General features: G+C 66.5%; 57 protein-coding genes, 1 tRNA gene and 1 riboswitch. Of the genes, 31 read left to right on the forward strand and 27 right to left on the reverse strand.

All coding sequences use genetic code 11. The annotated features are described in order from the left end of the window. A partial coding sequence (locus ACIQ42_RS00005) for an NAD-glutamate dehydrogenase domain-containing protein (RefSeq protein WP_397420174.1) occupies window positions 1–1,932 on the forward strand: 1,932 nt, incomplete at its 5' end. Window positions 1,933–1,962: 30 nt separating this feature from the next. On the opposite strand, the gene purH is transcribed toward ACIQ42_RS00005, so the two are convergent. From purH to ACIQ42_RS00025, 4 genes are all read right to left on the reverse strand, one after another. Continuing rightward, window positions 1,963–3,555 (reverse strand): bifunctional phosphoribosylaminoimidazolecarboxamide formyltransferase/IMP cyclohydrolase, encoded by a 1,593-nt coding sequence (gene purH / locus ACIQ42_RS00010; protein ID WP_397420175.1) that lies wholly within the window; start codon window positions 3,553–3,555, stop codon window positions 1,963–1,965. 23 nt (window positions 3,556–3,578) lie between these two features. Further along, a riboswitch (ZMP/ZTP riboswitch) is annotated at window positions 3,579–3,661 on the reverse strand. Between the two features lie 6 nt (window positions 3,662–3,667). After that, window positions 3,668–5,422: a heparinase II/III family protein gene (locus tag ACIQ42_RS00015; protein WP_397420176.1), complete on the reverse strand. Its 1,755-nt coding sequence runs from the start codon at window positions 5,420–5,422 to the stop codon at window positions 3,668–3,670. Between the two features lie 10 nt (window positions 5,423–5,432). Next, window positions 5,433–6,095 carry a ribulose-phosphate 3-epimerase gene (rpe, locus tag ACIQ42_RS00020; RefSeq protein ID WP_397420177.1) on the reverse strand — a complete coding sequence of 221 codons (663 nt, stop codon included), beginning with the start codon at window positions 6,093–6,095 and terminating at the stop codon, window positions 5,433–5,435. A gap of 61 nt (window positions 6,096–6,156) precedes the next feature. Continuing rightward, complete coding sequence (locus tag ACIQ42_RS00025; protein WP_397398875.1) at window positions 6,157–7,143, reverse strand: 2-hydroxyacid dehydrogenase; 987 nt, start codon at window positions 7,141–7,143, stop codon at window positions 6,157–6,159. Between the two features lie 114 nt (window positions 7,144–7,257). Here ACIQ42_RS00025 and ACIQ42_RS00030 point away from each other — a divergent pair, with 114 nt between their 5' ends. The 7 genes from ACIQ42_RS00030 (at window position 7,258) to ACIQ42_RS00060 (ending at window position 12,983) form a co-directional block, all read left to right on the forward strand. After that, window positions 7,258–7,752: an SH3 domain-containing protein gene (locus ACIQ42_RS00030; RefSeq protein WP_397420178.1), complete on the forward strand. Its 495-nt coding sequence runs from the start codon at window positions 7,258–7,260 to the stop codon at window positions 7,750–7,752. Between the two features lie 55 nt (window positions 7,753–7,807). After that, window positions 7,808–8,329 (forward strand): 3-hydroxyacyl-[acyl-carrier-protein] dehydratase FabA, encoded by a 522-nt coding sequence (gene fabA, locus ACIQ42_RS00035; protein ID WP_397420179.1) that lies wholly within the window; start codon window positions 7,808–7,810, stop codon window positions 8,327–8,329. 29 nt (window positions 8,330–8,358) lie between these two features. Beyond that, a complete protein-coding gene (gene fabB / locus ACIQ42_RS00040) occupies window positions 8,359–9,570 on the forward strand; it encodes a beta-ketoacyl-ACP synthase I (protein WP_397420180.1) in 1,212 nt (403 codons plus the stop codon). 12 nt (window positions 9,571–9,582) lie between these two features. After that, window positions 9,583–9,768 (forward strand): oxidoreductase-like domain-containing protein, encoded by a 186-nt coding sequence (locus ACIQ42_RS00045; protein ID WP_397420181.1) that lies wholly within the window; start codon window positions 9,583–9,585, stop codon window positions 9,766–9,768. Window positions 9,769–9,914: 146 nt separating this feature from the next. Beyond that, the gene (locus ACIQ42_RS00050; RefSeq protein WP_397420182.1) at window positions 9,915–10,691 is read left to right on the forward strand and encodes a PEPxxWA-CTERM sorting domain-containing protein; all 777 of its coding nucleotides are present in this window, start codon (window positions 9,915–9,917) and stop codon (window positions 10,689–10,691) included. 210 nt (window positions 10,692–10,901) lie between these two features. Beyond that, window positions 10,902–11,717, forward strand: coding sequence for an enoyl-ACP reductase (locus tag ACIQ42_RS00055; protein ID WP_397420183.1), 816 nt, complete (start codon window positions 10,902–10,904; stop codon window positions 11,715–11,717). A gap of 12 nt (window positions 11,718–11,729) precedes the next feature. Next, window positions 11,730–12,983 (forward strand): UbiH/UbiF/VisC/COQ6 family ubiquinone biosynthesis hydroxylase, encoded by a 1,254-nt coding sequence (locus ACIQ42_RS00060; RefSeq protein ID WP_397420184.1) that lies wholly within the window; start codon window positions 11,730–11,732, stop codon window positions 12,981–12,983. 124 nt (window positions 12,984–13,107) lie between these two features. Here ACIQ42_RS00060 and ACIQ42_RS00065 read toward each other — a convergent pair whose 3' ends face one another. The 4 genes from ACIQ42_RS00065 to ACIQ42_RS00080 all read right to left on the reverse strand — a co-directional run bounded on the left by ACIQ42_RS00065 (window position 13,108) and on the right by ACIQ42_RS00080 (window position 15,477). Continuing rightward, window positions 13,108–13,308: a Trm112 family protein gene (locus ACIQ42_RS00065; RefSeq protein ID WP_397420185.1), complete on the reverse strand. Its 201-nt coding sequence runs from the start codon at window positions 13,306–13,308 to the stop codon at window positions 13,108–13,110. A gap of 9 nt (window positions 13,309–13,317) precedes the next feature. Further along, window positions 13,318–13,977 (reverse strand): LON peptidase substrate-binding domain-containing protein, encoded by a 660-nt coding sequence (locus ACIQ42_RS00070; RefSeq protein ID WP_397420186.1) that lies wholly within the window; start codon window positions 13,975–13,977, stop codon window positions 13,318–13,320. 8 nt (window positions 13,978–13,985) lie between these two features. Continuing rightward, window positions 13,986–14,888, reverse strand: a complete 903-nt coding sequence (locus ACIQ42_RS00075; protein ID WP_397420187.1) for a tetratricopeptide repeat protein — start codon at window positions 14,886–14,888, stop codon at window positions 13,986–13,988. Between the two features lie 70 nt (window positions 14,889–14,958). Continuing rightward, window positions 14,959–15,477: a prolyl-tRNA synthetase associated domain-containing protein gene (locus ACIQ42_RS00080; RefSeq protein ID WP_397420188.1), complete on the reverse strand. Its 519-nt coding sequence runs from the start codon at window positions 15,475–15,477 to the stop codon at window positions 14,959–14,961. Between the two features lie 315 nt (window positions 15,478–15,792). On the opposite strand from ACIQ42_RS00080, the gene ACIQ42_RS00085 reads away from it, so the two are divergent. Beyond that, window positions 15,793–16,536 (forward strand): DUF6065 family protein, encoded by a 744-nt coding sequence (locus tag ACIQ42_RS00085; protein ID WP_397420227.1) that lies wholly within the window; start codon window positions 15,793–15,795, stop codon window positions 16,534–16,536. 91 nt (window positions 16,537–16,627) lie between these two features. Beyond that, window positions 16,628–16,702 (forward strand) — tRNA-Gly (locus ACIQ42_RS00090). 306 nt (window positions 16,703–17,008) lie between these two features. Here ACIQ42_RS00090 and ACIQ42_RS00095 read toward each other — a convergent pair. The 7 genes from ACIQ42_RS00095 to ACIQ42_RS00125 form a co-directional block, all read right to left on the reverse strand. After that, window positions 17,009–19,180 carry a TonB-dependent receptor plug domain-containing protein gene (locus ACIQ42_RS00095; RefSeq protein ID WP_397420189.1) on the reverse strand — a complete coding sequence of 724 codons (2,172 nt, stop codon included), beginning with the start codon at window positions 19,178–19,180 and terminating at the stop codon, window positions 17,009–17,011. Between the two features lie 83 nt (window positions 19,181–19,263). Beyond that, on the reverse strand, window positions 19,264–20,727 hold the full coding sequence (locus ACIQ42_RS00100; RefSeq protein WP_397420190.1) for a hypothetical protein: 1,464 nt from the start codon (window positions 20,725–20,727) through the stop codon (window positions 19,264–19,266). Beyond that, window positions 20,699–22,738, reverse strand: a complete 2,040-nt coding sequence (locus ACIQ42_RS00105) for a caspase family protein (RefSeq protein ID WP_397420191.1) — start codon at window positions 22,736–22,738, stop codon at window positions 20,699–20,701. Before ACIQ42_RS00105 ends, ACIQ42_RS00100 begins: the two co-directional genes overlap by 29 nt. A 123-nt stretch (window positions 22,739–22,861) precedes the next feature. After that, complete coding sequence (locus tag ACIQ42_RS00110) at window positions 22,862–23,437, reverse strand: CC0125/CC1285 family lipoprotein (RefSeq protein WP_397420192.1); 576 nt, start codon at window positions 23,435–23,437, stop codon at window positions 22,862–22,864. A gap of 80 nt (window positions 23,438–23,517) precedes the next feature. Then, window positions 23,518–23,964, reverse strand: coding sequence for an MAPEG family protein (locus tag ACIQ42_RS00115; RefSeq protein WP_397420193.1), 447 nt, complete (start codon window positions 23,962–23,964; stop codon window positions 23,518–23,520). Window positions 23,965–24,002: 38 nt separating this feature from the next. Then, window positions 24,003–25,235, reverse strand: a complete 1,233-nt coding sequence (locus tag ACIQ42_RS00120) for an argininosuccinate synthase (RefSeq protein ID WP_397420194.1) — start codon at window positions 25,233–25,235, stop codon at window positions 24,003–24,005. 99 nt (window positions 25,236–25,334) lie between these two features. Then, window positions 25,335–27,257, reverse strand: a complete 1,923-nt coding sequence (locus tag ACIQ42_RS00125) for a potassium transporter Kup (protein WP_397420195.1) — start codon at window positions 27,255–27,257, stop codon at window positions 25,335–25,337. A 186-nt stretch (window positions 27,258–27,443) separates the two neighbouring features. Between ACIQ42_RS00125 and ACIQ42_RS00130 the strand changes: the two genes are divergently transcribed. After that, window positions 27,444–28,238 carry an SDR family NAD(P)-dependent oxidoreductase gene (locus tag ACIQ42_RS00130; RefSeq protein ID WP_397420196.1) on the forward strand — a complete coding sequence of 265 codons (795 nt, stop codon included), beginning with the start codon at window positions 27,444–27,446 and terminating at the stop codon, window positions 28,236–28,238. Window positions 28,239–28,240: 2 nt separating this feature from the next. Here the strand turns inward: ACIQ42_RS00130 and ACIQ42_RS00135 are convergent, their stop codons facing one another. Continuing rightward, window positions 28,241–28,924, reverse strand: a complete 684-nt coding sequence (locus ACIQ42_RS00135; protein WP_397420197.1) for a MarC family protein — start codon at window positions 28,922–28,924, stop codon at window positions 28,241–28,243. A 63-nt stretch (window positions 28,925–28,987) separates the two neighbouring features. Between ACIQ42_RS00135 and pyrF the strand changes: the two genes are divergently transcribed. The 3 genes from pyrF (at window position 28,988) to ACIQ42_RS00150 (ending at window position 31,312) form a co-directional block, all read left to right on the forward strand. Beyond that, window positions 28,988–29,716: an orotidine-5'-phosphate decarboxylase gene (gene pyrF, locus ACIQ42_RS00140; RefSeq protein WP_397420198.1), complete on the forward strand. Its 729-nt coding sequence runs from the start codon at window positions 28,988–28,990 to the stop codon at window positions 29,714–29,716. A 49-nt stretch (window positions 29,717–29,765) separates the two neighbouring features. Continuing rightward, the gene (locus ACIQ42_RS00145; RefSeq protein WP_397420199.1) at window positions 29,766–30,830 is read left to right on the forward strand and encodes a DUF3500 domain-containing protein; all 1,065 of its coding nucleotides are present in this window, start codon (window positions 29,766–29,768) and stop codon (window positions 30,828–30,830) included. Window positions 30,831–30,892: 62 nt separating this feature from the next. Next, window positions 30,893–31,312, forward strand: a complete 420-nt coding sequence (locus ACIQ42_RS00150; protein WP_397420200.1) for a hypothetical protein — start codon at window positions 30,893–30,895, stop codon at window positions 31,310–31,312. Here the strand turns inward: ACIQ42_RS00150 and ACIQ42_RS00155 are convergent. Beyond that, window positions 31,309–31,503: a DUF1674 domain-containing protein gene (locus tag ACIQ42_RS00155; RefSeq protein WP_397420201.1), complete on the reverse strand. Its 195-nt coding sequence runs from the start codon at window positions 31,501–31,503 to the stop codon at window positions 31,309–31,311. The two genes, ACIQ42_RS00150 and ACIQ42_RS00155, sit on opposite strands and share 4 nt — an antisense overlap. 54 nt (window positions 31,504–31,557) lie before the next feature. Between ACIQ42_RS00155 and ACIQ42_RS00160 the strand changes: the two genes are divergently transcribed. Continuing rightward, entirely contained in the window at window positions 31,558–32,865 is a 1,308-nt protein-coding gene (locus ACIQ42_RS00160; protein ID WP_397420202.1) for an RsmB/NOP family class I SAM-dependent RNA methyltransferase, read from the forward strand. Here the strand turns inward: ACIQ42_RS00160 and ACIQ42_RS00165 are convergent. After that, window positions 32,856–33,602: a HesA/MoeB/ThiF family protein gene (locus tag ACIQ42_RS00165; RefSeq protein WP_397420203.1), complete on the reverse strand. Its 747-nt coding sequence runs from the start codon at window positions 33,600–33,602 to the stop codon at window positions 32,856–32,858. The genes ACIQ42_RS00160 and ACIQ42_RS00165 overlap by 10 nt on opposite strands. A 51-nt stretch (window positions 33,603–33,653) precedes the next feature. Between ACIQ42_RS00165 and hslV the strand changes: the two genes are divergently transcribed. The 3 genes from hslV to ACIQ42_RS00180 are packed head-to-tail and all read left to right on the forward strand — an operon-like array spanning window position 33,654 to window position 36,346. After that, on the forward strand, window positions 33,654–34,205 hold the full coding sequence (gene hslV, locus ACIQ42_RS00170) for an ATP-dependent protease subunit HslV (protein ID WP_397420204.1): 552 nt from the start codon (window positions 33,654–33,656) through the stop codon (window positions 34,203–34,205). Between the two features lie 48 nt (window positions 34,206–34,253). After that, the gene (gene hslU, locus ACIQ42_RS00175; RefSeq protein ID WP_397420205.1) at window positions 34,254–35,558 is read left to right on the forward strand and encodes an ATP-dependent protease ATPase subunit HslU; all 1,305 of its coding nucleotides are present in this window, start codon (window positions 34,254–34,256) and stop codon (window positions 35,556–35,558) included. Window positions 35,559–35,611: 53 nt separating this feature from the next. Continuing rightward, window positions 35,612–36,346, forward strand: a complete 735-nt coding sequence (locus tag ACIQ42_RS00180) for a M48 family metallopeptidase (protein WP_397420206.1) — start codon at window positions 35,612–35,614, stop codon at window positions 36,344–36,346. On the opposite strand, the gene ACIQ42_RS00185 is transcribed toward ACIQ42_RS00180, so the two are convergent. Genes ACIQ42_RS00185 through ACIQ42_RS00195 form a run of 3 tightly spaced genes read right to left on the reverse strand, consistent with a single transcriptional unit; the run spans window position 36,343 to window position 38,470 of the window. Further along, a complete protein-coding gene (locus ACIQ42_RS00185; RefSeq protein WP_397420207.1) occupies window positions 36,343–36,795 on the reverse strand; it encodes a MarR family winged helix-turn-helix transcriptional regulator in 453 nt (150 codons plus the stop codon). The genes ACIQ42_RS00180 and ACIQ42_RS00185 overlap by 4 nt on opposite strands. Continuing rightward, a complete protein-coding gene (locus ACIQ42_RS00190) occupies window positions 36,792–37,931 on the reverse strand; it encodes an Acg family FMN-binding oxidoreductase (protein ID WP_397420208.1) in 1,140 nt (379 codons plus the stop codon). Before ACIQ42_RS00190 ends, ACIQ42_RS00185 begins: the two co-directional genes overlap by 4 nt. 32 nt (window positions 37,932–37,963) lie before the next feature. Next, window positions 37,964–38,470: a DUF2244 domain-containing protein gene (locus tag ACIQ42_RS00195; protein ID WP_397420209.1), complete on the reverse strand. Its 507-nt coding sequence runs from the start codon at window positions 38,468–38,470 to the stop codon at window positions 37,964–37,966. A 101-nt stretch (window positions 38,471–38,571) separates the two neighbouring features. On the opposite strand from ACIQ42_RS00195, the gene ACIQ42_RS00200 reads away from it, so the two are divergent. Both ACIQ42_RS00200 and nth read left to right on the forward strand, forming a co-directional pair. Then, on the forward strand, window positions 38,572–39,342 hold the full coding sequence (locus tag ACIQ42_RS00200; protein WP_397420210.1) for an SDR family NAD(P)-dependent oxidoreductase: 771 nt from the start codon (window positions 38,572–38,574) through the stop codon (window positions 39,340–39,342). Window position 39,343: 1 nt separating this feature from the next. After that, window positions 39,344–40,009 carry an endonuclease III gene (gene nth, locus ACIQ42_RS00205; RefSeq protein ID WP_397420211.1) on the forward strand — a complete coding sequence of 222 codons (666 nt, stop codon included), beginning with the start codon at window positions 39,344–39,346 and terminating at the stop codon, window positions 40,007–40,009. Here the strand turns inward: nth and ACIQ42_RS00210 are convergent. From ACIQ42_RS00210 to ACIQ42_RS00220, 3 genes are read right to left on the reverse strand one after another with little or no spacing between them, the layout of a single operon-like run. After that, the gene (locus ACIQ42_RS00210) at window positions 40,006–41,169 is read right to left on the reverse strand and encodes a glutathionylspermidine synthase family protein (RefSeq protein ID WP_397420212.1); all 1,164 of its coding nucleotides are present in this window, start codon (window positions 41,167–41,169) and stop codon (window positions 40,006–40,008) included. The genes nth and ACIQ42_RS00210 overlap by 4 nt on opposite strands. A gap of 49 nt (window positions 41,170–41,218) precedes the next feature. Next, entirely contained in the window at window positions 41,219–41,986 is a 768-nt protein-coding gene (locus ACIQ42_RS00215) for a PspA/IM30 family protein (RefSeq protein ID WP_397420213.1), read from the reverse strand. A gap of 11 nt (window positions 41,987–41,997) precedes the next feature. Further along, window positions 41,998–42,444 (reverse strand): YjfI family protein, encoded by a 447-nt coding sequence (locus tag ACIQ42_RS00220; protein ID WP_397420214.1) that lies wholly within the window; start codon window positions 42,442–42,444, stop codon window positions 41,998–42,000. A gap of 285 nt (window positions 42,445–42,729) precedes the next feature. Here ACIQ42_RS00220 and ACIQ42_RS00225 point away from each other — a divergent pair, with 285 nt between their 5' ends. The 11 genes from ACIQ42_RS00225 to ACIQ42_RS00275 all read left to right on the forward strand — a co-directional run bounded on the left by ACIQ42_RS00225 (window position 42,730) and on the right by ACIQ42_RS00275 (window position 50,049). Further along, window positions 42,730–43,386, forward strand: coding sequence for a DUF2491 family protein (locus ACIQ42_RS00225; RefSeq protein WP_397420215.1), 657 nt, complete (start codon window positions 42,730–42,732; stop codon window positions 43,384–43,386). Beyond that, entirely contained in the window at window positions 43,386–43,799 is a 414-nt protein-coding gene (locus ACIQ42_RS00230; protein ID WP_397399148.1) for a DUF350 domain-containing protein, read from the forward strand. Before ACIQ42_RS00225 ends, ACIQ42_RS00230 begins: the two co-directional genes overlap by 1 nt. 5 nt (window positions 43,800–43,804) lie before the next feature. Beyond that, complete coding sequence (locus tag ACIQ42_RS00235) at window positions 43,805–44,401, forward strand: DUF1190 domain-containing protein (RefSeq protein WP_397420216.1); 597 nt, start codon at window positions 43,805–43,807, stop codon at window positions 44,399–44,401. 77 nt (window positions 44,402–44,478) lie between these two features. Next, window positions 44,479–45,036 carry a DUF1190 domain-containing protein gene (locus ACIQ42_RS00240; RefSeq protein WP_397420228.1) on the forward strand — a complete coding sequence of 186 codons (558 nt, stop codon included), beginning with the start codon at window positions 44,479–44,481 and terminating at the stop codon, window positions 45,034–45,036. A 269-nt stretch (window positions 45,037–45,305) separates the two neighbouring features. After that, window positions 45,306–45,956 (forward strand): hypothetical protein, encoded by a 651-nt coding sequence (locus tag ACIQ42_RS00245; RefSeq protein ID WP_397420217.1) that lies wholly within the window; start codon window positions 45,306–45,308, stop codon window positions 45,954–45,956. A 57-nt stretch (window positions 45,957–46,013) separates the two neighbouring features. Continuing rightward, window positions 46,014–47,003, forward strand: a complete 990-nt coding sequence (locus ACIQ42_RS00250) for an adenosine kinase (RefSeq protein WP_397420218.1) — start codon at window positions 46,014–46,016, stop codon at window positions 47,001–47,003. 4 nt (window positions 47,004–47,007) lie between these two features. Further along, complete coding sequence (gene hisB, locus ACIQ42_RS00255) at window positions 47,008–47,598, forward strand: imidazoleglycerol-phosphate dehydratase HisB (RefSeq protein ID WP_397420219.1); 591 nt, start codon at window positions 47,008–47,010, stop codon at window positions 47,596–47,598. A gap of 9 nt (window positions 47,599–47,607) precedes the next feature. After that, entirely contained in the window at window positions 47,608–48,243 is a 636-nt protein-coding gene (hisH, locus tag ACIQ42_RS00260; protein ID WP_397420220.1) for an imidazole glycerol phosphate synthase subunit HisH, read from the forward strand. Then, window positions 48,240–48,962, forward strand: a complete 723-nt coding sequence (gene hisA / locus ACIQ42_RS00265; RefSeq protein WP_397420221.1) for a 1-(5-phosphoribosyl)-5-[(5-phosphoribosylamino)methylideneamino]imidazole-4-carboxamide isomerase — start codon at window positions 48,240–48,242, stop codon at window positions 48,960–48,962. The genes hisH and hisA overlap by 4 nt, the downstream gene beginning before the upstream one ends. Then, window positions 48,959–49,729 carry an imidazole glycerol phosphate synthase subunit HisF gene (hisF, locus tag ACIQ42_RS00270; protein WP_397420222.1) on the forward strand — a complete coding sequence of 257 codons (771 nt, stop codon included), beginning with the start codon at window positions 48,959–48,961 and terminating at the stop codon, window positions 49,727–49,729. The genes hisA and hisF overlap by 4 nt, the downstream gene beginning before the upstream one ends. Then, window positions 49,726–50,049, forward strand: a complete 324-nt coding sequence (locus ACIQ42_RS00275; RefSeq protein WP_397420223.1) for a phosphoribosyl-ATP diphosphatase — start codon at window positions 49,726–49,728, stop codon at window positions 50,047–50,049. Before hisF ends, ACIQ42_RS00275 begins: the two co-directional genes overlap by 4 nt. 11 nt (window positions 50,050–50,060) lie before the next feature. Here ACIQ42_RS00275 and ACIQ42_RS00280 read toward each other — a convergent pair whose 3' ends face one another. Genes ACIQ42_RS00280 through timA form a run of 3 tightly spaced genes read right to left on the reverse strand, consistent with a single transcriptional unit; the run spans window position 50,061 to window position 52,311 of the window. Continuing rightward, on the reverse strand, window positions 50,061–50,564 hold the full coding sequence (locus ACIQ42_RS00280; RefSeq protein ID WP_397420224.1) for a Smr/MutS family protein: 504 nt from the start codon (window positions 50,562–50,564) through the stop codon (window positions 50,061–50,063). After that, on the reverse strand, window positions 50,561–51,688 hold the full coding sequence (locus ACIQ42_RS00285; protein ID WP_397420225.1) for an MltA domain-containing protein: 1,128 nt from the start codon (window positions 51,686–51,688) through the stop codon (window positions 50,561–50,563). The genes ACIQ42_RS00280 and ACIQ42_RS00285 overlap by 4 nt, the downstream gene beginning before the upstream one ends. A gap of 5 nt (window positions 51,689–51,693) precedes the next feature. Then, window positions 51,694–52,311: a TIM44-related membrane protein TimA gene (gene timA, locus ACIQ42_RS00290; RefSeq protein ID WP_397420226.1), complete on the reverse strand. Its 618-nt coding sequence runs from the start codon at window positions 52,309–52,311 to the stop codon at window positions 51,694–51,696. Between the last annotated feature and the right edge of the window lie 210 nt (window positions 52,312–52,521).

Below are 52,521 nucleotides of genomic sequence, written 5' to 3' on the forward strand. Positions count from 1 at the left end.
GGCTTCGGCGACATGTCGGGCGACGTGTTCGGCAACGGCATGCTGCTGTCGCGACAGATCCGGCTGCTGGCCGCCTTTGACCACCGCCATATCTTCCTTGATCCAGACCCTGACCCCGCAAAAAGCTACCTGGAACGCGAACGGATGTTCGCCCTGCCCCGCTCGTCCTGGGACGACTACAGCCGCAAGGCGATGTCGAAAGGCGGTGGGGTCTTCGCCCGGTCACTGAAGACCATTCCGCTGACGCCGGAGGTCCGGACCATTCTGGGAACCCAGACCGAAAGCCTGTCGCCCGCCGAGGTGATCAACCTGATCCTGAAAGCGCCCGCCGATCTGCTCTACCTCGGCGGTATCGGAACCTATGTGAAGGCCCGCCACGAGGGTCACGTCGACGCCGGCGACAAGGCCAATGACGCCGTCCGGGTCAACGGCGCTGATCTGCGCGTGAAGGTGATCGGCGAAGGCGCGAACCTGGGTCTGACCCAGGCCGGTCGGATCGAGTTCGCCGAAGCCGGCGGCCGGGTCGAGACCGACGCCATCGACAACTCCGCCGGGGTGGATTCGTCGGATCACGAGGTGAACATCAAGATCACCACCGGCATCCTGGAACGCCAGGGCAAGTTGACGCGGGCGCAGCGTAACAGGTTGCTGCCGACCATGACCGGGGACGTCGCCAGCCTCGTGCTGGCCCACAACTACGACCAGACCCTGGCGCTCTCGCTGCTGGAGATGGACACCGTTCGCGAGCTGGAACCCCATGCCCGGTTCATGGTCGAGCTGGAGCAGGGCGGGCGGCTGGATCGCGCTGTGGAGGGGCTTCCCGATGCGGCGGTCATCGCCGAGCGGCGGAAGGCCGGCCGCGGCCTCTCGCGGCCGGAACTGGCCGTGCTGCTGGCCTATGGCAAGCTGGAGCTGAAACGCGAGATCGCCAGCACCCGGGCCACCGAAGACCCGTTCTTCGAGGGGCGACTGGAGGCCTATTTTCCAAAGCCGCTGCGAAAGTACCGGGAGGCCATCCACAGCCACCGGCTACGTCCGGATATCATCGCCACGGTGATCGCCAACGACATCGTCAACCGCTGCGGGCCCAGCTTCCCGACACGGACCATGACCTCGGCCAACTGCGATGTGACCGCCCTGATCAATGGCTATGAGGTCGCAAAGCAGGCACTGGACTTTGAACGCCTGTGGGCGGCGGTGGCGGCGCTGGATCTCAAGGTTCCCGCCGCCGGACAGATGGCGCTGTTCCGCCGTCTGAGCGCGGCGCTTCGGGGCGCCACCTTCTGGCTGGCGCGTCGGGCCGGGCGTGAAAACCTGGGGATCGCGGAACTGACCGCCCGCTATGCGCCAGGGTTCCGCAGCCTGAACGGCCTGATGCCGGATATCCTGTCCCCCGCCGAGCGCGGCTCCGTGGAGCTGCGGATCAGCGAGATCACCGATCTGGGCGCTCCGGCAGGCCTGGCGCAGGAAGTCTCGGTTCTGGGACCACTGACCAACGCCGCGGATCTGGTGGACCTGGCCGAGGCGTCCAGCTGGCCGCTGCCGAATGTGGCGCGGCTATACTACGCCACCGATGCCGCCTTCGCCTTTGACCGGCTGAGAACAGCAGCGGGGGAGTTCCGCGCCGGCGACATCTTTGAACGCACCGCGCTGCGGCGTCTGATCGAGGACCTCCTGGCGGAACAGGCGCAACTGACGCGCGCCATCATGACCTTCGCAGGCAACGCCCAGGCCGGCGACAGTGACGCCGAGGCGCGGCGCGCGGTGGTCGCCTGGTCAGCGCTGCACCCGGACCTGACGCTGGCGGCGAGCCGGACGGTCGGCGAGATCGAAGCCGGCGGCGCCTGGTCCTTCGCCAAGTTCACCATCGCCAACGCCGCGCTGCGGGAGCTGGCGGCGGAAGCCGCTATCGGCCGGAAGCGGCGGCGGTAGAACTGTCGCGCCGAGGCGATTCAAGAGAGGTCAGTGCCGGAACACGCGCACGCCGGTGAACACCATGGCCAGGCCGCGTTCATCGGCGGCGTCGATGACCGCCTGATCACCGATGGAGCCCCCGGGCTGGATGATGGCGGTGCAGCCCGCATCCGCCGCCTGGATCAGGCCATCGGGGAAGGGGAAGAAGGCTTCCGAGGCGCAGGCCGAGCCCTTCAGGTCCAACCCGAAGTCGGCGGCCCGAAGCGCGGCGATGCGTGCTGAGTCCTTGCGGTTCATCTGGCCGGCCCCGATGCCGAGCGTCTGGCCAGCCCGCGCATAGACGATGGCGTTGGACTTGACATGCTTGGCCACCGTGAAGGCAAACAGCATGTCGGCCACCTCCTCTTTGGTCGGCGCACGGCGGGTGACCACCCTGAGGTCCGCCGGGGTCAGGCGCGCGGTGTCGCGGGTCTGGGTGAGGAAGCCGCCTGACACCGACTTGAACGTGCGTCCCGGAACGGAGGGGTCAGGCAGGCCGCCGGTCACCAGCAGGCGCACGTTCTTCTTCTTGCGGAACAGGGCGACGGCGTCGTCGTCAGCGGCCGGCGCGATCACGACTTCGGTGAAGACCTCCAGAAGCTGGGCCGCTGTGGCCGCGTCCAGCCGCCCGTTGAGCGCGACGATGCCACCGAATGCGCTGGTCGGGTCGCAGGCCAGGGCGCGCTGATAGGCCTCAAGCATGGTGGCACCGGTGGCCAGCCCGCAGGGGTTTGCATGTTTGATGATCGCGCACGCTGGGCCGACCGCGGGGTCGAACTCGGCGATCAGCTCGAAGGCCGCGTCGGTATCGTTGATGTTGTTGTAGCTGAGTTCCTTGCCCTGCAGCTGGGTGGCCGTCGCCACGCCCACCGGCGGGTTGGGAAAGCGGTAGAAGGCCGCGTCCTGATGCGGGTTCTCGCCATAGCGCATGGTCTGGGCCAGCTGGCCGCCGATAGAGAATCGCGCGGGCGCAAACTCACCCAGCTCGTGGGCGAACCAGGAGGCGATCGAGGCGTCATAGGTGGCTGTGCGGCCATAGGCCCGCGCGGCGAGACGACGTCGCAGGGCAAGGGATGTGGCGCCGCCATCCGCCAGTTCGGCCAGCACCTCAGCCATATCCGCAGGATCGGTGCAGACCGCCACATAGCCGTGGTTCTTGGCGGCAGAGCGGATCATCGCCGGGCCGCCGATGTCGATGTTCTCGACGCAGGTATCGAAATCAGCGCCTGCCGCGACCGTCTGTTCGAACGGGTAGAGGTTCACATAGACGAGGTCGATGGCGCCGATGCCGTGGAGTTCCATCGCCGCCCTGTGTTCCGGCGCGTCGCGCACGCCCAGCAGGCCGCCGTGAACCACGGGGTGCAGGGTCTTGACCCGCCCATCCATCATCTCGGGGAACCCGGTGAGATCGGCGATATCCTTCACCGGGAGACCGGCGTCGGCGATGGCCTTTCGGGTGCCGCCGGTGGAGACCAGTTCAACCCCCAGCGCCGCCAGGGTGCGCGCCGCCTCGACCAGCCCGGTCTTGTCGGACACTGACAAAAGCGCGCGGCGGACAATCACCCGATCGGGGGCGGGCGGGAAATCAGGGGCGGCGGGCATCGCGGACTCCGGGCTTCAGGTGTGAAGGGAGCCCAGGCGAGCGGCAGGTGTCGTCATCGCGCTCCCCGGTGGTCACCCACCTCTATCGCCAGTCACGCGAGACAGGGCGGGATTAGGCCCTGGACGACGTTACGTCAACGCGGGGAGGCGCCCCATCGATCAAATCTGCGGTCCGCGTAAACGCGGGTGAGGCCGTGGCCCCTGCCGGCCGCGCCGGAGACAACCGCCACCGCACCCGCGCGCCGGAATCAGCGCGACGCTGTCCTCGCAGAACCAGTTGCTGTCCAGGGCGGTCCGACCTGGGCGCAGGCTCCAGGTCCATATCCAGTAGGTCGTTGCGCAGCACCCAGCCCTCCGCCTCGCCGGGTATGCGCAGCAGGACGCTGCGGCGATCCTGGGCGACCAGCGCCCTGACGCCAGGGTGAAGCTGAAACCGCAGGGCATAGGAGACGAAGTGCCGGCCATCCGGCCCCTGCGCGCGGGCCGTCGGCGTGAGCCGGTCCTCACCCCGGAGGTCGCCCGCCTCCAGGTCCAGATAGAGGCGCCGCTGATGGATCAGCCCATAGGCGCGGCTCCAGCCGTAGTGCGCCATATCCAGCCAGACCGCGCCGGGGGACTCATGGCGCTGGACCTCCACCAGGGTATCAGCGTTCGCCAGTCTTGGCCCCAGGACGCGGGCCGGAAAGCCGGTGATCTCATCGCCAAGCCGGCCGTCGGCCACCTGGACGGAGGACGCCGTCTCCAGCGTTCGACCCGACTGGAACTCGATCAACCGATGTCCGCCGACCAGCACCTGTATAGCCAGCGGCGTGGCTGTCGCATGGGGACTCCATGGCCCGGACGCTGGGGGATCGGCATCGGCGATCACCTGCAGGCGTCGGGACTCCATCCGTTGATAGCCGCCCAGGGCGCTGTCCAGCGGCCGGTCACCGACAGCATCCAGAGCGCGGGCCGCCGCGACATAGGCCGCGTTGCGCAGGCCGCCGCCCTGGCCGGTCGCCAGTCCGCCATCGGCAAGCGTGAAGTATCGGACCGCGGCCGCCAGACCATCGATCGCCCGCTGCACGGCCTCGGGTGCGGCCAGGCCCCGCTGGGCCATCGCCTCATCCAGGGTCTGGAGATCGAACAGCAGCTCGAGCGTCGTCGACGCCTTTCGCGACATGTGGGCGCCATCCGGCCGAACAGCGCGAGGAAGCGTCCGGGCCAGTCGCTCCAGCGCCCGATCCAGCAGTTTCGTCCCGGCCACGCCTTTCAGGGCGACACCAGCCACCGCGGCGGCTGTGGCGCTCTCCGCAGCCCCCGGCCCGAAGCGTCGGCGCAGAAGGTCGCGGGCCTGCCGCGCGAGGTCGGCGGCGATCTGGGCGGTTTCGGCGTCGGAGGCGCGCGCGGTCAGGCTGGGGCCGGCGCAGGCCAGGTTGTAGACACGCCGGGCCATCACCTTGGGATCCCAGGCAAAGCTGTTCCAGCGGCCGAACAGTCGGCGCCACTCCAACACCAGCCTCAGCGCCTCCGCTGCGCCCTCGGGACCAACCGCGATGAGGTCGGGCAACCAGTCGAACCGGTGCAGGGCCTCGGCAAATGGTCGATCGGGGCTGGGACGATCCCAGGGGTCGCCGCCGACGCCTATAGCCAGGGTTGCGCCGCCCAGTGCGAAGACGCCAGCCAGAACCCCGCGCCCAGCTTCGACATGAGCCGGTCTGTAGTCGCGCGGCTGCAGGGCGAATCCTTCGGGAGCTGGCCGGTTGGACATCCAGCGATACAGATCGGACCCGCGCCACTCCTCGGTGATCGCCCGGCCTGTGGCCACGGCAAGGGCCAGCGCCAGGTCCGACCCTGGAGGACGGCCAAGACGGGGTGAACCAGGCACCGCGCGCCTGTCAGCCGCGAAGCGCGGCGATGTTGCCGGCATACTGCGCCGCCCCGCCGCGGAACACAGCAGTTCCCGCGACCAGGGCCGTGGCACCCGCCGCCACACAAAGCCTTGCCGTCTCCGGCGTGACCCCGCCGTCCACCTCCAGCGGGATGTCGCGACCCGTCGCGTCAATCATGGCCCTCAGCGCGGTGATCTTCGCCAACTGGGAGTGCATGAACGTCTGGCCCCCGAAGCCGGGGTTGATGGACATCACCAGGATCAGGTCCACCTCGTCCATCATCCACTGGATCACCGCAGGATCCGTGGACGGGTTGAACACTACGCCGGCCTTTGCGCCGAGCTCACGGATTCGCTTCAGCGTGCGGTTCAGGTGCGGGCCCGCCTCGGGGTGGACGCTGATGTAGTCAGCGCCGGCCGCGCGGAACGCCTCGAGATAGGGATCAGCCGGCGAAATCATCAGGTGAACGTCAAACGGGATCTTCGCGTGAGGCCTGAGCGCCTTCACGACGTCCGGGCCGATCGTGATGTTGGGCACGAAGTGCCCGTCCATCACATCCACATGCACCCAGTCCGCCCCGGCAGCCTCGATGGCGCGGACTTCCTCGCCAAGCCGCGCGAAATCGGCGGCGAGGATCGAGGGGGCGATGAGGGTCCTGGGGGCGGTCATGCCCCGGCATAACCTGATGCGGGCCGGCCTGCCAATGTTGGAGGACAGGCGACGAGCCGCCTCACAGCATCTGCGGCAACACCCGGTCCGGTGGCTTCTCGCCGTCCATCCAGACCTTGATGTTGATGATCACCTTCTCGCCCATTTCGACCCGCGCCTCGACGGTGGCCGAACCCATGTGCGGCAGCAGCACGGCGTTGGGGTTCTTCAGCAGTTTGGGATTCACCCGGGGTTCCTGCTCGAACACGTCGAGCCCGGCGCCGGCCAGGTCGCCGGAGGCCAGGAGATCCGCCAGGGCCACCTCGTCGATGATCTCGCCCCGGGCCGTATTGATCAGGATGGCGTGCTTCGGCATCAGTTTCAGTCGCCGCCCGGACAGCAGGTGATAGGTGGCCGGCGTGTGCGGTGAATGGACGGAGATGATGTCCATCCGGGCCAGCATCTGGTCCAGGCTGTCCCAGTAGGTGGCGCCCAGCTCCTCAGCCACCCGGGAGCTGACCGGTTTACGGTTATGGTAGTGGATCTGCAGACCGAACGCCTTGGCGCGGCGCGCGACCGCCGTGCCGATCCGGCCCATGCCGATGATCCCCAGCCGTTTGCCGGTGATTCGCCGGCCCAGCATCCAGGTGGGCGCCCATCCGGCGAATTCGCCGGACTGCACCGCGTTGGACCCTTCGATCACCCGGCGCAGGGTGACCATCATCAGGGTCATGGTCAGATCGGCGGTGTCTTCGGTGAGCACGCCGGGCGTGTTGGTGACCAGAATTCCCCGCGCGGCGGCGGCGGCCACGTCAATGTGATCGACCCCGGCGCCGAAGTTGGCGATCAGCTTCAGCCGCTCTCCGGCCTTTTCGATCAATCCGGCGTCGATCCGGTCGGTTATGGTGGACGCCAGAACATCGCATCGCCCCATCGCTTCGATCAGGGCCTTGCGGCTCATCGGCTCATCGGAGACGTTGAGTTCGGCGTCGAACAGTTCGCGCATGCGGGTCTCAACCGAGTCCGGCAGTCTGCGGGTGACGATGACTTTCGGCTTGCGGGGGGCCATGTGCCTACGAAAAAAGGATTGCTGCCGGCGCCGCTCCCGGGCGCTCAATTTCCGGACCCTAGCAAACGGCGTGGGCAGGGCCAAGGCGGGGTGTGCGGCTTGAGCGATCAGCGGATGAATCGAGTGGGTCTTGGCGCTGCGGCGGCGCTTTGCCTCGTGCCCTCAATGGCGGCGGCGGAGCGCCAGACGCCCTCCGGCTACGCCGTGCCGCGCTATATCACCCTGAAATTCGGCAATGTGAACGCGCGCGCCGGCCCGGGGGATGATCACAAGCTGTTGTTCGTCTATCGCGCCAAGGGCCTTCCCCTGCAGGTGATCGCCGAGACCACGGCATGGCGGCGGGTCTGTGACCCCGAGGGCCAGGTCGCCTGGATTCACAAACGCCTGACGGATGGGCGGCGCACAGTCATCAATGTCCGCAAGACGCCGGCGCCGATCTACCGCTCGGCCAAGGCCGACGCCACGCCCACCGCCTATCTGAACGTACGCGCGATGGCCGAGCTGGACCGGTGCGAAAAAGGCTGGTGTCGCGTGAAGGTGCCAGGCGCCAAGGGCTGGGTCCCTGTGGGAAGCCTCTGGGGCACATCTGACGCTTTGCAATGTCGTTGAGGCGGCGGGCAGGCGTGTGCTAGGCCCTGTTGCTCTTTAGTTGAAAGCCTTCTCGATGAGCGATCCGGCAGCCCGGCCTTCCAGCTTCTCCTATGAAGAGCTCATCGCATGTGGTCGCGGCGAGATGTTCGGACCCGGCAACGCCCAGCTCCCGGCGCCGCCGATGCTGATGTTCGACCGGATCACCGAAATCAACGCGGACGGCGGCCCGCACGGCAAGGGCCATATCGAGGCCGAGCTCGATGTGCGGCCAGGCCTGTGGTTCTTCGACTGTCATTTCATCAACGATCCGGTGATGCCGGGCTGCCTGGGTCTGGACGCCATGTGGCAACTGGTCGGTTTCTTCCTGGGCTGGAGCGGCGCGCCAGGGCGTGGCCGTGCGTTGGGCTGCGGGGAAGTGCGGTTCGCGGGTGAGGTCACCCCCGATATCCAGAAAGTGACCTACCGAATCGACATGAAGCGCGTGATCCTTCGCCGGCTGGTCATGGGCATTGGCGATGCGGTGCTGCTTGCCGACGGCAAACCAATCTATGAGGCCAAGGATCTGCGGGTCGGCCTTTTCAGGGAACAAGGCTGAAAGCCAACTCACGGGGAGAAGACGCTCTGATGCGCCGCGTCGTCGTCACAGGGATGGGCATCGTCTCGTCCATCGGAAACAACACCAGCGAGGTTCTGGCTTCACTCAGGGAGGCCAGGTCCGGCATCGTCGCCGCTCCGGAGTATGCCGAGCTTGGCTTCCGTAGCCAGGTTCACGCCCCGCCCCAGATCGACTGGGAGGCGATGGTGGACCGGCGCGCCGCGCGCTTCCTGGCCCAGGGCACAGGCTTTGGCCATATTGCGATGGAACAGGCCATCGCCGACTCCGGCCTTGAAGAGAACCAGGTCTCCAACGAACGCACGGGCCTGGTGGTCGGCGCGGGTGGGCCCTCGACCCGGGTGATTGTCGAAGCCGCCGCGACAGCGCGGGAGCGCGGTCCAAAGCGCGTGGGCCCCTTCGCGGTGCCCAAGGCCATGAGCTCCGGCGCCTCGGCGACGCTGTCGACATGGTTCAAGATCCGGGGTCTCAACTTCTCGATTTCGTCGGCCTGCGCCACCTCGGCCCATTGCATCGGCGTCGGATACGAGCAGATCCTGATGGGCAAGCAGGATGTGGTGTTCGCTGGCGGCGTCGAGGAACTGGACTGGACCCTCAGCGTCATGTTCGACGCCATGGGCGCCATGAGCAGCAACTTCAACGCGACGCCGGCCGTGGCCAGCCGGGCCTATGACGTCAACCGCGACGGTTTCGTGATCGCAGGCGGCGCAGGCATCCTGGTGCTTGAAGAGCTGGAATACGCCAGGGCCCGGGGCGCGAAGATCTATGGCGAGATCGTGGGCTACGGCGCCAATTCCGATGGTTTCGACATGGTGGCGCCCTCCGGCGAGGGCGCGGCGCGGTGCATGAAGCTGGCGATGTCCACCATCGGCGGGCGGTCCATCGACTACCTGAACCCGCACGGCACCTCGACACCGGTGGGCGACATCAAGGAGATGGAGGCGGTTCGGTCCGTCTTCGGCGACAAGCCGCCGCTGATCTCCTCGACCAAGTCGCTGACGGGCCACAGCCTGGGCGCCGCCGGCGCGCAGGAGGCGATCTACAGCCTGCTGATGCTGAACAACGGCTTCGCCTGTGAGAGCGCTCACATCGAGACCCTGGATCCGGCGTTCGCCGACATGCCCATCGTGCGCAAACGCGAAGACCGGGCTCTGGACACCGTTATGAGCAACTCGTTCGGTTTCGGCGGCACCAATGGCTGTCTGGTGATGGCTAGGATCTGAGGATCGGCGAGCGTGGAGCCGATCCCTCCGCTGCCCCGCCCGCCGGAGAAACCAGACCCGCAGACCTGCTGTCAGCGTGGCTGCTACCCGTGCATCTTCGACTACTATGACACGGCGCTTGAGCGCTGGGAGGCCCGCATCCACGCCCTGGGGCACGACCCGGTCGAGGTGATGGCGGCGTTCGGATCAATGCCGTAATACGCGCATTAACAGCGATTTTCCCCCAATTAGGCGAGTCAACTTGCGGGTTGCGCGAAGTCGTGCTGCGCTAACGAGGTATGAACTCCATCAGTTGCGTTCAGAGTTCGCGTGCGTCCCCGCCAACCCGCAGTAGGATGATCATCATGGTTCGTTTCTCTAGGTTCGTCGTTCTAACTGGCGTTATTTCGATACTGGGCCTGTCGGCCGGCGCCTCTCAGGCCGCGGATGTCTATCAAGGCGTCCCGGGATTAGCGGCCTTCAATGCTGCGGCCGGCTCCCCGCCCATAGCGATCAGTTTCGACGCTCTGTCCGGAAACATTGCGGGCTCGACCATTTCGGGTGTCACCTTCAGCAGCCCTGACGGAAATACGCTGAACGTCGTCAGCGGCGCATCGACCTTCACACCAGGTGGATTTGGCGGGGTGATCGACGCTTCGACGAATTTCCTGGAACCCACGAGCGGCGGGTTCTTGCTGTCGCCTGGTGGCTCAGAGCTCGTTCCGGGGCCGGCGCTCGGCCAAAAGGATGGACTGCAACTCGTCTTTGCGACACCGCTTCAGGCGTTCGGCCTCGATATTCTGCATCAGTCCTTCGATTGCTGTACGTTCGCAGACTATACGATCTTCAATTCAGGCGGAGGGATCATCGCCAGCGGGGGTATAATTGGCGGATCCGGCGGCGGCGGTGCGCCCCACGGGTCGAGCTTCTTCGGTGTCTATTCGGCGGCCGGTGACATCAAGCGCATCGTCTTCAACGATACCGACGACAACGGCGAGTTCCCCGACGCTAACCTTGGGTACGACAGCTTCCGTTTCGGGGCCGCTGTTCCGGAGCCTGCGACCTGGGCCATGATGATTGTGGGTTTTGGATTTGCAGGCGGGGCTCTGCGTCGCCGTCGCATCCTGGCCCTAGGCGCCTAGACCCCCACGTGGGGGTCCGCCTCTCCACCCGTGGAGCCTGGAACACGACAGCTTGAAGCGGATACCGGTTCAAGCGTCGCGCTCTAAACATTTGATAGCGAGCCTGTTTATCCGGTTTAGATGATTTCATCTGAACCGGACAGGCTCTAACGCCGCTTGCCCTTCCCTTCGCTGCCGTTCAAAACCGGCGTGAGAGCGGGAGAACGCGACGTGGCCGACGATTATCAGATGCCCACCGGTAACCTGATGAAGGGCAAGCGCGGGGTTGTGACCGGCGTGGCCAACCACCAGTCCATCGCCTGGGGGATCGCCAGCCAGCTGGCCGCCCAGGGCGCGGAAATCGCCTTCCTGCACCTGCCGGGTATGGAGCGCCGCGTACAGCCCCTGGCCGACAGCATCGGCGTAAAGGTGCTGGCCCCTGTCGATGTCACGGATGACGCGGCCATGGACGCCGCATTCGACGTGGTGAAACAGGCGTTCGGCGAGATCGACTTCTTCGTCCACGCCATCGCCTTCGCCAACAAGGACGAGCTGAAGGGCAGCTTCGTCGACAATACGACGCGCGACGGTTTTCTGCGGGCGATGAATATCTCGGCGTTCAGTTTTGTGGATTGCGCCCGACGCGCCGCCGAGCTGATGCCGGCGACCGGCGGCTCCATCCTGACGCTCACCTACATGGGCTCGGAGCGGGCGATCCCGAACTACAACACCATGGGTGTCGCCAAGGCGGCGCTGGAGGCGGCGGTGCGCTATGCCGCCCGCGACCTCGGACCCAGGGGTATTCGCGTCAACGCGCTCTCACCCGGTGCCATGAAGACGCTGTCGCTGGCGGGTATCTCCGGCGGACGCGGCATGCTGGCCAAGGGTCGTTCGCTCTCGGCCATGAAGGAAGACACCTCCATGGAGGGCGTGGCCGGGGCGGCGTTGTGGCTGCTGTCTGACCTCGGCAAGTCCACCACCGGCGAGGTCATCCATGTGGACGCCGGCTTCCACATCATGGGCTTCTCCGAAGATGAGGCCGAATAGGCGGATCGCAAGATGACGGGCTCAGCCCAACCGGATGTGATCATCGCCGGCGCCGGGATCGCCGGGTCGACGTTGGCGCTGGCGCTGGCCCAGGCGGGGCTGCGTCCCGTGCTGATCGACCCGGTGCCTTTCGACGACCAGATCGCCCCCACGTTCGACGGTCGTGCGTCAGCCGTTGCCTACTCCGCGTTTCGGCAATGGCGAGCACTGGGCCTGGCCGAGGCGCTGGAACCCCATGCCCAGCGGATCGAACAGATTCTGGTGACCGATGGCCGGACGCCGGGCGCGTCTGCAGGGGCGCCAACCCCTTTCTTTCTGCGCTTCGACTCCGCCGAGATCGCGGATCGGTCCGAGGGGGAGCCGCTGGGCTATCTGCTGGAGAACCGCCATATCCGCGCGGTGCTGGCTGGCGCCGTAAAACGCGCCGGGATCGAGGTGATGGCGCCGGCCCGCGTGATCCGGGCAGACGTCAGCGCCCGTGAGTCTACGGTGACCCTGCACGACGGTCGGGTTTTATCCGCGCCGCTTGTGGTCGGCGCTGAGGGGCGCGGATCGGTGATCCGCTCCGCCGCAGGGATTGGCGCCGTCGGCTGGGACTATCCGCAGACCGGCGTGGTGGTGACCGTACGGATGGAACGGCCCCATGGCGGCGTGGCGCACGAGTATTTCCTGCCCGGTGGCCCGTTCGCAATCCTGCCGTTGACCGACAATCGGGCCAGCCTGGTCTGGACCGAGAGCAGCGCACGGGGCGAGGCGCTGAAGGCCGCCCGACCCGAAGTTTTCGAGGCTCATCTGGCGCGGCGGTTCGGTGAGTTCCTGGGCGAACTTACAGTCGAGGGCCCGATCTTCACCTATCCGCTCAGCCTGCAGCTGGCCGAGCGCTTCGTGGCCCCGCGCGTCGCCCTGCTGGGGGATTCGGCCCACGGCATCCACCCCATCGCCGGCCAGGGCCTGAACCTGGGGCTGAAGGGCGCCGCCGCACTGGCCGAGGTGCTGGTCGACGCCATTCGGTTGGGCGAGGACATCGGCTCGGAGGTGGTGCTGGCGCGCTATGCCGCCTGGCGCACCTTCGACACCGTTACCCTCGCGGTGGGTACGGATCTGTTCGTACGCCTGTTTTCCAATGACAATCCGCTGCTCCGGTTGGTCCGGGGCGTGGGCATGGCGGCGGTGAACCGGATCGCGCCGGCCCGGAAGTTTTTCATGCAGGAGGCCGGTGGCGCAGTTGGAGATTTGCCGAGGCTGCTGCGCGGCGAGGCGCTGTAGGCGCTAGATCACGTCGAGACTGGATTGAATCAATCCATTCTCGAAAACCGTGATCGCCCTCATTTGTTTAGAGCGGGTTGCGGGCGGAAAACCGGTTCCCACTTTTCCTCAACCCGCCCCAGGGCTATTCCCCTTCGCCCAGATCGCGGGCGTCTTCCGGGAGCATGATCGGCACGCCGTCACGGATCGGATAGGCCAGCCGCGCCTTGGCGCTGACAAGCTCGGCCCTTTCGCGATCATAGGTCAGAGGTCCCCGGCTGACCGGGCAGATCAGGATTTCCAGAAGTCGGGGGTCGACCTCTACGTTTGTCTCGGGGGTGCTCATTGCTGACCCTTACTGCAGGCGTGGCGGCTCGTCATCCGGATCTCCGGCGTCGATCTCCAGCAGCGTCGTCAGGATCTCGAACCGACCCGCCAGATCGGGGGTCTCCAGGAAAGCCTGCTTCTCGGCGGGCTCAAAGGGCAGGCCCATGCAGAGGCTGTTGACCAGGGCCTCCAGCGGCGCCTCCTGGGCGCTCTCCCAATCGATGTCGAGTTGTCGAAGGTTGAGGTAGCGCTTCAGGGCGCGGGCGAACCGGGCGCGGGCCGGTGCGGGCGCCTCCAGGTCTTCGTCCTGGCCGAGATCTCCACCAAACCGCGTGTAGCGGGCGCGCAACTGTCGGTAAGGCAACCGCAGATCAAGCTCCTCGCCGGCCTCGAAACGGCAAACCCCGGTGAGCGTGATCAGATAGCGACCGTCCGAGGTCTCGTTGTAGCTGGTGATCCGGCCGACGCAGCCGACATCGGCCAGCTTTGGCCGCTCCCGGTCGCCGCCCTGGCGGGTCTGGATCATGCCGATCACCCGATCGCCGGCCATGACATCGTCGATCATGTTGAGATAACGCGGCTCGAAAATCTGCAACGGCAGTTCGCCGCCGGGCAACAGCAACGCGCCGTCCAGGGGAAACACCGGGATCAGCTGGGGCAGATCGGCGGTTTGACGGTAGGGAGCCATGGCGACCTTCAACTGAACAGGATGGCGGAGAGTTTGCGCCGCCCCTGTTTGGCGACATCGGACATTTGCCCGGCGGCCTCAAAGACAACAAGGAGCTGTTTACGGGCCGCTTCGTCGTTCCAGTCGCGGTCGCGCCGGATGATCTCGATCAGCTGGTCCACCGCCTCGGTCATGTAGCCCGCACCAGCCAGAGCCTTGGCCAGTTCCAGTCGCGCCTCGTGGTCGTCGGCGTCGACCGCCAGACGCTGCTCGAACGCTGCGGTCTCGGAGGGCGCCTCTGCCGCCAGGGCCAGCGCCGCCCGAACGCTGGCGATGTCCGGATCCTTCGCATCCGGCGGGGCCAGCGCCAGCACCTCGGCGGCGCGCTCCAGATCGCCGGCCTGCTGATAGAGCCGGGCCATACCACCGATGGCCTTAACGTTGGCAGGATCCATCTGCAGCACCTGGGCATAGGCCTGAGCGGCGCCGCCCGGATCACCCAGCTCCAGCGACTCCCGCGCCATTTCCAGCAGCTGGTCAGCCGGCGAAGCGCCGCCGCGCCCCAGCTTGGCGATCCTGTCCACGAACGCCTTTACCTGGCTCTCGGGCAAGGCGCCCGAGAAGGTGTCCACCGGGCGGCCGTCAACAAAGGCGAACACAGCAGGTATCGACTGTACCCGAAGCTGGCCCGCGTAGGCCGGGTTCTTGTCGATATCCACCTTGACCAGCTTCACCTTGCCCTTGGCCGCAGTCACCGCCTTTTCAAGCGCCGGGCCCAGCTGGCGGCAAGGGCCACACCAGGTCGCCCAGAAATCCACGATGACCGGCGTCGTCTTCGACGCCTCGACCACATCGGCCATGAAGGTGGCGTCGGTGGCGTCCTTGATGAGGTCGGCGACGGATGCGCCGTGTGTTTCGCCGATCAGGGTCATGGCCTGAATAGTCCTCTTCCTGACCCGTGCGGGTCGCTTTCACGCAACATGGCCATAGCGGCCGCCAGCTTCAATCCTGACGCATCGGGACCACTGTCATTGTGACGAAATCCACGATTGTCGGCGTGACCCCAAGGGCTGCGAGAAACCGTCTAAAGCCTTCGCCGCTGACTGTCGTCGTCGCGGTATTGATCAGGGGATGAAAATTCACGAGATCGGCCTGGGCCAGGGTCCGGTCGAGAACGAACCTGACTCGATGATCCACATCGTTGATCAGGCCAAACGCCGTCACGGATCCCGGGGTCACCCCCAGGGTCTCCGCCATCAGTTCCGGCTTGCCGAACGAGAGCCGCCCGGAGCCGATGATGCGGTGCAGGTTCTTCAGATCTATGGTGGCATGGCCTTCCGCCGAAACCAGCCAGAGCTGACCTCGGTCGTCCTTCAGGAACAGATTTTTGGTGTGGACCCCCGGAAGCGACGCCTTGATATCCTCGCCATCGCCCACCGTGAAGACGGCGGGATGATCCAGGCTCGTGGCCGCTATGCCCTGTTCAGCCAGGTAGCGCATGAGATCTTCACGGGTCTTCATGAGGCGCATTCATAGCCGAACCACATGAGGCCGCCAGCTATGGCGGCCTTCTGGACGCATGATACAAAAACGCCGCCGCCAGGCCCCTGGCGGCGGCGTCTGGTGGACGGTGTCCAGGTTGGGCGGCTACGAGTGACCCGCGTGGGCGGAGCCGCGCGCCGCCTGACGCTTTAGGCTAGGGAAGGAACCGGGTTGCGATCTCACTTGTGGTTGGGGCCTTTCTTGTTTCTGGGGCGGGTCAACGGTTTCCAATTCCCGTCGTCTGGCCTTATGGCTCGGTATCGTTGATCGGGAGTCCGCATGACCCAGCCGCGCATGGAGCTTGAGTGCTTCCCTACCACCGAGCGCCCGCCGGAAATCGTGCCCGGTCGGCCGCAGCGGGCATGGATGGACAGCTTCACCTCGCGCCACCCCTATCGTTGCCTGCCGCTGAACATGGCCAATTCGTCGGGCTGGGAGATTCTCTGCCCCGTGGCCTTCACCGCCGAATGGAATGGCGGGCTGATGCAGGCGGACATCACCTTGAAGCCTGACTATCCCAACCCGGACTTCCACCGCCTGGCGACCAGCCACTTCAGCCATGGCGTGCTGACGATGCACCCAGGCTATCTGTTCCGCACGCCGCCCGGCTGGTCGATGATGGCCATGGGCCCGCCCAACCAGCCCAAGGACGGCATCCAGGCGCTGGCCGGGGTGGTGGAAACCGACTGGCTGCCATTTCCCTTCACGATGAACTGGCTGTTCACCCGGCCTGGTCGCGTGCGTTTCGAAAAGGGCGAACCCTTCTGTTTCATCACCCTGGTGCAGGACAAGATGCTGCACGACATTCAGCCCGTCATTCGCCGCATGGATTCCGACCCTGAGCTGCGCCACCAGTATGATGTCTGGGAAAAGCACCGCTCGGAGTTCAACCAGAAGATCTTCCGGGGCGACCCCGAGGCCACCAAGGCCGCCTGGCAACGCTACTACTTCAAGGGTGAGTTCCCGGAAGAGGTCGACGCCCCCAACCCCGAGGGCCACGTGAACAAGCGCAAATTGAAGACCCCGAAACGCGGCTGACGGATTGGGGCCGCGCCCGGCTTGCCAAGCGCGAGGGCCTCTGCCATATAGCCGCCTCTCGCATTTGGGGGTCGATTTCCCCCTACGGAGCGCGGGCGTAGCTCAGTGGTAGAGCACAACCTTGCCAAGGTTGGGGTCGAGAGTTCGAATCTCTTCGCCCGCTCCAATATGTCCAGAACACCGAGATGTGTTTTCCGCCTCAGGCGCCGGTTCAGAACCGGCTGCTGGGGGTCAGGCTGGCGGTGTGATCCACCCGGTCGCGACCGGTACGCACCACCTAAGGATTGAGATAGGCAGGTTCCCCTGTCAGGCAGGGGCCAACAGGGATCGAGACGTCGACGAAGTTTCGCCAGACGTTCACGCCGGTCTTCTGGCGCCAGCCGGTTGGGTTCAGACCGGTAAAGGGCTTGCTCCAGGCGGCGCTTGCCGGGGGCTCTTTTGCACCGACACCGGGAGATCGACGCCCTCCCGATCAGAAACGGCCTGACACCTGGAACCCCATGGTCCGAAGGCCCTCCGGCCCGCCCAGCGCTTTGCGAATCTCCAGCCGCTCGGTGATTCCGCCAGCACGGCTGCCAAGATAGAATTCCCGGGTTCGCGTCTCCGGGGGCGCCAGGAGATTGTTGACGAACAGCCGGGCCGTCACCGGTCGGATCGCCGTGGTCTCGATGAAGAGGTCGAGTTTTGGGAGGGGGCGTTCATAGGAGATGACCTCGATCCGCCGGTACTCGTTGCGGTCCGCCCAATCGATGACCGAGGCGCCCCACGAGAGCTGCCAGGACGGCATGCTCTGGCGGAAGGTGAGCACATAGGCCCAGTCCTTGTTGCCGAGGTTGAGTGTCGGGCTGCCGGACGTGGCGCCCTGGCGTTCCAGCGGGACGGAGAACGACCGCTTCTCACCGGTGATCGGATCGGTCACCTGCGTGCGTTGCCACACGCCGTTGAACCGGAGCTCGGCGTTCGGAAGACCGATGAAGGCCAATGGCGTGGCGGCGCGCGCCTCCAGGCCCAGGCGGCTGCCGCGGCCGATGTTGCCGAAGGCGTCGGCGCCAGCGATCTCGACCAGGTCGCGAACATCGTCCACCCGATCAGCGAAGGCTGCGATCGTCAGGGCGGTGCGGGGCGCGAGGCGGGTTTCCCACTCCAGTCGCGCCTTCCAGGCCTTCTCAGGAACCAGTTCGGGGTTTCCCTGGGTCGCGGCGGCGTTGACGAAATCGACGGTGCTGGAGAACTCCGCGAAATCAAGCTGGGCGACGTCGCGGATCAGGCTGGCGCGCAGCGTGCCGGCCGGCCCCATGGTCCAGGTCGCGGTGGCGCGTGGCTTCACAAATCGAAAGCTGCGCTCCTTCTGCTGATCGCCGGTCTGGGTGATCCGCGAGGCCTCGACGCTGAGGCCGTACTCCAGGGTCAGCGCCGGCGAGACCGTCCAGATGTCCGTGGCGAAGACCTCGCCCCGGGTCTCCTCGACGCGCGCGTCAGACACCGCAAGCGGCACCTTGACCACTGGCCCGCCGCCGATCTGGTTGGTGATGTTGAAGGTTGTGTCGCGATAGTTGAACGCCCCCTCGCCGCCGAACTCGAGCGTGTGCGCAGGGTTCACGGTCCACTTGAGACGACCGCGCGCGATGCGCTCCCCGTTCCGGGTGGTCCGATCCTGGGTGCGCGTGACGAAGGTGGCGGGAAAATTCTGGATGTTGAACACGTCGTTCTGATCGACGCTCCCGTTGGAGACCAGCGTCACCAGCTTGGCCGAAAGACCGCCGCCGAGCTGGCGCTCCCAGTCCGCGCCAAGCTCTCCGGTATAGTTGGCCTCGAAATCGGAACGGCCAATCAGGAGGCTGCGCGGGGCGCCGGTTCCCGTCACCTCGGACTGGATGGTGTCCAGGTGGTTCCAGGTGGGTGCGAACTGGATATTGGCGTTCACCGTGTCCATTGACGTCGGACGCCAACGCAGGGTCGCCGATCCCTGGGCGCCGATGTACTGCGGCTTGCCAAGCAGCCGTCGCGCGCCCGTTTGCACGCCGCTGGCGGTGACCAGCCTGTCGCGGCTGTCGCCTCGCCCCAGCAGGTTTGGGAACTGAACGTCGAGGCCGAGTTCCGCCTGCGGCGAGAGTTGTACGGCCCTGGACGCCTGCACAAGCCAGCCCACACGGTTGGAGTATTGCAAATGCCGCAGACCAAGCGACCAGGTCGTCCCGTCGCCCTTCGCCGCGGTTTGCGCCACCACGACATTGACAAGCTGCGACTGGCCACGCACGTCGAGGCCGGCGTTCGCGCCGGAGAGCAGCTCGATCCGCGTCACGTTACTGGCCGGGATCCGCTTCAGAAGTTCTGACGCGGCGGTCTTGGAACTGGGACGCTCGCCGTTGATCAGCAGATTGCCGGCGGAGGCAAAGCCGCGCCGCTCGTCGCCGTCCTTGAGCTCGAAGCCCGGCACGCGGGCGACCATGTCACTGGCGTTCACCGGGTTGTAGGGTGCAAAGAAGGCCGCCGGATAGACCGTCTGGCCGTCGGAAACGGGCGCAGGCTGCGGCGGCTGGGCCATGGCTGGGCCCGCCAGCGCAGCCAGGACGAGCGCCGAAGCCGCCCATCGCCTGGCTTGTCCTCGAGTGACTTCAACACGCATGGTTACGGCCAGGACCACTACACAGTTCATTTTGTGGACGGACCTTGGACAGCGCCGCCGTCCAGGTCAATCGGCGAGACCACGGATGTCTCCGCAAGCGACTATCCGCGCGTCAGATGCTCCATCCAGGCGTAGAGGACGCTCTCGCGCCGCTGGCTGGTCTGGATATCGGTCATCAGACTGGAGAGGCGGCCCTTGCCATTGTCGCGGGCGGCGATGACCTGCTGGTTATAGGCGCGAATGTTGGTGGGGCCGGCCGGGGCAGGCGGGGGTGGTGGGGCCTTCGCCGTCGCAGCGGTGCGGGCGCCCTTGCCCTTGGCGGCAGTCTGGACGGGCGCGGGCGCGGAGCCGGGCGGCCCGAGATCGGCGGCGCGGACGTAGCCGGGCTGGCCGGCCACGTCGATCTCCCACCAGCCGCCATCAGCCTGGGCGGTGGTGGGCTTCACCTCGCGACCCACGGGCAGGTTCATCAGGGACGGCGCGGAGGCCACCGGCGCAGTCCGCACCACTGTGGCGCGGATCGCCACCATGGCCGGCGCCGGGACGGCCGGGGCCTGCGCCGCAGCCTGATCACCCTCCGACGGCGCGGCCGAGGCCTTGGGCATCGACAGTCGCGTGACGCCAGGCGCCGCGGCATAGGCCGGCGCCTGACCGCCCAGCACATCGGCCTCCGACGCGCCATCCGTCATAGCGCGGCCCTGGGTGAAGGTCTTGGCCATGGTGGTGTGCTGGTCGACTACCTCTCCGGTGAGGTCCACATCCTTCTTGAGCGCGCCCATCAGTTCGGTGCGTTCACGGCGGACCGCGCGGCGATCCTTGTCGTTGCTGGCGCTGGCCAGGCGTGTGTTGATGTCAGCAGCCTGCTGGGTGCGGCAATCCACAAGCGCCTGACCGTCATCGGCGATCTGGCGCGCCACGGTGAGCTGTCTGGCCGCGTCCTGATCGATGTTGAACGAGGCCTTGCGCAGGTCGCCGCCGGCTTCCTGTTCCTTCAGCTGGGCATAGGCTTCGGCCGTGGCGACGATCGCCACCAGCACGGCCAGGGCCGCATAGCCCCCCATGTCGCCGCCGCCGCTGAGTCCTGGAACATTCAGGCCCATGGCGCTGGACAGGAGATCGGGGCCAAATACCGAGGCCGGCGTCGCGCCTGAAGCGGTGTTGGCCTGCTGGGCCTGTTGCTGGGCCGCCAGGCTGCCGACCGCGCCCATAACACCGCCAAGGCCGCCCAGCGCGCCGCCGAATCCTCCGCTGCGACGCCCGAGGCCGCCACTCATCACGCCTTTGGCCAGTACAGCCGCGCCCTGCTTCAGGCCCTCACCGAGAGCAGCGCTGGTCTTGGAGCGCTTGAGTTCGTCGTACTCGCGGTCCAGCTTGATCAGGCCTTCGCGCTGGGTCGAGCAGGCGTTGAGCACGGCGTCCCGACCCTGGCTCTGGGCCATGACCGGGTTTAGGTTCAGGCTGAACAGCACAGCGGCGCTGACCGCAAGACGCAAACGCCGGTCCTTCAGATAGCCGCCCATGCCCTCAGCCTCCCGGTCACCGCACGCCGAGGCGCTGCAATTCATCTCGCGCGCCTGTGTCGCCAGCCGCAAGGGCCTTGCGATAGAAATCGACAGCTTTCGCCCGGTCCGCGCGGACACCCTGGCCGGTCTCGTACATGAGCCCCAGGTTGCGCAACGCCAGCGCGCTGCCCTTGTTCGCCGCCTGCTGGAAGAGGCGCACCGCCTCAGCAGGGTTGGCGCGTACGCCGGCGCCGCGCGCAGTCAGGCTGCCGAGACCCAGATAGCCCCGGGCGTCGCCCAGATCAGCAGCGGCGCGGTAGTATTCCGCCGCCCGCTGCTCATCCTGCGGCAGGCCCGCCCCGCTCTCGAACATCACCGCCAGGCTGGACATGCCCTCGCTGTTGCCGGCCTCGGCGGCGCGTTGATACCAGGTGGCGGCCTGGATCTCATCCTTCGGCACAGCCTCGCCGTCTTCGTAGGCATAGCCCAGGTGGACCATGGCCTCGGTGTCGCCGGCGGTGGCGGCGCGCTGGTAGAGGCTGAACGCACGATGCCCGTCGCGGGCGACGCCATCGCCCCGGTCATAGGCGTCGGCCAGCTGGGCGATCGAGGGACCGTCGCCGGCGTCCACCGCTCGCTGCAGCCAGCTTGCGCCCTGTCTCGGGTCCGCCGCGACGCCCCGGCCTCGGTAAAAGGCTTCGGCCAGCAAGCCCATGGCGTTCGCAGAGCCACGGTTGGCGGCATCCTGAATGAACCTGAACCCGGAGGCCTCGTCCTTCGCCGTTCCGAAGCCGTTCAGCAGGCAAAGGCCCCAGTTGACCATTCCTCCCGAGTGACCCGCGCCCGCCGAGGCCCTGAACCAGCGGGCGGCGGCAGTGATATCCTTGGTCGCGCCCTTGCCGGACAGCGACATGACGCCAAGGTTGTACATGGCCGCGCCATTGCCAGCGCTGGCCGCGGCAGACCAGTCGCGGGAGGCGGCCGCATAGTCGCCCCGCCCGAATGCATCACGGGCGCTGACCACCAGATCCTGGCCCGGCTGGGCGGACCGCGAAGCCACCTGGAAAGATCCGGCCGGCAGCTTCTCCAGCGCGCGGATGCGATTGGAGGCCAGCTTGCGGAACGCGCCGGAAATTTCGCCACGATCCTGGGCGTCCATATAGGCCTTGAAGTCGGCGGGATCGTCGGAGTCCTTGATCGAGGTCCAGAAGACCTGGTCCTTTTCCCACTTGATCTTGACGGGATCAGCCCCGGCCGCCGCAACCCGTTTTGGCGGGCCGTTGGGGTCGAAACTCCAGTGCACATTGGGCCAGATGCCTTGCAGGTCCGGGGTCTGTTCGCCCTCGGTCATCCGCTCGACCTCCGCCTGCACATAACTGGGGAGCTCACCAACAGTGATGCCGGGGCGGGTAAGGCCCTGGGTCAGGGCGATGGCGAAGGGGCTGTTGGCGGCGCCGGCCGCGCCGTCCTGAGCTACCTGTCCGGGGCCGGCCGCCATAAGGGTGACCACCGCCACGCTGGTAGGACCGGTCTCCCGGGTCAGCCCACGGCTGTTCCCGCCCAGGCTGCGGGTGGCGGTGGGATTGTTCCGGCAGGCGTCCAGAATGATCAGGCGGACGGCCTTGGCGCCCATCATCGACTGGCCGAGGCGGGCCGACTCTACCGCCGTCCCGGTCAAAGACGACTTGTTGGTGATGATTGCGTCCCTGGGCAGCAGATAGTTCACCCCATCGACCATGGCGCCGTGCCCGGCGTAATAGAGCACCGCCGCTTCAGAGCCCTTCGCCGACTCCTCGAACTCACCAAGCCCCTCGATCAGGGCGGCGCGGCTGGGGTCGGTCAGCACCTTCACGGTGAACCCCAGCTTTTGCAGGGTGGCCTGAACCAGCCTGGCGTCCTTGCCCGGGTTGTTGAGACTGGGGACCTTGTCGTACTTCGATACGCCCACCACCAGAGCGACACGCTGGGCGGCCCAGGCACCGGACGCAAGACCCAGGCTGACGACAAACGCGAGCCCGGCCATCGCGGCGCGCCACGCCCTGGCTCCAAGATTCAGGCGCTTTCGCTGCGCCATGCGCATCCGCTCACCCTCCAGACCGTACCCACCATAGCGCAATGGGCGACAAACGCGACGGCTTCGCGAATGCAGTGGTCAGTCCCTATTCGTGGCGGACAATAGCCTGGACGCAAGCGCGCCTTATTTTGTCTCTGGATATTTGATCCGGGGACGCAGGTTTTCGGTCACGGCACGGGCGTCAAACGCGCTGGCGTCGCCCTCCGGCTTGACGCCCTTCTGCATCAGGATTTCGGCGGAGGCCTCGTATTTCTCGATGGTCCGCACATCGACCCGGTCACCCAGGAAGGCGCCACCCCAGAACGGGTCCCAGCCGCGCCAGCCGAAAGCGCCGCCATAGTAACGCCAGGACGGTCTCCAAAGGCCGTAGCTGCCGTACCAGGGTCGGTAGAAGGGATCCGGGTCCACATAGGTTCGGGTCTTCTTGTCGGTCTCGCGCTCGACTATGGTGAACCAGTCATAGCCGTTCTGGGTGGTCAGCTCGGCGGCCCGGAACAACAGGTAGCCCTCGACCGTTTCGCGGCTGGTCAGCGAATTGCCGTTGAAGCTGACGCGGAAGCGATTGGCTTCGACCCGCTGCTCCGAGAAGCCGCCCAGCGACGCCTTGCCCAGCACTACGGGTTGATAGGGCGTTGGAGTTGCGCAGGCCGCGAGGCTGGTCGCCAGCACCACCGACAGGGCGAGGGATCGTACAAACATTCTTTGCGCCTTCAGCTCAACCGCGATCATGACGGGGTGTACAAGCCACAACATCTTGCCGCAAATGTGGTTGCGTGTCGTCAGACACTGGCGCCGGTCGCCAGCAGATAGATGATCCGTCCCAGCGACCCGAACAGGAGCACCGCCACGGCCAGGGCCTGGATCAGGAACCCGGTGCTGCGCTTGCCCGCATCGGCCACATAGCCCCGCTGATAGATCACGCGTCCCACGATCCAGACAACACCGACGGCCGCGGCAATACGTTCGTCCCAGAACATGGCGAACAGCCACAGCGGGACGAGGAACAACGGTAGCCATTCCAGGGTGTTGTAGTGCGCGCGGATGGTGCGCTCGAGCTCGGGGTCACCGGTCATCGCCGGCGCCTGAATCCCGCTCTTGCCGCGGGCGCGACCCACCTGCAGGCCCATCCAGAAATAGGCCAGCAACGCCAGCAGGGTGACGAGGGCGACATAGGCATAGGGCGGCATTAAGGAGTCCTCCAGATATTGGCGGACAGGCGCCGCCATTGCTGCAGAGCTTGGCGCCGAACGGGCCCGAGGGGAACCTACCCTTTTGCGCGCCGGTCGCGGTTGGCTTTCACCCGCAACCGCAGCGCGTTGAGCTTGATGAAGCCCGCCGCGTCGCGGTGGTCATAGGCCACGGCGCCCTCCTCGAAGGTCACCAGCTCCTGATCATAGAGCGAATAGGGACTTGTACGGCCCACGACGCTGACATTGCCCTTGTAGAGCTTCACCCGGACCTGGCCGGTGACCATCTGCTGGCTATGATCGATAGCCGCCTGCAGCATCTCACGCTCGGGCGAGAACCAGAAGCCGTTGTAGACCAGCGAGGCGTACTTCGGCATCAGCTCGTCCTTCAGATGCATGGAGCCGCGATCGAGGGTGATGCTCTCGATGCCCCGGTGCGCCACGATCAGGATCGTTCCACCCGGCGTCTCGTAGACGCCCCGCGACTTCATGCCGACGAAGCGGTTTTCGACCAGATCGAGGCGGCCCACGCCGTTGTCGTGGCCCAGCTGGTTCAGCTTGGTCAGAATGGTCGCCGGCGACATCGCCACGCCGTCGATGGCGACCGCATCGCCCTTTTCAAAGTCGATGGTGAAGTAGGTCGGCGTATCGGGCGCGTCCTCCGGGGCGATGGTGCGCATGTGGACAAACTCGGGCGCCTCGACCGCCGGATCTTCCAGCACCTTACCTTCGGACGAGGAGTGCAGCAGGTTGGCGTCAACGCTGAAAGGCGCCTCGCCCCGCTTGTCCTTGGTGATCGGGATCTGATGCTGCTCGGCGAACGCCAGCAGGGCCTCGCGGCTCTTGAAGTCCCAGTCACGCCAGGGCGCGATCACATGGATGTCCGGCTCCAGCGCATAGTAGGCCAGCTCGAAGCGCACCTGATCATTGCCCTTGCCGGTAGCGCCGTGGGCCACGGCATCCGCGCCGATCTTGCGGGCGATCTCGATCTGCTTCTTCGCGATCAGCGGGCGAGCGATGGAGGTGCCCAGGAGGTATTGGCCCTCATAGACCGTATTGGCCCGGAACATCGGGAAGACGTAGTCGCGGACAAACTCCTCGCGCACGTCCTCGACAAAGGCATACTCCGGCTTCACGCCCAGAAGGATCGCCTTCTCCCGCGCGGGCTCGACCTCCTCGCCCTGCCCCAGATCGGCGGTGAAGGTCGCAACCTCTGCGCCCAGTTCGGTCTGCAGCCACTTGACGATGGTGGAGCTGTCGAGCCCGCCGGAATAGGCGAGGACGACCTTCTTGACGGGCGGATGGGCCATGGTGGTGGAGCGCCTTGGTAGAGAGGAAAATTGGTCACGCGCCTTTAAGGGGCAAAGCCCCTGTGGTTCAAGTGTTCCGTCCCCCGGGGGGTGTGGAGCCTACACCGTAACCTGGGTGCCCATTTCGACCACGCGCCCGGGGGGGATCTTGTAGAAATCCGTCGGGTTGGCGGCGTTGCGCATCAGGAAGATGAACAGCTTGTCCTGCCACAGCGGCATGCCCGACTGGGCCGAGGGCACCACAGAGCGTCGCCCCAGGAAGAAGCTGGTGGCCATGATGTCGAACTTCAGGCCCTGTTTGCGGCAAAGGCCCAGCGCCTTGGGCACATTCGGGCTTTCCATGAACCCGTAGCCGATCACCACCTTCTTGAAGTCGTCATTGACCGGCAGGATCGTGATCCTGTCGTCATCGCGCACCCGGGGCGTTTCGGCGGTCATCAGCGTCAGGATGATGTTCTTCTCGTGCAGCACCTTGTTGTGCTTGAGGTTATGCATGAGAGCCACTGGGGCCACGTCGGGATCCGAGGTCAGAAAGATCGCTGTGCCTGGCGCTCGGTGCGGCGCGCGGGCCTTGAGGATGTCAACCAGCTCCAGTAGCGGCAGGCTGTCGCGGCGGCTCTTGTCGGCCAGGATCGCGGCGCCGCGGTTCCAGGTCCACATCACCACCATCAGGGCCGCGCCCAGCACCAGCGGTAGCCAGGCGCCCTCGGGAATCTTCAGCAGGTTGGAAGAGATGAAGACGATATCGATGGCGCCGAAGAAGGTGCATGCCGCGATCGCCTGCCAAAGCGGGCGCTTCCACATGTACCGGATGATGTAGAAGAACAGCAGGGTGTCGACGAACATCGATCCGGTCACCGCGATCCCGTAGGCCGCCGCCAGATTCGACGAGTTCTGGAAGGTCACCAGCAGGGCCAGCACGCCGACCATCAGGAAGGTGTTGACCTGGGGCACGTAGATCTGGCCGGCCTGGGTCTCGCTCGTGCGCCGGATGTCGATCCGGGGGAACAGGCCCAGTTGCACGGCCTGCTGGGTCATGGAGAAGGCGCCGGTTATGACCGCCTGACTGGCGATGACGGTAGCTACCGTCGCAAGGATCATGATCGGCCAGTAGGCAACCTGCGGGATCATGTCGAAGAACGGATCGGCGCGGGTTTCCGGATTGGCCAGCACCATGGCGCCCTGGCCCATGTAGTTCAGGAGCAGGGCGGGCAGCACGAGCGTCACCCAGGCCGCGCGGATCGGCCCCTTCCCGAAATGGCCCATGTCGGCATAGAGCGCCTCGGCCCCGGTCACCGCCAGGAACACGCTGCCCAGGATGATGAAACCAAGGAAGCCATTATCCAGGAGGAACAGTACGCCGTAGGCGGGTGAAAGCGCCCGCAGGATCGAGACATCGTCAAAGATGTGGTAAATTCCAAGGCCGGCAAGGACGATGAACCACAAGGCCGTGATCGGTCCGAAGTAGCGCGCCATGCTGGCAGTGCCGCGCGACTGCACGAGAAACAGGCATATCAGGATCCCGGCCGAAATCGGCACGGCGAGAGAGGCGAAGCCCGGTCCGACGCCCGGCGCCTTGCCGATGCCCTCGACCGCTGACAGCACGGACACCGCCGGCGTAAGGATGCCGTCGCCATAGAACAGCGCCGCGCCGGCCATGCCGAGGACGAAGATCACGGCGGAGCGGCCGCCCGGGCTCACCCGCTGCGCCAGGGCCATGAGGGCCAGCGTGCCGCCCTCGCCCTTGTTGTCGGCACGCATGAGGAACAAGACGTACTTCAGGGTCACGACGAGAATCAGCGCCCAGGTGATCAGGGAGATCACCCCCAGCACGGCCATCTCGCCACCACCGCCGCCCTTGCTGTGGGCCAGAGCCTCACGCATGGCATAGAGCGGGCTGGTCCCGATATCGCCGAACACAACGCCCACGGAACCTAGCGCAAGCGCCCAGAACTTGTCCTTGTGTGGCGGGTGGGAGGGTTCCCCGGACGCCTTGGAAGCGTCGACGGCCGTTTCAGCCATCTGGTATCTCCGAGGCGATCTCGCGTTCGCCCCAAGGCGGCCCTATGCCGCAGCAGCGGGCGCGGATACACCCAAACTTGACGCCACACAATCGCGGCGCAACATCAATGTCGTCGCACGTTCATTCGCGCCCGGAACCGATCAGCGTCGCTTGCGGTTCGGGACCCAACAAATGCGGGAGTCGCAATGGAACGCAAACTGGCCCTCGTTACAGGCGCTTCCGCAGGGATCGGCGCCGCATTTGCCCGGATTCTGGCGGGTCATGGTTACGATCTGGCGCTCACCGCGCGCCGCGGCGACCGGCTCGACGCCCTCGCAGAAGAGATTCGTCACCGGTTTGGCGTCGAGACCCTGACGGTGGTCGCTGATCTTGCCGAGCCCGAGGCGCCGGGTCAGATTCTGGATTACCTGACCGCCCATGGTCGGTCGGTCGACGCCCTGATCAACAACGCCGGCTACGGCCTGACCGGAAGCTTTGGAGAGACGCGGTGGGCGGATCAGGCCGCCTTCATCCAGGTGATGATGACCGCGCCGTCCGAACTGGCGCATCGGGTGCTGGGCGGCATGCGGGACCGGCGGTTCGGACGGATCGTCAATGTGGCGTCGCTGGCGGGCCTGCTGCCCGGATCAAGCGGCCACACGCTCTATTCGGCCACCAAGGCCTACATGATCAAGTTCTCGCAGAGCCTGCACCTTGAGCTCGCCGCCGACGGCATACATGTCACGGCGCTGTGTCCGGGGCTGACCCATTCGGAGTTTCACGACGTCATCGGCGCCCGCGCGCAATACACGGCGGCCACCCCGCCCTGGCTGTGGCAGGGGGCCGACGAGGTGGCGGCCACCGGCTATGAAGCGGTAGAGGCCAATCGCGCGATCAGCATCCCCGGCGCGCCCAACAAGGCGATCTCGGTCATCGCCAAGCTGATCCCCGACGACTGGGCTTTGGCGCTGATGGCCTCCCAGGGGGGGAGGTTGCGGTAGATCTAGTACGGGTGCGCCACGGTTGAGCGGATAAAGCCGGAGGTGCTGTCGGCGAGGCCCGCCAGGACGAACTGGATGGCCAGCGCGCAAAGGATCAGGCCCAGAACCCGGACCACCACCGTCAGGCCGATGCGGCCCAGGATCCGGGTCAGGATGGGTGTGGCGAGGAAGGACAGCAGGGTCGCCAGGGAGACCGCGCCGATCACGCCGAGGCCGACGGCCGCGCCGGCCAGCCCGAAAGCCTTGGCCTTGTCGGCATAGATGATGACGCTGGAAATCGCGCCCGGACCGATCAACAGAGGCATGGCGAAGGGCACGATCATCCGCTCGAACCGCTTGCGCACAAAGGCCATGCCAACGCCGGTCTCGCCGTCGCCGTCGTCCCCGGAGAACTTGGCGCTGAAGTCGTCGCGAGCCATTTCCAGACCCATCAGAAACAGGATCACGCCGCCGGCGATCTTGAAGGCCGGCAAGGAGATACCGAAGAACTCCAGCAGCGACAGGCCGGTGAAATAGAAGAACGTCAGGAACCCCAGCACGAACAGGGACAGATAGAGCGCAATCCACGCCCGCTCACGCCACTTCACCCCGCCCGTGGCCGCCGCAAACAAGGGCACATTGCCGATCGGATCGATCAGGGCGAACAGGGCGACGAAAAAGTTGACCGCGAACTCTGCCTGGCTCATCTCTCGCTCTTAGCCCAGATCACCTGCTGCGGACCACACCCCGCGCCACACCGGAGCCATGCCATGGTCGCCGCCGCCACGCTTGCGCAATCTGCCGTCAAGGCTGACCCCAGATTGATCGTTCCGCTCGATCTGCCCACGGTCGCCGAGGCCCGCGAGATGGTGGCCGCGCTCGGCGACAGCATCAGTTTCTACAAGGTTGGCCTGGAACTGTTCGCAGGCGGTGAGGGTATGGCCCTGGCCGGCGAACTGAAGGCCGCCGGCAAGCAGGTATTCCTCGACTGGAAGCTGCACGACATCGGCACCACGGTTCAGCGGTCCGCCGCCGTGCTGGCCGGATCCGGGTGCGATTTCCTCACCGTGCACGGCGAGCCGCAGGTGATGGCCTCGGCGGTGCGCGGGCGCGGCGCCTCGGGCCTGAAGATTCTGGCGGTGACGGTGCTGACCAGCCTGTCCGATGAAGACCTGCACGAGGTGGGCTATCACGAAACCGCCCGCGCCCTGGTCGAGCGGCGGATCCATCAGGCCATCGAGACGGGCTGCGACGGCGTGGTGGCCAGCCCGCATGAGGCGGCGCTCGCTCGCGCGCTCGGCGGCAAGGACTTCCTGGTCGTTACGCCGGGCGTGCGCCCTGACTGGTCAGCGAAAAACGATCAGGCGCGCGCAGCCACGCCGCTGGACGCGCTACGGAACGGGGCCTCGCACATCGTCTGCGGTCGCCCGATCACGGCGGCGAATGATCCGCAGGCGGCCGCGCGGCGGGTGGCGGCGGAGATGGCCGGCGGTTTGTGATTTCTGTCAGTTTTCTGGCGTCGTAGCCAAAGCGCCCTGGAGTATCGTCATGACCAAATCACTTCGCGCCTTTGGGGTCGGGCTGGCCGTAGCGGTTCTGCTCGGCGCGACGGGGGCCGCACAGGCCCGCGAAGCCTGCCCAAGCGATCCGGGCGGCGACGTCCTTGCAACCGCCCAGGCCCAGGCGTTCCTCAAGACCCTCACGCCCCTTCAGCAGGTCGTGGCGGTACGTGGCTATGGCAAGGTCGCAGCCATTCGCTGGTCGAACCTGCCGATCGCGTTTGCTCCCCGGGTGGGTATTCGACTCGGTGACCTGACCGCAACCCAGGCCTCAGCCGCCGACGCCCTGCTGCGGACGGCACTCAGCCAGTGCGGCCTGAAGCTGCTGGCCGACATCCGCGCCGCCGATAGCGTGTTGATGCCGCTGGATACCAACGGCATCGGCTGGAACCCCGCCAACTACTATATCGCTTTGATCGGCGAGCCGTCCGCCGCCAAACCCTGGATCCTCAAGGTGGACGGCCACCACATGGCCTACAACATCACCTTCAATGGCGCTCAGGTCAGCGCCACACCTCTGTTCGACGGCGTCGAGCCGGTGCGTTTCACGGCAGGTGGTCGTGACTATGCCCCCCTGGCGGTCCAAGCGGACGCGATGCGGGCCCTGGCCACCGCCGTCGCCGGAGCGCCTCAAGCCTGGCTCGAGGGTGAATTCCGTGATGTGACACGTGGCGCCACGAACGATGGGGACACCAATTTTCCCATCACCTATCCCGACGGTACGGTTGGGCGCGGCGTCCCCTACGCAAAACTGACCGCCGCCCAGAAAGGCCTGGTCCGGGACGCCTTGGCAGCCTGGGTCGACCTACCCAATTCGGCGATCTCGGCGCCGTTGATGGCGAGCTATCTTCAGGACGCCGCCCTGGCGGATACCTTCGTGGGTATCGCCGGCAGTCCCGATCTCTCGAAGCCAGGTTCCTACGTCCGAATTGACGGGCCGCGCCTCTGGATCGAATTTGTCGTGCAGTTCGGCGCGCGCGATCCAACGGGCGTCCATTACCACACCATCTGGCGCGACAAGGTCGCCGACTACGGCGGAGCATTCGCGCATTGAGGGGCGCACTGGTCTTCGCGCTGGCCCTGACGGTTCCGGCGGCCCACGCTGGGGCCCACACAATGCCAAACTCAACCGTTGTAGTGGAGCAGGTGTCGGCGCAGTCGGTACGGCTGGCTCTCGCCATCCCGTTGTCGGAACTGGCCGCAGCCCTCGGTCGCCCGGCTGATTCACAGGCTGACATCTCGGCGGAACTCTCCCGATACCTGAATCAGCACGTCAGCGTCGTCAGCGCTGACGGTCTGCCCTGGCTCGCCAAACTCGAGGACATGGCAAGCGCCGATGGCGAACATCTGGTGATGGTGATTGTGCTGAGCTTTACGCCGCCACCGGGCGCGTCATCGTCGCCCGCCCGCCTCCGCTACGACGCCATCAACCACCAGGTCGCGAGCCACTATGCGCTGGTCTACCACCGCGTCGGCGGAAAGCTGGTCCCGCTGGGTCGGCTACAGTCGCCCGCAACCACGCTGACGCTGCCCTAGAAATCTACCGCAATGCCCTTGCGTTCCCAGTCGCCGAAGCGGGTGGGTTCCGGGCCTTTCGGGCCGCCCTGCTCTGGCTCCAGCGCAGCGGTCTCCGCGGCCAGACGACGGGCCTCAGCTTCCTCGAGAGCCCGGCGCGCGGCGGGGCTGAGGTCCTTGCCGGGTGCGGCGTTGTTGGGTGAATTGTCCATGGCCCTCCTTCTAATCCCTTGCGCACCAGCTTCCAAGCAGGCACGCCGCGCGCCGTGACTGACATTGAAAACACCTCCGAACCACACGCCGACGTCCGCGGCCTCCCCGCACGGGCCGCCGCGCTCCAGCTCCTGACCACGGCCCTGTCGCGACGCGCGGGTCTGGAAGAGGGCCTGAACCTGCCGGGTATGACCGCCCTGGAGCCCCGCGACCGCGCCTTCGCCCGCGCCCTGGTGATGGCGACCCTGCGCTGGCTGAGGCCGATCGATACGGTCCTGCAGTCGCGCCTCAAGAAGACGCCCCCCGATGCGATCGTCCATGTCCTGCGCCTGGGCGCGGTGCAGCTGCTGGTCTTGAAGACCCCGGCGCACGCGGCGGTGGGCGCAACGGTCGACCTGGCGGCGGCGCAGAGCGGCGGTCATGTGTTCAAGGGCCTGGTCAACGCTGTGCTGCGCGGCCTGATCCGCGAGCCGCCGGTACTGGAAGCCCCCTCCCCGCCGGACTGGCTGCAGGCCCGCTGGCAGATCGCCTATGGTCATGACGCGGCCGACGCCATGGCGGCCATGATCGGCGAGGAGCCGGCCACCGATCTGACGCTGAAATCTGGCGGCGACGCTGCGGATCTGGCCGGGCCACTGGAGGCGGAGGTGCTGACCGGGGGTAGCCTGCGCGTGGGCCTCAAGGGCGAGGTCTCGGGCTGGCCCGGGTTCGCCGAGGGCCGCTGGTGGATCCAGGACGCCTCGGCGGCCATCCCGGCGCGGTTGTTGGCCATGCAGCCCGGCGAGACCGCGCTGGACCTTTGCGCCGCGCCCGGCGGCAAGACGATGCAGCTCGCCGCGACCGGCGCCCGCGTGACGGCGCTGGACCGCTCGGCGGGCCGCATGAAGCGGATCTCGGAAAATCTTGCCCGCGCCGGGCTCGAGGCCGAGGTCCTGGTGGGCGACGCCGCCGACTGGCGCGACAACCGTACCTTTGACGCTGTGCTGCTGGACGCGCCCTGTTCGGCCACAGGCACCTATCGCCGCCACCCCGATGTTCTGTGGGTGGCGAGCCCGCAGGACATTCCGCGCCTCGCCAGCGTCCAGACCCGCCTTCTGGCCAGCGTGGCCAGGCGCGTGAAGCCCGGTGGGCGGCTGGTCTACTGCGTGTGTTCGCTGGAAATGGAGGAGGGAGAAGGCCAGGTGGCGACCTTCCTGTCGCGCACCCCCGACTTCACCCTGGACCCGATCCAGCCCGGCGAAGGCGGTGCGCCCGAGGCCAGCCTGCGCGCCGACGGCACGCTCCGGATCCTGCCGCATCACCGCGCAGGCGGGACCGACGGCTTCTACATCGCCCGGATGCGCCGCGCCGGTCAGGCCTGACCGCAAACCGGGCAATCCGGGTCGCCAGCCACCCTCACGGTGCGCGTCTCCGCCGCCAGCGCATCGTAGATCAGCAACCGCCCGGACAAGGTCTCGCCCGCGCCGGTGATCAGCTTTATCGCTTCCAGCGCCATCATCGATCCGATCACGCCGGCCAGGGCGCCGATGACGCCGACCGCCGCGCAGGTTTCCGCATCGGGCGGGATCTCCGGCACAAGGCAGCGATAGCAGGGCTTGCGGCCGAACACGCCCACCTGGCCCGTCCAGCGGCCGATGGCGCCGGACACCAGCGGTATTCCATGCTGCACACAGGCCGCGTTGACGCTGAAGCGGACCGCGAAGTTGTCCGTGCCATCCAAAACGAGATCGACGCCATCGAGAAGCGCGTCGGCCGTCGTGTCATCAAAAGCCTGGTTCAGGGCCGTGACGGCGACATTCGAGTTCAGGCCCTGGAGACGTTCGGCCGAGGCGTCGACCTTTGATCGTCCGCGATCGGCGCCGGCGTAGATGATCTGGCGCTGCAGGTTCGAGAGGTCGACGACATCCGGATCAACGATCCGGATCGACCCGACGCCGGCTGCGGCGAGGTAGAGCGCCGCCGGCGCGCCAAGTCCGCCGGCGCCCACGATCAGCACTGTGGCGGCCTTCAGCTTTTGCTGGCCGGGCCCACCGACTTCCCGCAGCACCAGGTGGCGGGCATAGCGTTCGATCTCGTCGTCGGTGAATTGGGCGCCCATGATTTGGTACTTTCGCTTGACCGATGGGGTCGCGAACCCGACATCGCAGCCATGTCGAATACCTCAGCCTTCCCCGATTGGCACGGGACCACGATCCTCGCAGTGCGCAAAGGGGGCAAGACCGTAGTAGCCGGAGACGGCCAGGTGTCCATGGGCCCGACCATCGTCAAGGGCACGGCGAAGAAGGTCCGCAAACTGGCCGGCGGCAAGGTGATCGCCGGCTTCGCCGGCTCCACCGCAGACGCCTTCACCCTGATCGAGCGGCTGGAAGCCAAGCTGGAGCAATATCCCGAGCAACTGGCGCGGGCCTGTGTGGACCTGGCCAAGGATTGGCGGACGGATCGCTATCTGCGCCGGCTGGAGGCCATGTTGCTGGTGGCCGACAAGGATCAGATCTTCACCGTCACCGGCGTGGGCGACGTGCTGGAGCCTGAACACGCCGTGGCCGCCATCGGCTCCGGCGGCAACTACGCGCTCGCCGCCGCGCGGGCCTTGTCGGACGTGGACGGCCTGGATGCGGAAGCCGTGGCGCGCCGCGCCATGGGGATCGCCGCCGAGATCTGCGTCTACACCAACGGGGAGCTGACGGTTGAGGTGCTCTGACGCGGCCCACGGCCTCGCCTTTGTTCCAATCGTGACTATCTGAGCGCCATGACCGAGTTTTCCCCCCGCGAGATCGTTTCCGAGCTCGACCGCTTCATCGTCGGCCAGGACGACGCCAAGCGCGCCGTGGCCGTGGCGTTGCGCAATCGTTGGCGCCGCCGGCGCGTGCCGGACGATCTGCGCGATGAGGTGACACCGAAGAACATCCTGATGATCGGCCCCACCGGCGTCGGCAAGACCGAGATCGCGCGCAGGCTGGCCAAGCTCGCGCAGGCGCCGTTCCTGAAGGTCGAAGCCACCAAGTTCACCGAGGTCGGCTATGTGGGCCGCGACGTGGACCAGATCGTTCGTGATCTGGTGGAGAGCGCAATCCAGATGGTGCGCGAGAAACGCCGCGCGGGCGTGCGCGCCCGCGCCGAGGCCGCCGCCGAGGAACGCATTCTTGATGCGTTGACGGGACCGGGTTCCACGGCTGCCCGCGAGAGTTTTCGCAAGAAGCTACGGGCGGGCGAGCTCGATGACCGCGAGGTCGAGCTGACCCTGGCCGAGAGCGGTCCGGCCATGCCCATGATGGACATTCCCGGCCAGCCCGGATCGCAGATGGGCCTCCTCAACATCGGCGAGATGTTCGGCAAGGCGTTTGGGGGCCGCACCAAGACCCACAAGACCACGGTGGCCGGGGCCTGGGCGCCGCTGATCGCCGAAGAGGGCGACAAGCTGGTGGATCAGGATGCGCTGACCACCGAGGCGATGGAGCTGGCCGAGAACCAGGGCATCGTATTCCTGGACGAGATCGACAAGGTGGCGTCCAGTCGCGAACGCCAGGGCGCGGATGTGTCCCGCGAGGGGGTGCAGCGCGATCTGTTGCCGCTGATCGAGGGCACCACGGTCTCCACCAAATATGGACCGGTGAAGACCGACCATATTCTGTTCATCGCGTCCGGCGCCTTCCACGTGGCCAAGCCCTCGGACCTGCTGCCGGAGCTGCAGGGCCGTCTGCCGATCCGGGTGGAGTTGAAGGCGCTCAGCCGCCAGGACATGCGGCGCATCCTGACCGAACCGGAAGCCAATCTGGTTCGCCAGCATCAGGCGCTGATGCTCACCGAGAATGTGACGCTGACCTTCGATGCCGGCGCCCTTGACGCCATCGCCGACGCCGCCGTGGCTGTGAACAGCGCGGTTGAAAACATCGGCGCGCGCCGCCTGCAGACCATCCTGGAGAAGGTCATGGAGGAGATCAGCTTCTCAGCGGCCGACAAGTCCGGCGAGACGGTGGTGATCGACGCGGCCTATGTCGAGACGCGCATCGGCGACCTTGCGCGCAACGCCGACCTCTCGAAGTTCATTCTGTAGGGGCCAGCTGGATGTGCGTCCGCTGTGAGTCAGGATTATCGCGGCGTGGCCTGATGGCGGCGCTGGCGGCAGCGGGCCTGGCCGGTTGCAGCCAGAACGCGGAGACCGGGCGGCGTCAGCTGGTGGTGGTGTCCGACGCCCAACTGGTCGAGATGGCCAATGCGTCCTGGGATCAGATCGTGGCGGCAACGCCGCCCGTGCGCGACCCGGCGGTCCAGGCCCGGCTGGCCCGGATCGGCAGGCCTCTGGCCCGCGCCGCAAACCGGCCCGACCTGAGCTGGTCGTTCACTGTGCTGGACTCGCCGGACCTCAACGCCTTCGTCCTGCCCAATGGACGCGTGGGCTTCTTCAAGGGCTTGCTGGATCTGGCTCGAAGCGATGACGAGGTGGGTTCGGTGCTGGGCCACGAGATCGGGCACATCCTCGCGCGCCATCCCGCCGAACGCGTCAGCCATCAGTTGGCGGCGCAGGCCGGCGTCACTCTGGCGCAGCTTTTCATGTCCGGCGGGGACAACGCCCAGTACGCCGACGAAGTGGGGGCGGCCCTGGGCCTCGGCGCCCAGTTCGGCGTGATCCTGCCCTATGCCCGCAGCCACGAGCTGGAGGCCGACCGCATCGGGGTTAGCCTGATGCGCAAGGCCGGCATGAACCCCGCCGCCGCGGTTACGTTCTGGGAGCGCATGAGCCGCGCCGCCCGTTCTGGCGATCAACCGCCTGAGGTACTGTCCACGCACCCTGCGGACGGGCGACGGATCGAGGAACTCAAAGCCGCGGTAGCTGAAGCCTAGTCCCGCGCGGCGTCCAGCGCGGCCCGAACTTTCTGCAGGACCGGAATGGCCTGGCGCAGCTCGTCCTCGCTCACCGCCCGCAGGACCGGTTCGAGCTGCAGCGCCAGAACGCGGAGCGCGGTCTCGCGAATCGCGCGTCCTTCCGGCGTCAGCATTACGACCTTGCCGCGCCCGTCGTCCGGATCAGCGGTCACCGAGATCCAGCCCTCCGCCTCGAGGCGCTTGAGCGTGCCGGTCATGGCGCCCTTGGTGACCTGGACCGCGCCTGCGATCCGGGCGGGCGCACGGCGCTCGTGACCCAGACGGATCATGTGGTTGAGCACTGTGAACCCGGCCAGCGACAACCCCTCCGGCAGCACCCGCTCGGCGGCCGTGCGGCTCAGGTGCTCGATGATCGCGCATTCGTTGATGAAGACGAAGGCTGTGGGATCATTGCGGCGATCGCTCACGCGCGGATGTGCTCTGCGAGCCCCCGACGCGGTGACTGAGGGCCCGGCTTGGCCCGGCCGATCCGGACCAGCATCTGCAATGGCGCGGTCGGCGACGCTCCAAGCGCAGTCTGGGTTTCGGCATAAAGCGCGGCCATCTGGGGAAACTCCTGAAGCGTCATGCTCCAGGGCTGAATGGAAAGGCCCAGGCTGGTGGCCGTCAAGTTCATACGTGCGTAGGCGCGGCCTGCGGCGATCTGCGTCGCGCGGCTGTTGTCCGAACCTTTCAGCCACACGAATGCGGGCGTCGCCTTGATGGTTTTTCCGAACATGTCGATGGCGCTTTTCGTGGCGAAGGAGTCGGGGTCGGCCATGGCCTCGCGCGACATTATGCCGGCAGCCGCAAGCATCTCCATCATGGGCCCCTGCAGGGAGATGCCGTCGCGGTGAAGCGCGATTTCCTTCGCCCCGACCCGGGTCAGGTTGGCGGACTCCAGCGCGGTGGCCGGCGTGGTCATTTCCCGAGCAAAGCCGCGCTGGCCGATATCGATCGTCCGCGCCACATCCCCCGGCGTGATGATCGCTCCGGACACCAGGGGCGCCGGGGCGGCCGCCGTCACCCTGGCCAGCTCGGCTGCGGTAGGCGGCGTCTTGAGGTCGAAGGCTACCCGGTTGGTCTGTCGTTTCAGGATCTGCTGGAACAATGGGTCGGCGGCGACGGCCGGGTCCGGTGTGAGGCGGATCCGCGCGACCGGCCGCTGGTCCAGCACGGGCTGCGGCTCGCCCTCTGGCCAAAGCGTCATGTCGGCGCGCAGGCCGCGTTCGCAGGCCGCGAGGTTCAGGAGCTCCAGAAAGGCCCCGCAACCCAGTGTGATCTGGCGGTTCGGCGGATCGGTGGCCGGGAGCAGCCGGGAAGTGTCGGCGTAGAAAACGATTTCGTCTGTCCCGGCAAGATCCACCAGCCAGGGTTGGCGATTGTGGGGGTTGGGCGCCAGGATCGCATGCGCCAATACCCACCGGCGCGGGTCCTTCTCACCGGCGCCGGGATTCCGCCAGGCGGCGACAGGATCGACATCCCCGGCGCTGGCGCAGCCACTCAAGGCGCCGGCGGCGCCGCCGGCCGCCAAAAGTTCCAGAATGTTTCGACGGGTGGTCATCTCCGGCTCCATATAGTTTATGTCTAAACTATCTACACGGCGGCGCGGTTCGCCTCAAGTCCCTGGATGTCGCCGCGCCGCGCGCGCCAGATGGCGTTCTCGAAGGCTCTTGCAAACTCTCCGCGTTCGCCGGGGCTCAGCGCCGCCGCAACAGGTGCGTACCGGCCGGACTGCATCACCTTCAACGACACAACCCGGTTGTCCTCGTCTCGTTCCGCCGAAACGCGGGTGAAGGCGGTGGGGCTCTCCCAGACAATGCGCGAGGCTTTCGGCGTCTCATAGGTGATCACCACATCGCGAGCGCTCACGCGCACCCGCTCGATCATGCGGCCCGCGCGGAAGCTGACGAGGAAGGCCACGGTGATCGCCGCGACGTCGACCCCAAGAAACAGCGGCACCAGCTGGGCGCCGATCCGGAGAAAGACGATCGCCGAGGCCACATTCACCAGGGTTATGATGGTGATCAGGATCACGAACCCGCGCTCCGAGAGAGAGCGGTTCGGTTTGATCTCCGCATCCATGTAAAGCGGCTGGTCCATCGATCCGCACGATAGGCCTCTCACGTTGGCGGGAGAAGCCCCGTCGACCGCTTGATGGTGCGACCGCAACCCCCTATCCCCGAAGGATGGGAGACGCTTCGATGACAGACGCCTGGGCCACGGATCGCATCGCACTGGTGACGGGGGCCACGTCCGGTTTCGGCGAGGCCATGGCCAGACGACTGCTGGCTGGCGGGGGCCGGGTCATCGCCACCGGACGCCGCGCCGACCGGCTGGCCGCGCTCGGCGCAGAATTGGCCACCGAGCGCCTGCTCACCCGGGTTCTGGACGTTCGCGATGACGCCTCGATCGCCGATCTCGTAAGCGGGCTGCCCGAGCCGTTCCAGGCGATAGACATCCTCTTCAACAATGCCGGCCTTGCCCTGGGCCTGAAGAAGGCTCACGAGGCCGACATCGACGACTGGCAGACGATGATCGACACCAATGTCTCCGGTCTGGTGCGGATCACCCGCGCCATCCTGCCCGGCATGGTGGCGCGCAACCGCGGCGACGTGATCAACATGTCGTCGGTGGCTGCCAGCTACCCCTATCCGGGCGGGAATGTGTACGGGGCCACCAAGGCGTTTGTGCGCCAGTTCTCGTTGAACCTGCGGGCTGACCTGTTGGGCTCGAAGGTCCGGGTCACCTCGATCGAGCCGGGTATGGCCGACACCGAGTTTTCCGTGGTGCGCTTCAAGGGCGACCAGACCTCTGCAGACAAGGTCTACGCCGGGGTCCACGCCATGTCCGGCGATGATGTGGCGCTGGTGTGCGAAGGCGTATTGCGACTTCCCGCGCACATCAACATCAACAGCCTGGAACTGATGCCGGTGCAGCAGGCCTTCGGGCCCTTCGCCGTGGACCGGGGCTGAGGTGGCGCCGCCGCCTCGCCCTAGCCTGAAACCGGCGGAACGCGCCCGGATCGCCGAAATCTTCGAACGGTTCGAGGCAGCGGCGATCGATCCCCGCACTGAACTGACCTATGCCAGCCCTTATGAGCTGGTGGTGGCGGTGGCGTTATCGGCGCAGGCGACCGACGTCTCCGTCAACAAGGCGACGGACAAGCTCTTCAAGGTCGCCGACACGCCGCAAGCGATGCTGGCCCTCGGCGAAGCGGGCCTGAAGACCTTCATCTCCTCCATTGGCCTCTTCAACATGAAGGCGAAGAACGTGATCCGGATGGCCGAGATCCTGATCGCCGAGCACGGCGGCGAGGTCCCGCTGGACCGCGAAAGCCTGCAGGCCCTGCCCGGCGTCGGCCGCAAGACGGCCTCCGTGGTGCTCAATGAGCTTCGGATCGAACCCGCCATAGCCGTAGACACCCACGTCTTCCGGGTCTCGCACCGCCTTGGCCTGGCCACCGGCAAGACACCGGACAAGGTCGAGGCCGAGCTGATGGCCATCGTTCCGGAGGCCGCTCTGGTCAGGGCCCACCACTGGCTGATCCTGCACGGCCGCTATGTGTGCGTGGCCCGGCGGCCGAAATGCGGGGACTGTCCGGTGGCCGACCTCTGCCCGTCGCGGGCCGCGTTCGCTTAATCCAGGATCACGTGCGGCACGAACCGCGACAGGTTCTTCGTCACCCGGCTGCGGTCCTCGCGGATGCCGACGCCGGCCGGCTCGGCGTCCACCATCCAGGCGCCGATGATCGGGTAGTTGCCGTCGAAGCGGGTGATCGGCTGCAGGGCCTGGCGGATGTGGCCCTCCTCGCCGTAGCCCTGATCCAGCACCCTGGCCCGGCGGCCGTTGGCGACCAGTTCGATGTTGGCGCCCTCGCGCGAAAAAAGCGGCTTTCGTACCCAGGAATTGCCCAGGTCTGCGATGCGGGGATCATCCTCGAAGAAGGCCGGCAGCAGGTTGGGGTGGCCAGCGTTGCGTTCCCACAGCAGGGGCAGCAGGCCCTTGTTGGACAGGATGGCCTTCCAGGCCGGTTCCAGAAACAGGGTCTTCGAGCCCCCGATATTGGCGGCGTAGTCCTCGCGGAACATCTCTTCCCACGGGTAGAGCTTGAACAGCGCCTGGATGATGAAATTGTCCTGGTCAACGAACCGGCCATCCGCATCGAGGCCAATCTTGTCGATCGGCACGAACCTCGGTTCGATCCCGGCCTGAATGGCGATGTCTTCCAGGTACTTCACCGTCTGGCGATCCTCGAGCGTCTCCTCGTCGCTGGAGAAATGGACGAAGCCGCCGGCCGGGAAAATCGCCTTGAACCGCGCCTGCAGCTTTTCGTGCAGGCTGTTGAACTGGTCGGCGTCGGCGGGCAGCCGGCCGGCGGCGATCATGTCCTCCAGCCAGATCCACTGGAAGGTGCCGGTTTCATAGATGCTGGTGGGCGTATCGGCGTTGTACTCGAACAACTTGGCCGGGCCGGTTCCGTCATAAGCGAAGTCGAAGCGACCGTAGAGCGAGGGCGCCTTTGATTTCCAGCTGTTGGCGACGTCATCGCGCGACGCCTCCGGTATCGCCAGTTTCGCCATCAGCGCTTCGCTCGTCACCACCTCGGCGACGAGGTCCAGGCACAGGGCGTGGAGTTCGCGCGCCGGCTGCTCCAGACCGTCTTCGATCTCGGCGAGCGAGAACTGGTAGTAGGCGCGCTCGTCCCAGTAACGCGCGCCGTCCAGATGGCGCCAGGTAAAGCCCAGAGCTTCGGCGCGCGCGTCCCAGCCGGGGCGTTCGGCAGTCTTGATGCGTTTCATTGCGGGCTCCTTACCTCCCCCGCAAGGCGGCGGGAGGGGGAGGTGGGGCTCAAGATTTCTCGCCCCGCTCCACGGCCACCGGCTGGGCCTCGATCTGCAACCGCGGGGCTTCCAGCATGGGCATCGGCTCGGCGGCCGGAGCCTTCAGGCGGGCCAGGACGTCGTTGGCGGACGAGTGGCCCGGCAGAATGCCGGCGGCCTGCAGCTTGGCGTCCAGATCGGCGCCGGTGCGGCGGTCTTCCAGTTCGCCGGCCGCCTTGAACTTCTCTTCGGCGATCGCCTGGCGCTCCTTGATGCGCTTGAGGCTGTCGGCGGCCGAACCCAGCCGGGCCGAGGCGCCGGCGCCCTGGCTGGCCACAGCGGCCTGCGCGCGCTGGACGCTGTCGTTGACCTTCACCACGTCAATTTCGCGGCGCAGGTTCTCCACCCGCTGCTGGGTGGTGGCGATGGTCTTGTGCATCCGCTCTTCGGCGGCCTGCATCTCGCCAAGCTGCGGGGTCTTGGTGGCGACCTCGGTTTCCAGCTCGGAGATCCGCTGGGCGACTTCCATCGCGAGCGCCTCGTCGCCCTTGGAGAGGGCGGCGCGGGCCGAGCTCTCATAGCGACTGGCCTGATCACTCAGGTTCTTCAGTTCCTTTTCGATCATGCGACGCTTCGCCACCAGGGTGGCCAGATCGTCACGGGCCCGACCCAGGGCCGTATCGGCGTCGCGAATCTCCTGATCCAGGATGCGCAACGCATTGGCGTCGACAACGGCCGCACCGGCTTCATGGGCGGTGCCGCGGAACAGGGTGATCAGTTTCGTGAAAATGGACATCCTGGTCCCCTCTAGGCAGCCGAAGCGAAATTCTGACGCAGCTCGTCGGCGGCGCGGATGGCGTTCTCGGCCAGCATGCGCAGCTCGATCACCACCGTTTGCAGGGTGGTCTTGCACGACAGCTCGCCGAAGATTTCATAGTAGTCGCGCTCCGACACCGTGGTGATGCCGAAGTTCGACAGCGGCACCAGCTTCTGGGCCTTGAGCAGAAACACGTTGAACGCCGCCTGGTTGTCCTGCTCGTCCACCGGCCACAGCAGCGCGGAGACCACGATCTGCTCCGACCCCACGCTCAGGAAGATCGGCAGGTCGCCGAACTCGTTCATGGTGATCTGCAGGACCGGATCGGTCCCCTCCAGCACCCGTGCCGTCATCTCGCCCTCGCGCAGCAGCGTCGATTCGCTGAGCGCCTCTGCAAGAGACTTCACCGACCAATCGGTGTCGATGACATGATCCATCTGGTACGATCCTCGCGGAGGTTGTGGGTCTCTCAGCGCCGGTCCGCGACTCGACGCTGTGATGATGGCGCGTGCTGCGGCCTGAATATCGGATTTGGCGCCGGGGGGAACCCAGAGCTCCAGCTTCACGAGCCCGAGGCGCTGGCGCTGATCGCGCCAAAGCCGGGTCCGTTCCGCGGGGCTCAGGCCCCCTGCCTTGTCCTTTGGCCGTTGCATTCGTTCGCGTATACATACGCGTACGTTTGACACGGCGCAAGTTGAGACTATGATCCCATTTCAAGAAGGATGAATGACGTGATCTTCCGGGGGCTTTTCGGCGGGGGGCGGCGTGGCGCAGAAGAGGCGCAGACGCTGCCGGTTGTTCGCAACATCACCATCGGGCGCAGTGTCCGGCTGGATCCTCTGGCCTGGCGCAGGCTTGGCGATGCGGCGAAGTTCCGCCTGGACACCAACACACTGGAAATCGAGGCACAGGGCCGCATCGATCTGGGCGCGGACGGCTTTGTCCACCGCTTCTACACCGGCGACGACCTGATGCTGCAACTCGTCAGCCCTGACGCCGAAGGTCAGGGCGCGGACGATTTCACGATTTTCATGCCCTGGTCATCGGCCTGGCCCACCGACGCCGCCGCCAAACGCCGCTGGGCGGACAGGTTGCGGGCGCGCACCTTTGGCGGTGATGGCCTGCCGGAGTACCGGCGCTTCTGGTTCGGCGATGTCGATGAGCGGCAGGACCCGGTCAGTTTCTGGGAAAGCGTCTATGATGATCGCGCGGGCGCCGACGCGCGCCGGATCTACCAGACCTCGATGCTGTTCGCCCGCGACCTGCCGGGGGAAGGGCGCGAGCTTCTGCTGGCGATCGAGATGGAACCTGAAGGCGGCGACCTGACCCATGAAATCATGGTCGGCATTCCGCTGAACGTTGGAGAATTCGAAGCATGATGTTCGATCCTGTCTATTTCGGCGCCGGGGCCCTGAACTTCGGCCTCGCCTTCCTGGCCGCCGGCGGCTTCGCCCTGATGTTCAAGGCGGCCTACCAGTGGATCACACCACATAACGAGGGTGCCCTGATCCGCGAAGGCAACATCGCCGCCGCCATCATGCTGGGCGGTGCCCTGATCGGCTATGTGATCCCGCTGGCCTCGGCCCTGACCCAGACCCATTCCTTGCCCGAGTTCGTCTCCTGGGCGCTGCTGGCGGGCGTGATCCAGATCGTGACGTTCTGGCTCGTGCGCCGGATCGTGCTGCGTGACCTCTCCGCCCGCATCGAGCGCGGCGAGGTGGCCAGCGCGGTCTACATGATGATGATCTCCATCGCAGTCGGCATCATCAACGCCGCCTGCATGACGGCGTAACGACGATGAAGCGCTCGCGCTCGCTCACCCTCACCGGCCTGATGGCCATCGGCGGCGTCTCGCTCACCGCCTGCGGCGACCAGCCCAATGTCGCCATCGCCGACCAGGGCCCCACGGTCGATGCCTACACCTACCAGTCCTTGGCCGAGTGCAAGGACAAGAACGAGGTCCCGGACGAGGCCTGCGACGTGGGCATGAAGAAGGCCGCCGCCGAGGAAGCCTCCGAGGCCAAGTACGCCGACACCAAGTCCTGCGAGGAAATCTACGGCGAAGGCCAGTGCGTGCCACGCAGCCAGGCGGGCGGCGGCTCGTTCTGGGGCCCACTGGTCACCGGCTTCGTGGTCGGCCGGATGCTGGACGGCGGCTGGGGCGGCGGCGGTCTCTACCGCGACTGGCGCTCGGGCGGCTACTACAGCCGCGGCGGCGGCCCGTTGATGACCGACTACGCCACCGGTCGCACCCGCATCGGCGCCCGCAGCTTCGACGCCCCCGACACCTTCCGCCCGCCGGAACGCATGCAGACCCGCTCCTCGGTGATCTCGCGCGGCGGGTTCGGCGGTCGGATGGAAAGCCGGAGCCGTGGCGGGAGCTGGGGCGGCTGATCGGCTGACCTGGGTAGGCTTGGGCAGATAGGCCGTTGAAGCGCTCGCGAACACTTGGGCTCACCAGTTTGATGGCAATGGGCGGCGTCTCGCTTTCAGCCTGCGGAACAGGCGACGTGGGCCCTACCGAGGGTTCGGATGCGACGACCGCATATTTCTATGGATCACTCCAGGCCTGCCGGGATCAGCGCGAAGTGCCGGACGACGCCTGCGACACCGCTGCGCGGATCGCCGTAGCTGACGACCGAAACGTCGCAACCTGGCCAGACCAGACAAGCTGCGAACGCGTTCACGGCCAGAATCAATGCACACCCCCATCGGCCGTCAGCGGTCACGGCACGTTCTGGGGACCCTTATTGATGGGCTTTGTGGTCGGTCGCGCCCGCGACGGAAGCTGGGGCGGCCGAGCGCTCTACCGGGACTGGCGGGCGGGCAGCTACTACGCAGCCGGCGGCGGACGAGTATGGCGGAGCTATCCCACCGGCCGCATGCACATCAGCCAGCGCAGCTTCGATCCACCCGACTATCGCCGGGGTCCGGAACGAATGCTCTGCAAGGGCGCCCCCGTCTCGCGGAGCGGATTCGGCAGCCGGATGGCTCGCGGCTGTACAGGTGAGGGCGGGTGGGGTGGATAATCTCAATCCCCGGCGTGTCATCCCGGTTTTGGCGCGAGCCAAAGACCGGGACCCATAGACTCCGACGGGCCGGCCTTCATCGAATGTCGCCGCCACTAGCCGTCTTCCGAACCACGGTGTGTATGGGTCCCGGTCTTCGCGTGCCGCGAAACCGGGATGACACGCGTGGTGGTGGTGGTGGTGCGCACTGTTCATCGACGTAGAATTGAGCTACGATCACGAAAGCGTGATCGGAGGCTGGCGTGAAGTGCAGACGTTGGGTTGTGATCTTGCTGGCGCTGGTGACGACGGCCTGCACAAACAGGGTCATCTCGCATCAACCCTTGTTCGCTCGCGACCGGGCCTTGGAGGGAACCCTCAAAGAGGGTGTGTGGGCTTCTACGGAACAAGGTTGTGTTTACAGCCTCGATCAGCCCATTCAGGCTTGGCCAGAGTGCGCGCAAGCCGCGTTGATTGGACCCAAGAGCTTCTCGAAAAAGGAATATCTTGTCGCCGGTGACCCCCTGATCGTGCAGTCGCGCTTCAGGAACCGGGGCAAGGCAAGCCACTATGCCTACACTGCCATCCTTCCGCTGGCGCGCGACTCCGCCGGGAGAGTAACATCCTTAAAGGCATGGGCCGTTGAATGCGGACCGCCAGACATCGTGGGTGATGGCAGCGAGCGAGAGGTTCGCGTCACAAAGTCGCCTTTGCCTGGCCTGACCGTTGTGGGTGACAACTGCACGGCGCTCGAGCCCGCCCCGGTCAGGAATGCTTCGAAAGCGAGCCAGGCATGGAGTTATACCGTGACCCGACAATGGATGCGTCCGTCGCGGCGATCGGATAAGTTCGATGCCGCGATCGGCTGGAGCGTGGATCCACTTTTCAGCCTGCGGAAAGCCGAGGAGGCGCCAGCAGCCGAAGCGCCGCCCCCGCGCTAGCCTCCTTAACCCTTTCCCTGTAATCCGCGCGGCCAGCACCCGCACGAAAGCCTTGCCATGCCTGACCTCTACGACGTCGCCGCCATCGGCAACGCCATTGTCGACGTGATTGCGCCGGCCACCGACGCCTGGCTCGCCGAAAACGACCTGACCAAGGGCGCCATGATGCTGGTGGATCCCGCCCGTAGCGCCCTGCTCTACTCGCGGATGCAGCAGGCCGTGGAAGCCTCGGGGGGCTCGGCGGCCAATACCATCGCCGGTCTGGCCAGCTTCGGCGGCAAGGGCGCCTTCATGGGCAAGGTGGCCGACGACGAACTGGGCCGCACCTTCGCCCGCGACATGCGCCAGATCGGGGCAAGGTTCGAGAATGCGCCGCTGGTCGGCGGCCCGGCGACGGCGGTCTCGATGATCAATGTGACGCCCGACGCGCAGCGCACCATGTGCACCTTCCTCGGCGCCTCGGTGGAGTTCACGGACACCGACGTCGAGGTCGACACGGTCGAGGGTTCGAAGATCGTCTATCTGGAAGGCTATCTGTTCGACGCCGAGGCCGCCCGGCGCGCCTTCGCCAAGGCGGCGGCGCTTGCCCACGGCGCCGGGCGCAAGATCGCGCTGACGCTGTCCGACAGCTTCGTGGTGGAGCGCCATCGCGGCGGCCTGCTGGGTTTCATCGAAACCCAGGTCGACCTCCTGTTCGCCAATGAGAGCGAGATCCTCGCCCTGTTCGAGACCGACAGCTTTGATGAGGCCTGTGAAGCGCTGCGCACCCGCTGCGATCTGGCCGCCGTCACCCGCAGCGACAAGGGCTCGGTGATCCTGAGCCAGGGCCAGCGTCTGACGGTCAAGGCCGAGCCGGTCGAGAAAGTCGTGGACACGACGGGCGCGGGCGACCAATACGCAGCCGGATTCATGTTCGGCCTTTCGCGGGGGCGTCCGCTGCAGCAATGCGGGCAGCTGGCCTCGCTGGCGGCGGCCGAGGTGATCTCGCACTATGGCCCGCGTCCGCAGGTCTCGTTGAAGGATCTGGCCGCGTCCAGGGGATACTGAGCCGATGAGCCGCAAGGCCGAAGTTGTCCGCAATACGAAGGAAACCCAGATCCGCATCGCGGTGGACCTGGACGGGACCGGTGCGTCAGAAATCTCGACGGGCATCGGCTTCTTCGACCACATGCTGGAAAGCTTCGCCCGGCACGGTGGTATCGACCTGAAGGTCGAGACCAGGGGCGACCTGCACATCGACATGCACCACACGGTGGAAGACACCGGCATCGTCCTGGGCCAGGCGATCAAGGAGGCGATCCCGGGCTTCAAGGGCATCCGCCGGTTCGGCCACGCCTATATCCCGATGGACGAGACCCTGAGCCGCTGCGCCATCGACCTGTCCAATCGCCCCTATCTGATCTGGAACGTCGAATTCAGGACGCCCAAGGTCGGCGAGATGGACACCGAGCTGTTCAAGGAATTCCACCACGCCTTCGCCATGAACTGCGGCGCATGCGTGCATCTGGATCTGCTGCGCGGCGCCAATTCCCACCACATCGCCGAGAGCGGGTTCAAGGCGCTGGCGCGGGCCCTGCGTCACGCAGTCGAGCTCGACCCCAAGACCCATGGCCATGCGCCATCCACCAAGGGCGTGCTCTAGGAAATCCCTATGCAGAGCGTCGCCCTGATCGATTATGGGTCGGGCAATCTTCGCTCGGCCGAGAAGGCTCTGGTCCGCGCCGCCGACGGCCGCGCGGATATTGTCGTGACCAACGACCCGGCCATCGTGGCCAGCGCCGACAGGATCGTTCTGCCGGGCGTCGGCGCGTTCGCCGCCTGTATGGCGGCGCTCAGTGAGCGCGAGGGCGTAATCGAGGCGATGAACCATGCGGTGCATGATCGCGGCGCGCCCTTCCTCGGCATCTGCGTCGGTCTGCAGCTGATGGCCTCGCGGGGCCTCGAGTTCGGTGTGACACCGGGCCTCGGCTGGTTCGACGGCGACGTCCGCAAGATCGAGGTCGCCGATCCGCACCTCAAGATCCCGCACATGGGGTGGAATAATCTGCTGGATGTCACCGATCTGCCGGTTCTGTCTGGTCTAAGGGCCGGCGCTCCGGTCTACTTCACCCACTCCTTCGCCATCTTCCCCTCCGACGACGCCGATGTGGCAGCCTGGGTGGATCATGGCGGACGCTTCCCCGCGGCGGTCGCCCGGGGCAATCTCGCCGGGGTGCAGTTTCACCCCGAAAAATCGCAATCTGCCGGGCTCAAGCTTTTGTCCGACTTTCTGGAGTGGCGCCCGTGATCCTGTATCCCGCCATCGATCTCAAGGACGGCCAGTGCGTGCGCGTGCTGCACGGCGACCTCTCAACCGCCACGGTCTTCAATACCGAGCCGGCGGCCCAGGCGCGCACGTTCGTGGAGGCCGGGTTCCACTGGATCCATGTGGTCGACCTGAACGGCGCGGTTCAGGGCAAGGCGGTGAATGCGCCAGGCGTCGAGGCGATCCTGGCGTCCGTATCCGTGCCGGTCCAGCTGGGCGGCGGGATCCGCACCCTGGCTGATATCGAGCGTTGGGTAGAGGCCGGCGTCAGCCGCATCATTCTGGGCACCGTGGCCGTGAAGGATCCGAAGATCGTGCTGGACGCCGCCAAGCGCTGGCCCGAACAGATCGCCGTCAGCGTCGATGTGCGGGCGGGTAAGGTGGCCGTCGATGGCTGGACCGCCGACAGCGACCTCGACGCCATCACTGTGGCGAAACGCTTCGAGGATGCCGGCGTCGCCGCCCTGATCGTCACCGATATCGACCGCGACGGCACTGTGATGGGTTTCAACGTCGAAGCCTTCGGCGCCATGGCGGATGCGGTATCCATCCCCGTGATCGCAGCGGGCGGGCTGGCTACAGTGGACGACATCGTCAAGCTGAAGGCGCGCAAGGGTGTGCCGGTGGCGGGCGCTGTGCTGGGTCGAGCGCTCTACAATGGCGCGATCGACCCCGCTGAAGCCCTTGGACTCGCGGCGTGACGCTCAAGGTTCGCCTGATCCCCTGTCTGGACGTCAAGGACGGCCGGGTGGTGAAGGGCGTGCAGTTTGTGTCGCTGCGTGACGCCGGCGACCCGGTCGAGCAGGCCAGGGCCTATGATGCTGCGGGCGCGGACGAGCTGATGTTCCTCGACATCACCGCCAGCCACGAGAACCGCGGCACCATCCTCGATGTCGTGGCGCGGACGGCCGACGTCTGTTTCATGCCGCTGTCTGTGGGCGGCGGTATCCGGTCGGTGGAAGACGCCCGACGGCTGCTGCTGGCCGGCGCCGACAAGATCTCGATCATGACCGCCGCCGTCGCCGACCGGAACGTGGTCAGCGCCTGCGCCGACGCGTTCGGTAGCCAGGCCGTGGTCGTATCCGTCGATGCCAAACGTGTAGGGGCGCGCTGGGAGGTGTTCACTCACGGGGGCCGCAATCCAACGGGTCTCGACGCTGTGGAGTACGCGATCGAGGTGGTCGCAAAAGGCGCAGGTGAAATCCTGCTGACTTCCATGGACCGCGATGGCGCCAAGACCGGCTACGATCTGGACCTCGTGCGCGCCGTCAGTTCGGCGGTAAGCGTGCCGGTGATCGCATCGGGCGGCGCCGGAAATACCCGCCACCTTGTGGAAGGCGTTCAGGCCGGCGCTGATGCGGTGCTGGCCGCCTCGATCTTTCATTTCGGCGAAGTCAGCATCGGCGAGGCCAAGCGCGCCATGGCCGAGGCCGGCGTACCCGTGCGCCTGACGGAGATCGCCGCATGACCCGCTTTGCGCAAGTGATAGATCGCCTCTCGGCCACCATTGAAAGTCGCAAGGGCGCGGACGCCTCCACCTCCTACACCGCCCAACTGCTGGGTGACATGGACCGCGCCGCCAAGAAGCTGGGCGAGGAAGCGGTCGAGACCGTCATCGCCGCGGCCCATGGCGACCGCGACGCCCTGACCGCCGAGAGCGCTGACCTGATCTACCACTGGCTGGTGCTGATCGCCGCCGCCGGCGTGAGCCTGGACGAGGTGGCCGTTCGGCTGGAGGCCCGGGAGGGCACAAGCGGTCTCGCCGAGAAGGCGTCACGACCGAAGTAGCCCTGCTTTCTTCAGGCCCTGGGTTTCCGTTTCAGCGCCACATAGAGCGCGCCCTCGCCGCCGTGCCGGCGATGCGCTTCGGATATCCCGGCGACGATATGGGCCAGATGCGGCGCGCCCAGCCATTCCGGAACCCGGCGACGAAGGACACCGTCGCCCTGAACCCCCTTGCCGGTGATCACCAGAATGGCGCGATAGCCTTCGTTCCAGGCCCCTTGCAGGAAACGCTCGAGGGCCACCCGGGCCCGGTCCTGCGTCAGGCCGTGCAGATCGATGCGGCCGCCGATCTCCTCGCGCTCACGGGCGATGCGATGGCGTCGATTGGGTTCGATGGCGTCGACGGCCTCGCGAAACGTCTCCGGTTCGGCAGGCGGACGTTTGGGCTCTACCCGCGCCGCCGCGTCCAGGGTCTGGGGACGCGCGGGCTTGGGGCTGTTGCGGTCCGTCAGCGGGTGGACTGTTGCGGTCACCATCGACCAGAGGCGATGGTCGTCTGGTTTCAGCGGCCGCTTCATCGGGGGACCAGGCGGTAGAGGCGCAGCGTATGGCGGACCCGACCGGCCTCGGCGCCGGCGGCTTCCCCTTCGCCCAGGTAGAGGTCAGCCCGAACTTCGCCCTTGATGGCACCGCCGGTGTCCAGCGCGCTGACCAGGCGTCGATAGGTCGGAAACGCCCCGGCAAGCAGCGGCGCTTCCCCGTCGATCCAGAGCAGGTCGCCGTAGGTGTGAAACGCCGGGTCGATGGCCACCGCGCGCCCGGACGGCAAGGGCAGGTTGGCGGCGCCTGCCGGGGGCTTGCCGTCGTCGGGAACCAGTCGGAAGAACACATAGCGCGGGTTGAGCTGCATGATCGCGTCGGCCTCAGGGCCCCGATGAGCCGCCAGCCAGCCCCGGATCGCATCGCCCCCAGTGTTGTCTCGCGCCAGCAGGCCGCGGTCCCGCATGGGATTGGCGATCCCGGCGAAAGGGCGACCGTTGTGAGCGGCGTAGATCACCTTCATCCGCCGGCCGCGCTCGAAGGTCAGCACGCCGGAGCCCTGGACCTGCAGGAAGAACAGCTCCTCTGGCCGCATCCAGGCCAGGGGTTGGCCCACAGGCCAGGCTTCGATGGCGGTCCGGTCAGGATAGGACTCAGCACTCCCGTCGGGTTTGACCTGCAGAATGATGCCGCCGTCAGCCACCACGAGATCGGCGGGACGCGCCCGGACCGGGGCGCTGAATTCCTCGTCCGGTGCCTGTCGGGCGGGGTAGACCGGCGCGAAATAGGCGGTCAGCACCCCCTCATCGCCCAGTTGTTCTGCCACGAACGCCGTTTCGAAGAACCTTCGCGCGTCACCGGGTCCGGGCTCTCCCGAGCCGCGCGCCCGCAAACAGGCGGCGGCCAGGGCGCGGTCACGCACCGCGGCGCAGGTCTTCACAAAGGCCTTGTAGGCGCCGTCAAAATCCTCGTGCCGCCACCCCGGAAGGTCGGAGACGGCAAGGCGCCGGGGTTCCGGCCTCGGCGTCGCCGGCGGCTCTGGGGGCCGTGGCGGCTCCGGTGTCGCGCCAGGTCGATCAATGGGCGGCGGCGGGCCGTGTTCAGAAGCGGTCGCGCAGGCCGACAGCGTCAGGCAGGCCAGAAGGACTAGGCCTGCGCGCACGAGCCTCAAGCCTCGGCGGCGTCCACGCGCACCAGCAGCCAGTTCGGATCGCGGCTTTTCAGGCGGCGCTCAAAGGTCCAGACCTCGGCGGTGCGGCGATCGTCCACGCCCTCGCCTTCCGGGCCTTTGGTGCGGCTGCGGAATTCGGCCAGAAACCGGACGCTCAGACGGGCAAGGTCGCCGTCGACCACATCGGCCATATCCAGGTCGGCGCGCGGCGGGTGGGCGAATTCTACGGTTTCCGTGCGGTTCTCGGCGACGCGCTGGTCGATGGCGGCTTCAAATCCGGCCAGAACGCCGGGCGCCAGCAGATTGCCCAGGGTCGTCTTGTCCCCTTCGGCAAAGGCGGTGACGATCATCTGGTAGGCCGACCTCGAGCCACCGAGGAAGCTGGCCATGTCGAACCCGGGGTCGATGGCCTTGACAGCGGCCAGGCCAGTCAGGGCGACGCCCTCGTCAGCCGCCTCGACCTGAAGGTCCGGAGCCTTGATCGCTGGCCCGCCGGCTTCCGCGGCCGGGCGGTCCCCGGGTTGGCGGCCCACGCGCCGTCCCAGCACTGTATAAAGCTGATACAGCACGACCACGGCGAGACCCGCGAAGATGATCAGTTCGAGCGTTTGCAACAGTTGGCCTTCAAGTGATGCGCAGAAACGACAATACGCTGCATAGCGCAATATAGTCGTACGCGAACCCCGTGTTAGGGGTGACGTTGCATCGTCCGGGGCGCCATGTTAGCGGCTCGGCCCCAACACGGCGCGATCCGGCGCCCTTCGCAAAGAGACATTCTGGCCGTCATGACCGATATCGATCCCGGCGCCGCGGCGCCCGAGGCC

It is taken from the genome of Phenylobacterium sp. (genome assembly GCF_044372605.1).
Classification (GTDB): Bacteria; Pseudomonadota; Alphaproteobacteria; order Caulobacterales; family Caulobacteraceae; genus Phenylobacterium.

Coding starts and splice junctions, on each gene's coding strand:
- ACIQ42_RS00135 (WP_397420197.1), bottom strand. CDS start 28,924: ATGAGCCAGGCAGAGTTCGCGGTCAACTTTTTCGTCGCCCTGTTCGCC.
- ACIQ42_RS00195 (WP_397420209.1), bottom strand. CDS start 38,470: ATGGACCAGCCGCTTTACATGGATGCGGAGATCAAACCGAACCGCTCT.
- ACIQ42_RS00225 (WP_397420215.1), top strand. CDS start 42,730: ATGAATGACGTGATCTTCCGGGGGCTTTTCGGCGGGGGGCGGCGTGGC.
- rpe (WP_397420177.1), bottom strand. CDS start 6,095: ATGACCGCCCCCAGGACCCTCATCGCCCCCTCGATCCTCGCCGCCGAT.
- ACIQ42_RS00085 (WP_397420227.1), top strand. CDS start 15,793: ATGGAGCTTGAGTGCTTCCCTACCACCGAGCGCCCGCCGGAAATCGTG.
- ACIQ42_RS00145 (WP_397420199.1), top strand. CDS start 29,766: ATGACCAAATCACTTCGCGCCTTTGGGGTCGGGCTGGCCGTAGCGGTT.
- ACIQ42_RS00190 (WP_397420208.1), bottom strand. CDS start 37,931: ATGACCACCCGTCGAAACATTCTGGAACTTTTGGCGGCCGGCGGCGCC.
- ACIQ42_RS00280 (WP_397420224.1), bottom strand. CDS start 50,564: ATGAAGCGGCCGCTGAAACCAGACGACCATCGCCTCTGGTCGATGGTG.
- hisH (WP_397420220.1), top strand. CDS start 47,608: ATGCAGAGCGTCGCCCTGATCGATTATGGGTCGGGCAATCTTCGCTCG.
- ACIQ42_RS00150 (WP_397420200.1), top strand. CDS start 30,893: ATGCCAAACTCAACCGTTGTAGTGGAGCAGGTGTCGGCGCAGTCGGTA.
- ACIQ42_RS00100 (WP_397420190.1), bottom strand. CDS start 20,727: ATGAATTGCAGCGCCTCGGCGTGCGGTGACCGGGAGGCTGAGGGCATG.
- ACIQ42_RS00080 (WP_397420188.1), bottom strand. CDS start 15,477: ATGAAGACCCGTGAAGATCTCATGCGCTACCTGGCTGAACAGGGCATA.
- ACIQ42_RS00070 (WP_397420186.1), bottom strand. CDS start 13,977: ATGGCTCCCTACCGTCAAACCGCCGATCTGCCCCAGCTGATCCCGGTG.
- ACIQ42_RS00110 (WP_397420192.1), bottom strand. CDS start 23,437: ATGTTTGTACGATCCCTCGCCCTGTCGGTGGTGCTGGCGACCAGCCTC.
- hisB (WP_397420219.1), top strand. CDS start 47,008: ATGAGCCGCAAGGCCGAAGTTGTCCGCAATACGAAGGAAACCCAGATC.
- ACIQ42_RS00250 (WP_397420218.1), top strand. CDS start 46,014: ATGCCTGACCTCTACGACGTCGCCGCCATCGGCAACGCCATTGTCGAC.
- ACIQ42_RS00120 (WP_397420194.1), bottom strand. CDS start 25,235: ATGGCCCATCCGCCCGTCAAGAAGGTCGTCCTCGCCTATTCCGGCGGG.
- ACIQ42_RS00125 (WP_397420195.1), bottom strand. CDS start 27,257: ATGGCTGAAACGGCCGTCGACGCTTCCAAGGCGTCCGGGGAACCCTCC.
- ACIQ42_RS00165 (WP_397420203.1), bottom strand. CDS start 33,602: ATGGGCGCCCAATTCACCGACGACGAGATCGAACGCTATGCCCGCCAC.
- ACIQ42_RS00075 (WP_397420187.1), bottom strand. CDS start 14,888: ATGACCCTGATCGGCGAAACACACGGCGCATCCGTCGCCGACCTCATC.
- ACIQ42_RS00215 (WP_397420213.1), bottom strand. CDS start 41,986: ATGTCCATTTTCACGAAACTGATCACCCTGTTCCGCGGCACCGCCCAT.
- ACIQ42_RS00200 (WP_397420210.1), top strand. CDS start 38,572: ATGACAGACGCCTGGGCCACGGATCGCATCGCACTGGTGACGGGGGCC.
- ACIQ42_RS00220 (WP_397420214.1), bottom strand. CDS start 42,444: ATGGATCATGTCATCGACACCGATTGGTCGGTGAAGTCTCTTGCAGAG.
- ACIQ42_RS00230 (WP_397399148.1), top strand. CDS start 43,386: ATGTTCGATCCTGTCTATTTCGGCGCCGGGGCCCTGAACTTCGGCCTC.
- hslV (WP_397420204.1), top strand. CDS start 33,654: ATGTCGAATACCTCAGCCTTCCCCGATTGGCACGGGACCACGATCCTC.
- ACIQ42_RS00030 (WP_397420178.1), top strand. CDS start 7,258: ATGAATCGAGTGGGTCTTGGCGCTGCGGCGGCGCTTTGCCTCGTGCCC.
- fabA (WP_397420179.1), top strand. CDS start 7,808: ATGAGCGATCCGGCAGCCCGGCCTTCCAGCTTCTCCTATGAAGAGCTC.
- ACIQ42_RS00275 (WP_397420223.1), top strand. CDS start 49,726: ATGACCCGCTTTGCGCAAGTGATAGATCGCCTCTCGGCCACCATTGAA.
- ACIQ42_RS00065 (WP_397420185.1), bottom strand. CDS start 13,308: ATGAGCACCCCCGAGACAAACGTAGAGGTCGACCCCCGACTTCTGGAA.
- ACIQ42_RS00210 (WP_397420212.1), bottom strand. CDS start 41,169: ATGAAACGCATCAAGACTGCCGAACGCCCCGGCTGGGACGCGCGCGCC.
- ACIQ42_RS00130 (WP_397420196.1), top strand. CDS start 27,444: ATGGAACGCAAACTGGCCCTCGTTACAGGCGCTTCCGCAGGGATCGGC.
- ACIQ42_RS00235 (WP_397420216.1), top strand. CDS start 43,805: ATGAAGCGCTCGCGCTCGCTCACCCTCACCGGCCTGATGGCCATCGGC.
- ACIQ42_RS00155 (WP_397420201.1), bottom strand. CDS start 31,503: ATGGACAATTCACCCAACAACGCCGCACCCGGCAAGGACCTCAGCCCC.
- ACIQ42_RS00025 (WP_397398875.1), bottom strand. CDS start 7,143: ATGGCCCCCCGCAAGCCGAAAGTCATCGTCACCCGCAGACTGCCGGAC.
- fabB (WP_397420180.1), top strand. CDS start 8,359: ATGCGCCGCGTCGTCGTCACAGGGATGGGCATCGTCTCGTCCATCGGA.
- pyrF (WP_397420198.1), top strand. CDS start 28,988: ATGGTCGCCGCCGCCACGCTTGCGCAATCTGCCGTCAAGGCTGACCCC.
- ACIQ42_RS00105 (WP_397420191.1), bottom strand. CDS start 22,738: ATGGCGCAGCGAAAGCGCCTGAATCTTGGAGCCAGGGCGTGGCGCGCC.
- ACIQ42_RS00050 (WP_397420182.1), top strand. CDS start 9,915: ATGGTTCGTTTCTCTAGGTTCGTCGTTCTAACTGGCGTTATTTCGATA.
- ACIQ42_RS00180 (WP_397420206.1), top strand. CDS start 35,612: ATGGCGGCGCTGGCGGCAGCGGGCCTGGCCGGTTGCAGCCAGAACGCG.
- ACIQ42_RS00240 (WP_397420228.1), top strand. CDS start 44,479: ATGGGCGGCGTCTCGCTTTCAGCCTGCGGAACAGGCGACGTGGGCCCT.
- ACIQ42_RS00115 (WP_397420193.1), bottom strand. CDS start 23,964: ATGGCGGCGCCTGTCCGCCAATATCTGGAGGACTCCTTAATGCCGCCC.
- ACIQ42_RS00060 (WP_397420184.1), top strand. CDS start 11,730: ATGACGGGCTCAGCCCAACCGGATGTGATCATCGCCGGCGCCGGGATC.
- purH (WP_397420175.1), bottom strand. CDS start 3,555: ATGCCCGCCGCCCCTGATTTCCCGCCCGCCCCCGATCGGGTGATTGTC.
- hslU (WP_397420205.1), top strand. CDS start 34,254: ATGACCGAGTTTTCCCCCCGCGAGATCGTTTCCGAGCTCGACCGCTTC.